52 protein-coding genes and 9 pseudogenes are annotated in these 54,183 nt (G+C 67.0%); 27 read left to right on the forward strand and 34 right to left on the reverse strand.

Annotation, left to right across the window (positions count from 1 at the left end; translation table 11 throughout):
* A partial coding sequence (locus ACPUER_RS22975; protein WP_425132198.1) for an IS3 family transposase occupies positions 1–237 on the forward strand: 237 nt, incomplete at its 5' end.
* A 34-nt stretch (positions 238–271) separates the two neighbouring features.
* Here the strand turns inward: ACPUER_RS22975 and ACPUER_RS22980 are convergent.
* From ACPUER_RS22980 to ACPUER_RS23015, 8 genes are all read right to left on the reverse strand, one after another.
* On the reverse strand, positions 272–1,057 hold the full coding sequence (locus ACPUER_RS22980; protein ID WP_425132199.1) for an SDR family NAD(P)-dependent oxidoreductase: 786 nt from the start codon (positions 1,055–1,057) through the stop codon (positions 272–274).
* 9 nt (positions 1,058–1,066) lie between these two features.
* The gene (gene rhmD, locus ACPUER_RS22985; RefSeq protein ID WP_425132200.1) at positions 1,067–2,245 is read right to left on the reverse strand and encodes an L-rhamnonate dehydratase; all 1,179 of its coding nucleotides are present in this window, start codon (positions 2,243–2,245) and stop codon (positions 1,067–1,069) included.
* A 40-nt stretch (positions 2,246–2,285) separates the two neighbouring features.
* Complete coding sequence (locus tag ACPUER_RS22990) at positions 2,286–3,221, reverse strand: dihydrodipicolinate synthase family protein (protein ID WP_425132201.1); 936 nt, start codon at positions 3,219–3,221, stop codon at positions 2,286–2,288.
* Positions 3,222–3,291: 70 nt separating this feature from the next.
* Entirely contained in the window at positions 3,292–4,176 is an 885-nt protein-coding gene (locus ACPUER_RS22995) for a glycosyltransferase family 2 protein (RefSeq protein WP_105392800.1), read from the reverse strand.
* A 122-nt stretch (positions 4,177–4,298) separates the two neighbouring features.
* Positions 4,299–5,003 (reverse strand): GntR family transcriptional regulator, encoded by a 705-nt coding sequence (locus tag ACPUER_RS23000; RefSeq protein ID WP_175961840.1) that lies wholly within the window; start codon positions 5,001–5,003, stop codon positions 4,299–4,301.
* A gap of 79 nt (positions 5,004–5,082) precedes the next feature.
* A complete protein-coding gene (locus ACPUER_RS23005; RefSeq protein ID WP_425132202.1) occupies positions 5,083–5,874 on the reverse strand; it encodes a maleate cis-trans isomerase family protein in 792 nt (263 codons plus the stop codon).
* Complete coding sequence (locus ACPUER_RS23010) at positions 5,871–7,115, reverse strand: D-amino acid dehydrogenase (protein ID WP_175961842.1); 1,245 nt, start codon at positions 7,113–7,115, stop codon at positions 5,871–5,873. Before ACPUER_RS23010 ends, ACPUER_RS23005 begins: the two co-directional genes overlap by 4 nt.
* Before the next feature lie 12 nt (positions 7,116–7,127).
* On the reverse strand, positions 7,128–7,475 hold the full coding sequence (locus ACPUER_RS23015) for a RidA family protein (protein WP_175961843.1): 348 nt from the start codon (positions 7,473–7,475) through the stop codon (positions 7,128–7,130).
* 306 nt (positions 7,476–7,781) lie between these two features.
* Between ACPUER_RS23015 and ACPUER_RS23020 the strand changes: the two genes are divergently transcribed.
* The 12 genes and pseudogenes from ACPUER_RS23020 (at position 7,782) to ACPUER_RS23075 (ending at position 18,794) form a co-directional block, all read left to right on the forward strand.
* Entirely contained in the window at positions 7,782–8,876 is a 1,095-nt protein-coding gene (locus ACPUER_RS23020; protein ID WP_175961844.1) for an ABC transporter substrate-binding protein, read from the forward strand.
* Positions 8,877–8,893: 17 nt separating this feature from the next.
* Positions 8,894–9,787: a branched-chain amino acid ABC transporter permease gene (locus tag ACPUER_RS23025; protein ID WP_310133611.1), complete on the forward strand. Its 894-nt coding sequence runs from the start codon at positions 8,894–8,896 to the stop codon at positions 9,785–9,787.
* Positions 9,780–10,667, forward strand: a pseudogene (locus ACPUER_RS23030) (branched-chain amino acid ABC transporter permease). Before ACPUER_RS23025 ends, ACPUER_RS23030 begins: the two are co-directional and overlap by 8 nt.
* Positions 10,664–11,446 carry an ABC transporter ATP-binding protein gene (locus ACPUER_RS23035; protein WP_425132203.1) on the forward strand — a complete coding sequence of 261 codons (783 nt, stop codon included), beginning with the start codon at positions 10,664–10,666 and terminating at the stop codon, positions 11,444–11,446. Before ACPUER_RS23030 ends, ACPUER_RS23035 begins: the two are co-directional and overlap by 4 nt.
* Positions 11,443–12,162 carry an ABC transporter ATP-binding protein gene (locus ACPUER_RS23040; RefSeq protein WP_425132204.1) on the forward strand — a complete coding sequence of 240 codons (720 nt, stop codon included), beginning with the start codon at positions 11,443–11,445 and terminating at the stop codon, positions 12,160–12,162. The genes ACPUER_RS23035 and ACPUER_RS23040 overlap by 4 nt, the downstream gene beginning before the upstream one ends.
* Entirely contained in the window at positions 12,159–13,538 is a 1,380-nt protein-coding gene (locus ACPUER_RS23045; RefSeq protein WP_425132205.1) for an MFS transporter, read from the forward strand. Before ACPUER_RS23040 ends, ACPUER_RS23045 begins: the two co-directional genes overlap by 4 nt.
* Positions 13,539–13,579: 41 nt before the next feature.
* Entirely contained in the window at positions 13,580–14,476 is an 897-nt protein-coding gene (gene rfbA / locus ACPUER_RS23050) for a glucose-1-phosphate thymidylyltransferase RfbA (protein WP_072437758.1), read from the forward strand.
* Positions 14,473–15,045, forward strand: coding sequence for a dTDP-4-dehydrorhamnose 3,5-epimerase (gene rfbC / locus ACPUER_RS23055; RefSeq protein ID WP_243567018.1), 573 nt, complete (start codon positions 14,473–14,475; stop codon positions 15,043–15,045). Before rfbA ends, rfbC begins: the two co-directional genes overlap by 4 nt.
* Positions 15,042–15,926 carry a dTDP-4-dehydrorhamnose reductase gene (gene rfbD / locus ACPUER_RS23060; protein WP_425132206.1) on the forward strand — a complete coding sequence of 295 codons (885 nt, stop codon included), beginning with the start codon at positions 15,042–15,044 and terminating at the stop codon, positions 15,924–15,926. Before rfbC ends, rfbD begins: the two co-directional genes overlap by 4 nt.
* Positions 15,923–16,927, forward strand: a complete 1,005-nt coding sequence (gene rfbB, locus ACPUER_RS23065) for a dTDP-glucose 4,6-dehydratase (RefSeq protein WP_425132207.1) — start codon at positions 15,923–15,925, stop codon at positions 16,925–16,927. The genes rfbD and rfbB overlap by 4 nt, the downstream gene beginning before the upstream one ends.
* A gap of 354 nt (positions 16,928–17,281) precedes the next feature.
* Complete coding sequence (locus ACPUER_RS23070) at positions 17,282–17,935, forward strand: YitT family protein (RefSeq protein WP_175961849.1); 654 nt, start codon at positions 17,282–17,284, stop codon at positions 17,933–17,935.
* A gap of 586 nt (positions 17,936–18,521) precedes the next feature.
* Positions 18,522–18,794 carry a hypothetical protein gene (locus ACPUER_RS23075; protein WP_175964103.1) on the forward strand — a complete coding sequence of 91 codons (273 nt, stop codon included), beginning with the start codon at positions 18,522–18,524 and terminating at the stop codon, positions 18,792–18,794.
* 300 nt (positions 18,795–19,094) lie between these two features.
* Here ACPUER_RS23075 and ACPUER_RS23080 read toward each other — a convergent pair whose 3' ends face one another.
* Together ACPUER_RS23080 and ACPUER_RS23085 are read right to left on the reverse strand one after the other, a co-directional pair.
* On the reverse strand, positions 19,095–19,931 hold the full coding sequence (locus ACPUER_RS23080; protein WP_425132208.1) for an alpha/beta fold hydrolase: 837 nt from the start codon (positions 19,929–19,931) through the stop codon (positions 19,095–19,097).
* Between the two features lie 160 nt (positions 19,932–20,091).
* Entirely contained in the window at positions 20,092–20,925 is an 834-nt protein-coding gene (locus tag ACPUER_RS23085) for an oxidoreductase (RefSeq protein WP_425132209.1), read from the reverse strand.
* Positions 20,926–21,019: 94 nt separating this feature from the next.
* On the opposite strand from ACPUER_RS23085, the gene ACPUER_RS23090 reads away from it, so the two are divergent.
* The gene (locus ACPUER_RS23090) at positions 21,020–21,997 is read left to right on the forward strand and encodes an AraC family transcriptional regulator (protein WP_425132210.1); all 978 of its coding nucleotides are present in this window, start codon (positions 21,020–21,022) and stop codon (positions 21,995–21,997) included.
* 69 nt (positions 21,998–22,066) lie between these two features.
* Here the strand turns inward: ACPUER_RS23090 and ACPUER_RS23095 are convergent, their stop codons facing one another.
* From ACPUER_RS23095 to ACPUER_RS23115, 5 genes are all read right to left on the reverse strand, one after another.
* Complete coding sequence (locus tag ACPUER_RS23095; RefSeq protein WP_175964099.1) at positions 22,067–22,816, reverse strand: amino acid ABC transporter ATP-binding protein; 750 nt, start codon at positions 22,814–22,816, stop codon at positions 22,067–22,069.
* Positions 22,803–23,453 (reverse strand): amino acid ABC transporter permease, encoded by a 651-nt coding sequence (locus tag ACPUER_RS23100; RefSeq protein WP_175964098.1) that lies wholly within the window; start codon positions 23,451–23,453, stop codon positions 22,803–22,805. The genes ACPUER_RS23095 and ACPUER_RS23100 overlap by 14 nt, the downstream gene beginning before the upstream one ends.
* Positions 23,450–24,136, reverse strand: coding sequence for an amino acid ABC transporter permease (locus tag ACPUER_RS23105; protein WP_175964097.1), 687 nt, complete (start codon positions 24,134–24,136; stop codon positions 23,450–23,452). The genes ACPUER_RS23100 and ACPUER_RS23105 overlap by 4 nt, the downstream gene beginning before the upstream one ends.
* Before the next feature lie 67 nt (positions 24,137–24,203).
* Positions 24,204–25,010 (reverse strand): transporter substrate-binding domain-containing protein, encoded by an 807-nt coding sequence (locus ACPUER_RS23110; RefSeq protein WP_425132211.1) that lies wholly within the window; start codon positions 25,008–25,010, stop codon positions 24,204–24,206.
* A 423-nt stretch (positions 25,011–25,433) separates the two neighbouring features.
* Entirely contained in the window at positions 25,434–25,673 is a 240-nt protein-coding gene (locus ACPUER_RS23115) for a hypothetical protein (protein WP_425132212.1), read from the reverse strand.
* A 272-nt stretch (positions 25,674–25,945) separates the two neighbouring features.
* On the opposite strand from ACPUER_RS23115, the gene ACPUER_RS23120 reads away from it, so the two are divergent.
* On the forward strand, positions 25,946–27,025 hold the full coding sequence (locus ACPUER_RS23120; protein ID WP_425132213.1) for a PHB depolymerase family esterase: 1,080 nt from the start codon (positions 25,946–25,948) through the stop codon (positions 27,023–27,025).
* Between the two features lie 159 nt (positions 27,026–27,184).
* Here the strand turns inward: ACPUER_RS23120 and ACPUER_RS23125 are convergent, their stop codons facing one another.
* The 4 genes from ACPUER_RS23125 to ACPUER_RS23140 form a co-directional block, all read right to left on the reverse strand.
* On the reverse strand, positions 27,185–27,748 hold the full coding sequence (locus tag ACPUER_RS23125; RefSeq protein WP_310134220.1) for an Hsp20/alpha crystallin family protein: 564 nt from the start codon (positions 27,746–27,748) through the stop codon (positions 27,185–27,187).
* Positions 27,749–27,798: 50 nt separating this feature from the next.
* Positions 27,799–27,945, reverse strand: coding sequence for a hypothetical protein (locus ACPUER_RS23130; protein ID WP_425132214.1), 147 nt, complete (start codon positions 27,943–27,945; stop codon positions 27,799–27,801).
* 215 nt (positions 27,946–28,160) lie between these two features.
* Positions 28,161–28,568 (reverse strand): Hsp20/alpha crystallin family protein, encoded by a 408-nt coding sequence (locus ACPUER_RS23135; RefSeq protein WP_425132215.1) that lies wholly within the window; start codon positions 28,566–28,568, stop codon positions 28,161–28,163.
* 15 nt (positions 28,569–28,583) lie between these two features.
* Positions 28,584–29,024 carry an Hsp20/alpha crystallin family protein gene (locus ACPUER_RS23140; RefSeq protein ID WP_310133550.1) on the reverse strand — a complete coding sequence of 147 codons (441 nt, stop codon included), beginning with the start codon at positions 29,022–29,024 and terminating at the stop codon, positions 28,584–28,586.
* Positions 29,025–29,273: 249 nt separating this feature from the next.
* Here ACPUER_RS23140 and ACPUER_RS23145 point away from each other — a divergent pair, with 249 nt between their 5' ends.
* Positions 29,274–29,657 (forward strand): hypothetical protein, encoded by a 384-nt coding sequence (locus ACPUER_RS23145; RefSeq protein ID WP_310133546.1) that lies wholly within the window; start codon positions 29,274–29,276, stop codon positions 29,655–29,657.
* Positions 29,658–29,927: 270 nt separating this feature from the next.
* Here ACPUER_RS23145 and ACPUER_RS23150 read toward each other — a convergent pair whose 3' ends face one another.
* The 8 genes and pseudogenes from ACPUER_RS23150 to ACPUER_RS23185 all read right to left on the reverse strand — a co-directional run bounded on the left by ACPUER_RS23150 (position 29,928) and on the right by ACPUER_RS23185 (position 35,242).
* Positions 29,928–30,158, reverse strand: a complete 231-nt coding sequence (locus tag ACPUER_RS23150; RefSeq protein ID WP_425132216.1) for an RES domain-containing protein — start codon at positions 30,156–30,158, stop codon at positions 29,928–29,930.
* Positions 30,155–30,373: pseudogene (locus ACPUER_RS23155) on the reverse strand (DUF2384 domain-containing protein); the annotation flags it as partial. The gene ACPUER_RS23150 and the pseudogene ACPUER_RS23155, both read right to left, overlap by 4 nt.
* 71 nt (positions 30,374–30,444) lie before the next feature.
* Positions 30,445–30,645, reverse strand: a pseudogene (locus ACPUER_RS23160) (DDE-type integrase/transposase/recombinase); the annotation flags it as partial.
* Between the two features lie 200 nt (positions 30,646–30,845).
* A complete protein-coding gene (locus ACPUER_RS23165; RefSeq protein ID WP_310133542.1) occupies positions 30,846–31,715 on the reverse strand; it encodes an LD-carboxypeptidase in 870 nt (289 codons plus the stop codon).
* Between the two features lie 61 nt (positions 31,716–31,776).
* The gene (locus ACPUER_RS23170) at positions 31,777–33,138 is read right to left on the reverse strand and encodes a hypothetical protein (protein WP_425132230.1); all 1,362 of its coding nucleotides are present in this window, start codon (positions 33,136–33,138) and stop codon (positions 31,777–31,779) included.
* A 51-nt stretch (positions 33,139–33,189) separates the two neighbouring features.
* Positions 33,190–33,642: pseudogene (locus tag ACPUER_RS23175) on the reverse strand (IS256 family transposase); the annotation flags it as partial.
* A 204-nt stretch (positions 33,643–33,846) separates the two neighbouring features.
* A pseudogene (locus tag ACPUER_RS23180) lies at positions 33,847–34,967 on the reverse strand (PDDEXK nuclease domain-containing protein).
* Complete coding sequence (locus tag ACPUER_RS23185) at positions 34,964–35,242, reverse strand: HU family DNA-binding protein (protein ID WP_425132217.1); 279 nt, start codon at positions 35,240–35,242, stop codon at positions 34,964–34,966. Before ACPUER_RS23185 ends, ACPUER_RS23180 begins: the two are co-directional and overlap by 4 nt.
* Positions 35,243–36,132: 890 nt before the next feature.
* Between ACPUER_RS23185 and rbsK the strand changes: the two genes are divergently transcribed.
* From rbsK to ACPUER_RS23200, 3 genes and pseudogenes are all read left to right on the forward strand, one after another.
* Entirely contained in the window at positions 36,133–37,059 is a 927-nt protein-coding gene (gene rbsK, locus ACPUER_RS23190) for a ribokinase (protein WP_425132218.1), read from the forward strand.
* A 41-nt stretch (positions 37,060–37,100) separates the two neighbouring features.
* Positions 37,101–38,474 (forward strand): L-fucose:H+ symporter permease, encoded by a 1,374-nt coding sequence (fucP, locus tag ACPUER_RS23195; RefSeq protein ID WP_425132219.1) that lies wholly within the window; start codon positions 37,101–37,103, stop codon positions 38,472–38,474.
* 92 nt (positions 38,475–38,566) lie between these two features.
* Positions 38,567–38,812: pseudogene (locus tag ACPUER_RS23200) on the forward strand (DUF4432 domain-containing protein); the annotation flags it as partial.
* A gap of 22 nt (positions 38,813–38,834) precedes the next feature.
* On the opposite strand, the gene deoR reads toward ACPUER_RS23200, so the two are convergent.
* Positions 38,835–39,605, reverse strand: coding sequence for a DNA-binding transcriptional repressor DeoR (gene deoR / locus ACPUER_RS23205; protein ID WP_111021136.1), 771 nt, complete (start codon positions 39,603–39,605; stop codon positions 38,835–38,837).
* Positions 39,606–39,751: 146 nt separating this feature from the next.
* Between deoR and deoC the strand changes: the two genes are divergently transcribed.
* Entirely contained in the window at positions 39,752–40,432 is a 681-nt protein-coding gene (gene deoC, locus ACPUER_RS23210; protein WP_425132220.1) for a deoxyribose-phosphate aldolase, read from the forward strand.
* A 246-nt stretch (positions 40,433–40,678) separates the two neighbouring features.
* Here deoC and ACPUER_RS23215 read toward each other — a convergent pair whose 3' ends face one another.
* Positions 40,679–41,917 carry an SfnB family sulfur acquisition oxidoreductase gene (locus ACPUER_RS23215; protein WP_425132221.1) on the reverse strand — a complete coding sequence of 413 codons (1,239 nt, stop codon included), beginning with the start codon at positions 41,915–41,917 and terminating at the stop codon, positions 40,679–40,681.
* Between the two features lie 294 nt (positions 41,918–42,211).
* Here ACPUER_RS23215 and ACPUER_RS23220 point away from each other — a divergent pair, with 294 nt between their 5' ends.
* The gene (locus ACPUER_RS23220; RefSeq protein ID WP_425132222.1) at positions 42,212–43,471 is read left to right on the forward strand and encodes an acyl-CoA dehydrogenase family protein; all 1,260 of its coding nucleotides are present in this window, start codon (positions 42,212–42,214) and stop codon (positions 43,469–43,471) included.
* Positions 43,468–44,868: an LLM class flavin-dependent oxidoreductase gene (locus ACPUER_RS23225; RefSeq protein ID WP_425132223.1), complete on the forward strand. Its 1,401-nt coding sequence runs from the start codon at positions 43,468–43,470 to the stop codon at positions 44,866–44,868. Before ACPUER_RS23220 ends, ACPUER_RS23225 begins: the two co-directional genes overlap by 4 nt.
* Positions 44,869–44,989: 121 nt before the next feature.
* Here ACPUER_RS23225 and ACPUER_RS23230 read toward each other — a convergent pair.
* Positions 44,990–45,195: pseudogene (locus ACPUER_RS23230) on the reverse strand (MFS transporter); the annotation flags it as partial.
* Between ACPUER_RS23230 and ACPUER_RS23235 the strand changes: the two are divergent.
* A pseudogene (locus ACPUER_RS23235) lies at positions 45,180–45,446 on the forward strand (ABC transporter ATP-binding protein); the annotation flags it as partial. The pseudogenes ACPUER_RS23230 and ACPUER_RS23235 sit on opposite strands and share 16 nt — an antisense overlap.
* 50 nt (positions 45,447–45,496) lie before the next feature.
* On the opposite strand, the gene ACPUER_RS23240 reads toward ACPUER_RS23235, so the two are convergent.
* A complete protein-coding gene (locus ACPUER_RS23240) occupies positions 45,497–46,027 on the reverse strand; it encodes an OsmC family protein (RefSeq protein ID WP_425132224.1) in 531 nt (176 codons plus the stop codon).
* Positions 46,028–46,099: 72 nt separating this feature from the next.
* A complete protein-coding gene (locus ACPUER_RS23245; RefSeq protein ID WP_425132225.1) occupies positions 46,100–47,176 on the reverse strand; it encodes a substrate-binding domain-containing protein in 1,077 nt (358 codons plus the stop codon).
* Positions 47,177–47,428: 252 nt separating this feature from the next.
* On the opposite strand from ACPUER_RS23245, the gene ACPUER_RS23250 reads away from it, so the two are divergent.
* The 4 genes and pseudogenes from ACPUER_RS23250 (at position 47,429) to ACPUER_RS23265 (ending at position 51,982) form a co-directional block, all read left to right on the forward strand.
* Entirely contained in the window at positions 47,429–48,439 is a 1,011-nt protein-coding gene (locus ACPUER_RS23250; protein WP_425132226.1) for a sugar ABC transporter substrate-binding protein, read from the forward strand.
* Positions 48,436–50,024 (forward strand): annotated as a pseudogene (locus tag ACPUER_RS23255) (sugar ABC transporter ATP-binding protein); the annotation flags it as partial. The gene ACPUER_RS23250 and the pseudogene ACPUER_RS23255, both read left to right, overlap by 4 nt.
* On the forward strand, positions 49,993–51,030 hold the full coding sequence (locus ACPUER_RS23260; protein WP_425132227.1) for an ABC transporter permease: 1,038 nt from the start codon (positions 49,993–49,995) through the stop codon (positions 51,028–51,030). The pseudogene ACPUER_RS23255 and the gene ACPUER_RS23260, both read left to right, overlap by 32 nt.
* Complete coding sequence (locus ACPUER_RS23265; protein WP_425132228.1) at positions 51,023–51,982, forward strand: ABC transporter permease; 960 nt, start codon at positions 51,023–51,025, stop codon at positions 51,980–51,982. The genes ACPUER_RS23260 and ACPUER_RS23265 overlap by 8 nt, the downstream gene beginning before the upstream one ends.
* Positions 51,983–52,006: 24 nt before the next feature.
* On the opposite strand, the gene ACPUER_RS23270 is transcribed toward ACPUER_RS23265, so the two are convergent.
* Both ACPUER_RS23270 and ACPUER_RS23275 read right to left on the reverse strand, forming a co-directional pair.
* Positions 52,007–53,065, reverse strand: a complete 1,059-nt coding sequence (locus ACPUER_RS23270; protein ID WP_175964058.1) for an ABC transporter permease — start codon at positions 53,063–53,065, stop codon at positions 52,007–52,009.
* Positions 53,066–53,080: 15 nt separating this feature from the next.
* On the reverse strand, positions 53,081–54,183 hold a 1,103-nt coding region (locus ACPUER_RS23275; protein WP_425132229.1), incomplete at its 5' end, for an ATP-binding cassette domain-containing protein.

Genomic DNA, 54,183 nt, shown 5'->3' on the forward strand with positions numbered 1-54,183 from the left:
GCGTCGATGAGCCGCCGTGGCAACTGTTACGACAACGCCCCGATCGAATCCTTCTGGGGAACGCTGAAGAATGAACTGATCTATCATCAACGTTTCGCCACACGTGAGCAGGCACGCCTGGCGATCAGCGAATACATCGAAATCTTCTACAACCGGCAGCGCACGCAGGCGCGTCTGAACTACCAATCGCCTGTCGCGTTCACGCAGCGTTTCTATCTGAATCAGATCGCTGCTTAACCCGTTGGCCTCCACGAATTCCGTCTGACCTCAGTCATTGCAGGTTCACGTAGAGGCCGCCGTCGACGAGAAGTGCCGCGCCGTTGACGTAGCGCGCCAGGTCCGACGCAAGGAACACCACGCAGTCCGCGACGTCGTCGGGTTCGCCGAGGCGGCCGAGCGGAATCCGCCGCTCGAAGTACTCGGCCTTGCCGGGCGCCGCGAGATCCGCTTCGTTGATCTCGGTGCGGATCGTGCCCGGCAGCACGGAATTGCAGCGGATCCGGTGCGGGCCGAGCGCGACCGCGCACGACTGCATCAGCGCGTGCACGCCGGCCTTCGTCGGCGTGTAGTGCGTCTGCATGCCGCCGCCGACGAGCGCGCTGATCGAACTCGTCGCGACGATCGCGCCGCCGTCGCCCTGCGCGGCCATTCGGCGCGCGACCGCCTGGGTCACGTGGAACGCGCCGTGCAGGTTGACCTCCATCGTGCGTCGCAGCAGGTCGGCGGGCAGATCGAGGAACGCGTGGAACGGACAGATCCCCGCATTGCTCGCCAGCACGTCGATCCGGCCGAACGCGTCGACGGCCCGCTCGACCAGTTCGTCCGCGGTGTCCGGCCGCGCGATGTCGCCCGGCACGGCGAGCGCGCGCCGGCCGGTCGCGCCGATCTCGTCGACCAGCGCGTCGAGCGCGTGATCCGACTGCGCCGGCAGCAACGGGTTGGCCCAGTAATTGACGACGACGTCGGCGCCATGCCGCGCGCACGCGAGCGCGATCGCCCGGCCGATGCCGCGCGAGCCGCCGGTGACGATAACGACCTTGTTCTCGAGCAGTTGCATCGCGGCGGCTCAGTGCGTGTAGGGCCGTTCGGTGCGCACGGCCGGATTGAGCCGCACGCCGAAGCCGGGCGTATCCGGCACCTTCATCCGCCCGCCCGTCGGCACCGGTTCGTCGAGCAGCAGCGGATCGAACATCGGCACGACGCGATCCGCCTGCGGCGCCATCATCAGGAATTCCGCGAACGGGCTGTTGTGCCGCGTCGTCACGAAGTGATAGCTGTAGACCGACGAGCCGTGCGGCACGACGAGCACGCCGTGTGCGTCGGCGAGCGCCGAAATGCGGACGAGTTCGGTCAGGCCGCCGCACCAGCCGACGTCGGGCTGGATGATGTCGCAGCAGCCCATCTCGAGCAGCATCCGGAAGCCCCAGCGGGTCGCCTCGTGCTCGCCCGTCGTCACGAGCAGATCGGGCGGCGCCGCACGGCGCAACTGCGCGTAGCCCCAGTAGTCGTCGGGCGGCAGGCACTCCTCGATCCACTTGAGCCCGTAAGCGCGCGCCTCGTGCGCGAGCCGGGTGGCGTAGCGCACGTCGAGGCTCATCCAGCAGTCGAGCATCAGCCAGAAATCCGCGCCGACGCGATCGCGCATCGTCGCCAGCGCGTCGAGGTTGCGGCGCAGGCCCTCGTCGCCCTCCGCCGGGCCATGATGCAGCGGCAGCTTGCCGCCGACGAACCCCATCTCCTTCGCGAGATCCGGCCGCGCCCCCGTCGCATAGAACTGCAGTTCGTCGCGCACCTTGCCGCCGAGCAACTGGTGCACCGGCTCGCCGCGCACCTTGCCGAGCAGGTCCCACAACGCGAGATCGACGCCGGAGATCGCGTTCAGCACCACGCCCTTGCGCCCGTAATAGAGCGTCGCGTAGAACATCTGATCCCACATCTTCTCGATGTCGGTCACGCGCTGCCCTTCGATGAAGCGCGCCAGATGGCGCTCGACGACGAACGCGCCGATCTCGCCGCCCGTCGTCACCGCGAAACCGACCGTGCCGTCGCTCGCCTCGATCTCGATCACGAGCGTGCCGAGCACGTTGATGCCGAACGACTGCCGGCTCTGCCGGTATTCGGGGTAACGCGCCATCGGCGTCGCGATGTGATCGTCGATCCAGTGGTCCGCGCCCTGGTCGTGGTAGTCGGCGCCGCCGCCGCGTACCGTCAGCGCGCGGATGTGTCGTATCGTGGGCATGCTCATCGGGACGTTCCTCGATCGGAAAGAAGAAAATGCGCGCGTGTCAGCGCGCCCAGCGCAGCACGAGCGCGTCGAGCCGCCGCGCGATCTCGACGAGGCCCGCGCGCGTCTCCGGGTGCAGCGGCATCAGCGGGCGCCGTGGCGCGTCCGACGCGATCACGCCGCCCTCCTTCATCAGCGCCTTGCAGGCGAGCAGCCCGGCCTGCCGGTTTTCATAGTTGATGAGCGGCAGCCACTTCTCGTAGCCGGCCACCGCCTCGTCGCGCCGGCCCGCGCGATAAGCGGCCAGAATCGGCTGCAGCCCGTCCGGGTAGCCGCCGCCGAGGATGCTGCCGGTTGCGCCCGCGTCGAGATCGGCGAGCAGCGTGATCGCCTCCTCGCCGTCCCACGGCCCCTCGATCGCGTCGCCGCCGAGCGCGATCAGCTCGCGCAGCTTCGCCGCCGACTGCGGCACCTCGATCTTGAAATAACGCAGGTTCGGAATCGTGCGCGCGAGCCGCGCGAGGAACGCCGCCGATACCTGCGTGCCGCTCATCGGCGCGTCCTGATACATGATCGGAATGTCGATCGCATCGGAGACCTCCGAGAAGAACGCGCCGATCGCCGCCTCGCCGCAGCGAATCGTCGCGCCGTGATACGGCGGCATGATCATCACCATCGCCGCGCCGGCCGCCTGTGCGGCCCGGCTGCGTGCCGCGCAGATCACCGGATTGAAATGGGTCGTCGTCACGATCACGGGCACCCGGCCCGCGACGCGCTCGAGGATCATCCCGGTGAGCCGTTCGCGCTCGTCGTCGGACAGCGAGAACTGCTCCGAGTAGTTCGCGAGGATGCACAGCCCGTCCGCGCCCGCGTCGATGATGAAGTCGACGCAACGCATCTGCCCTTCCAGATCCAGTTCGCCCGATTCGGTGAAAATGGTCGGCGCGACGGAAAACGCGCCCGTATAGCGGCGAGCTGCCTGCGTGTCGTGAATCATCTTGTCGGCCTCATTTCATTTAGGATTGCAAAAATGATGGAATACGATTCCGCACATCGTCACGAGTCGGTCAGACCCGGCCGTACCGGCCGCGCAGCCCGTCCGTCACGCCGCACAGAATCGCGTGCAGCTTGGTTCGCTTGTCGCGCGCATGCAGCAGGATGAACGCGACGTGCTTCAGCGTGATCAGGTTGATCAGCAGCATGGCCGGATAGCGGCGCCAGTAGTCGCGTGCGACCAGGATGCAGTTGCGGGCGGCGTAGTAATGGCGCAGCGCGCTCTGATCGAAGATCTCGACGCGCGGCCAGTGCTGCCGGGCCGACGGACTGCCGAGCTCGTGCGGCAGCGACACGTCCGCATTCACGCACACCGGCACGCCGTTCGCCTGCGCGCGCATGCAGTACTCGGCGTCGACATGATCGATGAAGAAATCCTCGCGAAACCGGCCGAGCGCGCGATACGCGTCGAGCGAGATCGCGGTGCCGGACGAGATGATCACCGAGCACGGCAGCAAGCCGCGCGCGCCGTCGCCGATCGGCGTGATCCGCGCAGACCAGCGGCGCACGGTGAAGAGCGGCAGGTTGCGCCGGAAGTTGCGGTTGAAGATGCGCGGCCCGACCAGGAAGCGCGTATCGCCGACCGTCGCGCACCCCGTGAGCATCCGCTCGAAGTAATCGGCGGGCACGGTCGAATCCTGGTCGAAGATGAAGAACACGTCGCAGCCGCGGCGAATGAGAAACTCCACACCGGCGTTGAACGCGCCGGCGATCCCGCCGCGATTGTGGTTCGCGACCACGTCGACGCCGTGCGCGGCGAGCCGCGCGTGCAGCTCGCGATCGACGACGGGCGAGTTGTCGACCGCGACGACGGCCGGACTGTGCGCGGGCAGGCCCAGCAGATGGTCGATCTGCGCCGCGGACGGCTTGTACAGCGTGACCAGCGTGCCATGTTTCATGACGGCACCTCGTAACGAAAGCGTGGCGATGCGCCGCACCGGCAGGCGGGCGGCCCGTCCTCCTTTGCCTTGCGTCTCGTCGGCGCGGTCTCGCCGGGCGCGCGTGCGCCGCGGACCGCCCGTTATTTCGCGTACAGCTTGACGACGCTCGCCGCCACGACGCGCGTGATTTCCTCCATCCGCCAGCGGATGTGCGTGTCGGTCAACGCGACGCATCGTTCGGTGTCCCGCGCGGCGAGCGCGTCGAGGATTTCCAGATGCTCGGTGAAGGCCGCGTCGCGCCGCTGGTCGACGTCGACCCATCGCACGTAGTGAATCCGCGCGTTGATTCCCTGCAGTACGCGCCCGATCTCCGCATTGCCCGACAGCGCGGCAAGCTCCAGGTGAAACAGTTCGTCCTTCACGACGAGCTCCGACGACGGCATCCGCGGCGCGCTCTTCATCACCTGCCGCCAGAAGCGGCGCAGTGTCTTGATGTCGTTGTCGGACGCCCGCTCGCACGCGAGCATCACCGCGGTCGACTCGATCGAACGCCTCAGCTCAAAGAGATCGAACACGTCTTTCCCTTCCAGTTGGCGGATGAAGAATCCGCGATTCGGCACGAAGACCAGCAGGTTCTCTGCGACGAGCCGGTTCAGCGCCTCCCGGATCGGCGTGCGGCTGACGTCGAACCGTTCCGCCAGTTCAAGCTCGTTGACCCGCTCGCCCGGCCGGATCGTATACAGCACGGCCATCTGCTTCAGCTGCTCGTAAATCTCGTTGACCGTGAGGCCCGCGCGCCTGGGCGCCAGCGCCTCGCGGCCGCCAAGCACGGAATTCGCTACCATCTCGCCTCCTCCTTCGTCTGTCGGCGACCGTCATTATCGGCCATGGACCGGCCTGCGGACGCCTCTCTTGCTGCTACCGTCATTGCATCAGCAGGCGTCCGAAGCCCGGCACCGGATCGTCGACGCCGGCGAGCCGCAGCGCATGCCACGCGAGCGCGTGATTGCTCGACAACACAGGCTTGCCGACGCGCGCCTCGATCTCCGCGAGCGCGTCGACGAGCCGAAGGCTCGTGCACGACACGAACACTGCGTCCACCGCCGGATCGGCGGCCAGCGCGAGCACCGCGCGCTCGATGGATGCGCGGTCGATCCGCGCCACCTCGTTGTCGTCGCGGTGCTCGAACGAACCCGCCCGCACGACGTCGACGCCGCGCGCGCGCAGGTAGGCCGCCATCGCTTCGTTGATCGAGCGCTCGTACGGCGTGAGGAGCGCGACGCCGCGCGCACCCAGCGCGCCGAGCGCAACCCGCGCCGCGGTGATCGGCGTCGTGCACGCGACGCCCGGCCGCGCCTCGCGGATTCGCTCGAACACGCGCTCCTCGCCGAGCACCATCGACGCGGACGTGCAGCCGAACGCAACCACGTCGAGGCGCTCGCCGGGGCGGATCAGCTCGACGGCCGCCGCGATCCCGCCGTCCATCCGCGCGAGCGTCTCCGCGGTGATGTCGGCGGAGTTCGCGATCCGGCTCTCGTAGAACGCGACGCCGTCGAGCGCGAGCACGCGCCGCCATTCGTATTCGATCGTATGGTCGGTCGCGAGCACGACGAGCCCGATCGCCGCGCGGCGCGCGATGCCCGCATCGAGCGAGAAGCCGAAGCGCGCGTACGAACCGGCGCCGTGCTGCACAGGGGTCGAAAGAAGTTCGCTCACTGGAGTGTCATCCCGGTAATGTCGATGTCGGGCTGCCGGCCGTGGATCAGGTCGGCGACGATCTTCGCGGTACCGCACGACATCGTCCAGCCCATGTGGCCGTGCCCGGTGTTGAGAAACAGGTTGCGATGCCGGGTCGCGCCGATGATCGGCGTGCCTTCCGGCGTCATCGGCCGCAATCCGGCCCAGTACGACGGTTTCGTATAGTCGGCGCCGTTCGGAAACAGCGCCTTCGCGGTCGCCAGCATGTGCGCGAAGTCAGCCGGCGTGTGGGTCGTGTCGTAGCCGCCGAATTCGGCCGTCGCGGTCAGGCGCAGCCGCTCGCCGAACCGCGCCCACGCGACGAGCTGGTTTTCCTCGACGCCGCCGAGCGTCGGCGGCTCGTGGCGCGCGTCGATCGGCAGCGTGACCGAATAGCCTTTCACCGGATAGATCGGCAACCGGTAGCCGAGCCGGCGCGCGACGAACGGCGAGTACGCGCCGAGCGCGAGCACGTAGCGGTCGCCGCTCACGCGGCCCTGCGACGTCTGCACGTAGTCCACCGCACCGGCGTTCGCGCGCATGCCGTCGATCGTCGCGCCGAAGCGGAACTCGACGCCGAGCGCGCGGCAGCGTTCGGCGAGCGCGCGGGTAAACAGATGCGCGTCGCCGCTCTCGTCGGACGGGCAGTAGATCGCGCCCGCGATCTCGCCCGCCGCGCCGGCGAGCGCGGGCTCGCGCTCGATCACCGCGCGCGGGTCGAGCGTCTCGAGCGGCAGGCCGTTGTCGGACAGGATCCGCATGTTCGCGACGCCGCGCTCGAACGACGCGGGATCCCGGTACAGGTACAGCAGCCCGCCGCTGATCCGGTCGTACGCGAGCCCCTCGTCGCGGGTCGCGGACTGGAGCTGCTGCTGCGCGTAGCGGCACAGCCGCACCTTGATCGACGTGTTCCGGCGCGACCGCTCCGCCGTGCAGTTCTGCAGGAACTGCCGGCACCACGCCCACATCCGCCAGTCCGGCGACCACTTGAGGCGCAGCGCCTGCCCGTCCGAGAACAGCGACTTGAGCAGGATCTTCGGCGCGCGCGGCGACGCCCACGTATAGGAATGCCCGGGCGCGATCAGCCCCGCGTTCGCGAAGCTCGTCTCGAGCGCGACGCCGTCGCGCCGGTCGACCACCACCACCTCGTCGCCCGCCTTCGCGAGAAAGTATGCGGTCGTCACACCGACGATGCCGCCTCCGAGCACGACCGTCCTCATCGCTCGCCTCCGCTAGAACGCGGCGATCGCCGCGATTTCAACCGTGTACTCGGGAAACGCGAGCGCCGACTCCACGCACGCACGCGCCGGCGCGTCGCCCTGCGGCACCCATGCGTCCCAGACCCGGTTCATGTCGGCAAAGCTCCGGTGATCGGCAAGCCAGATGTTCGCGGACACGATCCGGCGCTTGTCGAGCCCCGCGCCGTCGAGCAGCCGGTCGATCTTGTCGAGAATCTGGCGGGTCTGGCCGGCGACGTCGAGTGCGGTGTCGTCGGCAACCTGTCCGGCAATGAACGCGAAGCCGCCCGCAACCACGAGCTGGCTCATCCGTTCGCCTGCGCCATATCGCTTGATCTCCATCGCACCGCCTCCGTTTCCGTGTCGAGTGGGTTGAATTCTAAGCATCCATATTCACAACTGTATACACTTTTTTCAAAAAGATTCGATGCCGCGCCAATCTGGCGCAGATGCCCGACGCTGGTGTTTACCGTCGCTGAGTTTGTGCATTTAACGCTTTAAAACAAGGCATTTTCTTACACACATCGGTGCATTTGACGGACTTCTCCACATCCGTTCAAAAAGTGTTTGCCAACGATTTTTGTTCTGTGATTCTGTCGACACTTCTGTATTTCAAACGCAATTCAACACGCATTCAGGAGAACAAAAATGAAGCTGGGTTGCTGGAGTCTCGGGATCTGCGTCGCGCTCGGCGCGTGGGCGACATTTCCTGCGCGCGCCGACGTCAGCGTCGGCGCCGTGTTGCCGCTGACAGGCGCAAGCGCGTCGATCGGCGAGGACCAGCGGCGCGGGATCGAGCTCGCGGTCGCGAAGATCAACGCGCAAGGCGGCGTGCTCGGGCAGAAGCTGCAGGTGCGGATCGAGGATTCGGGCGGCACGGCGAACACGGCGCTCGACGCCGCGCGCAAGCTGGCGACGGTCGAGCGCGTGCCGCTCGTGCTCGGCGAATTTTCTTCGTCGGTGACGATTCCGGTCGGGCAGTTCCTCGTGCGTCAGGGCGACGTGCACATCAACATCGGTTCGTCGAGCCAGCAGGTCCGCAAGATCGGCGCGGGCTCGTTCAGCGCAATCGGGCTCGACGACCTGTCCGCGCGCTTCGCCGCGCAGGATGTGTACGACCGCAAACTGCGGCGCGTCGCGCTGATCGCGCCGAACAACGGCTACGGCCAGGGCATCGCGGCCGAGTTCAGGAAGCGCTTCGAGGCGCTCGGCGGCACGATAGTCTCGACGGTGCTCTACACCGAGGGCCAGTCGACCTACCGGCGCGAGCTGGAGCAGGCATCGCGCGCACAGCCCGACGGCTACGTATACAGCGCGTACGGACAGGAAGCCGCGACGCTGAACCGGCAGGCGTTCGAGATGCGCCTCAACCAGCGGCCGTGGTACGGGATCTACCTGACGATGTGCACGAGCGACACGCCCGCCCAGATCGCGCAGGGGCAGATCGGCCTGGAGGTCGCGGCGCTCGGCACAAGTGCCGACGCGTACGCGGCCGACTATCGAGCCGCCTACCACGAGGCGCCGCGCTCGGCGTTCGGCAGCTACGCGTACGACGCGACGATGCTGTCCGCCGCCGCGATCAATCGCGCCCAATCGGCCGATCCGGCGAAGGTGCGCGCGGCGCTCGCGGCCAGCCAGCCTTATACGGGCGTGACCGGCACGATCGCCTTCGACGCCGACGGCCAGCGCACGGTGCAGCCGTACGAGAAGGTCGTGTACCGGCAATCCGTCGTCGCGCGCTAGCCACCGGGAGCAACGCGATGCTGCAATTCCTGATCGATGTCCTGATGCGCACGTCCGACCTGCTGCTCGTGTCGGTCGGCCTGTCGACGCTGTATTCGCTGATTCGCTTCCCGAACATCGCGCACGTCCAGTACGCGATGATCGGTGCGTTCGCGACCCTCGGGTTCGAGCGCGCGGGCCTGCCGTTCGCGCTCGCGACCGCCGTATCGTGCGTGCTGGTCGGCCTTGCCGCGACGCTGCTGAACCTGTTCGTGTTCACGCGGCTGCTGCGCTCGGGCAGCGCGGTCGCGATGATCGGTTCGCTCGCCGTGTCGCTGCTCGCCGTCGCGCTGATGCTCGGCGCCGCCGGCTCGCGGCCGCTGCAGTATGCGCAGGCGGTGCGTCCGCCGCTGATGGTCGGCGGCGTCGCGATGTCGTCCGCGCAGGCGGGCTCGATCGCGTGCGGCGCCGTCGCGCTCGCCGTGTTCGCGCTGCTGCTGTACCGCACCCGCCTCGGCCGCGCGATGCGCGCGCTCGCGTCGAATCGCGCGCTCGCGCTCGCAACGGGCATCGACGCGCAGCGCGTGACCAACGTGATCACGTTCGCAAGCGGTGTGCTCGCGGCGCTCGGCGGCACGATGCTCGGCGCGACCGAAAGCGTGCACGTCAACCTCGGCTACGGGCTGCTGATCCCGGTGTTTTCCGCCGCCATCCTCGGCGGCCTCGGCAATCCGCTCGGCGCGGCGGCCGGCGCGCTCCTGATCGCGTTCGCCGAAACGACCGCGCTCGACGTCGACTTCGGCGGGCTGGTCGGCCGGCCGCTCGCGTTCTTTCCGGTCGAATACGTCGGCGCGGTGTCGTTCGCGATCCTGCTCGTCGTACTCGTGTTCCGGCCATACGGAATCTTCGACAGGGAGGTGCGCCGTGTCTAGTTTCATCGTCCATCTGCTGACCGTCGCGTGCCTGTACGCGACGATGGCGCTCGGCCTGAACCTGCAGGCCGGTTACGCGGGGCTCGTCAATTTCGGCTTCGTCGCGTTCGCGGGGCTCGGCGCCTACGCCGCCGGCATCGCGTCGCAGCTCGGCTGGCCGCTGCCGGCCGCGCTCGCGCTCGCGGCCGGCGCGGCGAGCGTGCTGGCCGTCGCGATCGCGCGGCTGGGCCGCCATCTGTGGGCCGCCAACTGGGGCATCGCCACCCACCCGAACGCCCACTAACATACCACCGTCGCGTTGAACGAAGGCTGGCTTACCGGCGGCGCGCAAGGCATCGGCGGCATCTCGCCGCTCTTTCCCGGGCTGCGCGCGCCGTGGGCCGACCTCGCGTTCCTCGCCGTCGCGGCCGGCGGCCTCGCCGTCGCATACGCCGCATGCCGGCTGCTGACCACCGGCCGCTTCGGCCGCGCGCTGAAGGTGATGCGCGAAGAGCCCGCGCTCGCCGTCTGCTTCGGCTACGACCCGGTTGCGCTGAAGACCCGGGCGAGCGTCGCGGGGGCGCTGCCCGCGGCGTTCGCGGGCGCGCTCCTCACCTGGTACATCAGCTACGTCGGCCCGGACACGATGGTGGCATCCGAAACCTTCGCGCTGTGGACCATCGTCATGGTCGGCGGGCTCGGCAGCCACGCGGGCGTGCTGGCCGGCGCACTCATCGTGCAGGCGGTCTACGCGGTCGCGCCGTTTCTGAAGGACTGGCTCGGCGTCGGCAGCGACCTCGCGGGCGCGGTGCGCCTCGGCCTCGTCGGCCTGATGCTGCTCGCATGCGTGCTGTGGCGCCCGCGCGGCCTTGTGCCGGAACGACTGGAGGTTCACCCATGAGCGCCCTGCTCGACCTTGAAGGCGTCACGATACGCTACGGCGACAACACCGTGCTGTCCGGCCTCACGCTGTCCGTCGGCGACGGCGAGATCGTCGGGCTGCTCGGTCCGAACGGCTCGGGCAAGAGCACGGCGCTCAATGCGATCACGGGCTTCGCTCCCGTCGCGGCCGGCGCGATCCGCTTCGCCGGGCGCCGCATCGACACGCTTGCGCCGCACCGGATCGCGCGGCTCGGCATCCGCCGGACGTTCCAGTTGCCGTCGATGCCCGCGCGCATGTCGGTGCTGGAGCTGGCGATGGCCGCGTCGTCGGCCCGTCACGGGCCTGTCGCCGCGTTGCTGCGCAGTCGTGCGACGCGCGCGCTGGAAGCCGAAACCCGCGCACGCGCTACCGCGCTGCTCGAAGAGCTGAAGCTCGCGCACGTCGCGCAGCTCGGCGCCGCGGCAATTTCGGGCGGCCAGAAGAAACTGCTCGGCATCGCGTGCGCGATGATGACCGAGCCGAAGCTGCTGCTGCTCGACGAACCGACCGCGGGCGTTCACCCCAACCTGCGCGGCGAGCTGGTCACCGAACTGCGCCGCATCTGCGGACAGGGCGTCACGCTCGTCGTGATCGAGCACGACATGCACTTCATCCGCGAGCTGTGCGACCGCTGCATCGTGCTCGATCGCGGCGCCGCGATCGCCGACTGCCGTCCCGCCGAACTCGAGAGCAACCGGCGCGTGCTCGATGCCTACCTGGGCCGCGCGCATGCGCGCCGTCCGCTGGGGGTGTCATGATCGACGTCCGCGATCTGATCGCCGGCTACACGCCCGACATCGACATCCTGCACGGGGTATCGCTCTCCGTCGGGCCCGTCGACATCGTCACGATCCTCGGCCCGAACGGCTGCGGCAAGTCGACGCTCCTCAAGGCCATCGCCGGCTTCGTGCTGCCGCGCGCCGGCGCGGTCACGATGCACGGCCGCGACATCGCACGCGTGCCGGTATACCGCAAGATCCGCGAGTACGACATCGGCTTCGTTCCGCAGACCGACAACGTGTTCGGCGCGCTGACGGTTCGCGAGAACCTGATGCTCGGCGGCCACGCGATGTCCGCGTTCCCGCGCGAAGCGCGGATCGAGGAGCTGTGCGAGCAATACCCGGTGCTGCGGCGCCGCTACCGGTCGCCCGCGGGCGCACTGTCGGGCGGCGAGCGGCAGATCGTGTCGCTCGCACGCGCGCTGATGCCGCGCCCCGTGCTGCTGCTGCTCGACGAGCCGTCGGCCGGCATGTCGCCGAAGATGGTCGACGAGGTGTTCGACGCGATCGTCAGGATGCGCGACACCGAGCACATCGCAGTGTTGATGGTCGAGCAGAACGCGCTCGAGGCGCTGCGCATCGCCGATCGCGGCGTGGTGCTGACGATGGGCCGCGTTGCGCTGACGGGCACGTCGGCCGAACTGCTCGACAGCGACGAGATGCGGCGTCTCTATCTCGGCGGGCGCGCGGCATGAGCACGAACGCCGCCCCCGCTGCCGGCGCGAGCGGCACGACCGCCACACGGCCCGCGCGCGTGATGATCGCGCTCGCCTGCGGCTTCGTGATGGCGATGCTCGACGTGACCATCGTGAACGTCGCGCTGAAGGCGATGCAGGCGAGTCTCGACATGTCGCTGACGGCACTCGTCTGGGTGGTCGATGCCTATACGCTCAGCTTCGCCGCGCTGCTGCTGTTCGGCGGCGCGCTCGCGAACCGTTACGGGCCGCGTACGATCTATGTCGCCGGGCTCGCGCTGTTCGTCGCCGCGTCGGTGCTGTGCGCGGCCGCGCAGACGAGCGGCATGCTGGTCGCCGCGCGGCTGCTGCAGGGCGTCGGTGCCGCGCTCTTCATGCCGAGCTCGCTCAGCCTGCTCACGCTGGCGTTTCCGGCCGGGCCGCTGCGCACGCGGATGATCGGCATCTGGGGCGCACTGGTATCGGCGGCGATGGCGATCGGGCCGTGCGTCGGCGGCGTGCTCGTCGACGCGATCGGCTGGCGCGGAATCTTCTGGGTCAACCTGCCCGTCGGCCTGGCCGGACTGTGGCTCACGCGCCGCCATGTCGGGCATTCGCCGCGCCATCCCGGCCCGCTGAACACGTTCGGCCATCTGCTCGGCGTGCTCGCGCTCGCGGCGCTCAGCTATACGCTGATCGAGGGGCCGGGCGCCGGCTGGCGCTCGCCCGCCATCGTCGCCGGCGCGGCCGCGACGCTCGCTGCCGGCACCGCATTCGTGTGGCGCGAACGTCGCGCCCGCCACCGGATCCTGTCGCCCGCGCTGCTGCGCAACCCGCGCTTCGTCGCGGGCGGCCTGCTCGGGCTCGCGATCAATTTCGGCATCCTCGCGGAAATCTTCCTGCTGAGCCTTTACCTGCAGCAGACGCGCGGCGCGAGCGCGCTGCGCGCCGGCTTCGAGCTGTTTCCGCTGATGGCGATGTTCGGCATCGGCAACCTCGCGTCCGCCCGCGTGAGCGCGCGGCTGGGCCCGCGCGGCACGCTGCTCGCGGGCCTCGCGCTCGCCACGCTCGGCAGCGCCGCGCTGATCGGCATCGAGGCGCTGCCCTACACGGCGCTCGCGATCGCGGTCGGCATCGCGAACTTCGGCGCGGGCCAGGCGATCCCCGCGATGAATCTCGTCGTCATGCAGTCGGCCGGCCCCGCGGATGCGAATCTCGCCGCCGCATCGCTGAACGCGAGCCGGCAGATCGGCTCGCTGGTCGGCGTCGCGATCGCGTCGGTCGTGCTGCACGCGATCGCCGCCCCGGACCGCGCGACCGCCGCCGGTTTCGCGGTGATCGCGGCCGTCTACCTGGCCGGCTTCGCGATCGTGTTCCGGCGCATCGACCCGGGCTGACGCGCACGCGGGCCGCCCTTCTTCATCACAGCGAGGACATCATGCACACAGCGACTGGCCGTAAGGGACTGATTCTGGCGGGCGGATCCGGCACCCGGCTCCATCCGCTCACGCATTCGGTATCGAAGCAGCTGATGCCGGTGTACGACAAGCCGATGATCTACTACCCGCTCAGCACGATCATGCTGGCCGGCATCCGCGACGTCCTGATCATCTCGACGCCGCGCGATCTCGATGCGTTCCGGCAACTGCTCGGCGACGGCGAACAGTGGGGCATGAATTTCTCGTACGCGGTGCAGCCGAGCCCGGACGGGCTCGCGCAGGCGTTCGTGATCGGCGCGTCGTTCATCGGGCACGACGCGGCGACGCTCGTGCTCGGCGACAACATCTATCACGGTCCGGCGCTGTCGTCGCTGCTGCAGCGCGTCGCCGCGCGCACGACGGGCGCAACGGTGTTCGGCTATTACGTGCGCGACCCGGAGCGCTACGGCGTCGTATCGTTCGACGAGCACGGGCGGGCGATCGATCTCGAAGAGAAGCCTCGCGAACCGAAATCGCACTACGCGGTGACGGGTCTCTACTTCTACGACAACGACGTCGTCTCGCTCGCGAAGGAGGTGCGCCCGTCCGCGCGCGGCGAGCTGGAGATCACGGACCTGAACCGCGCCTATCTGGAGAACGGCAAGCTGAACGTCGAGATCCTCGGCCGCGGCTACGCGTGGCTCGACACCGGCACGCACGAGTCGCTGCTCGATGCGGCGAATTTCATCCAGGTGATGCAGGCGCGCCAGGGGCTGCAGATCGCGTGCCCCGAGGAGATCGCGTACCGGCTCGGCTGGATCGACTCGCAACGGCTCGAAGCGCTCGCGCATGCGCTGTCGAAAAGCGGGTATGGCCGTTACCTGCTCGACGTGCTGAACAAGGAGGTCGCCGCATGACGTCCGTCATCGAGACGACGCTGCCGGGTGTGCTGCTGATCGAACCGGCGAGCTTCGGCGACGCGCGCGGCTTCTTCGTCGAAAGCTATCGCGAGTCCTGGCTGCGCGATGCGGGCGTCGACGCGGGCTTCGTGCAGGACAACCACTCGCGCTCCCGGCGCGGCGTGCTGCGCGGCCTGCACTACCAGTTCCGGCATCCGCAGGGCAAGCTCGTGCGTGTGTCGCGCGGCGCCGTGTACGACGTCGCGGTCGACATCCGGCCCGGTTCGCCGCATCTCGGGCACTGGTTCGGCACCGTGCTCGACGACGTGTCGCATCGCCAGCTGTGGATTCCGCCGGGCTTCGCGCACGGCTTCTGCGTGCTGTCCGACGAGGCCGACTTCGCGTACAAGTGCACCGCGTACTACGATCCGTCGTCGGACGCGGGCGTGCTGTGGGACGACCCCGACATCGGCATCGAATGGCCCGCGCTCGACGTGCCGTTCGAGCTGTCCGACAAGGATCGCCGACAGCCGCGCCTGCGCGACCGTGCGCCGGCGTCGCCCGACCTTCACGGAGCCCTGCGATGACGATCGTCGTGACCGGCGCGCTCGGCCAGGTCGGCCGTGAACTCCTGCTGCGCGCGGGTACGCGCCCGGCGATCGGACTATCCCGCGCGCAGCTCGACATCACCGATCCGCGGGCCGTCCGCGATGCGCTCGCCACGCACCGCGCGACGCTCGTGATCAATGCGGCCGCGTGGACGGCCGTCGATCGCGCGGAAACCGAGCCCGACGCCGCATGGCGCGCCAATTGCGCCGGCCCGGCGACGCTCGCCGATGCGTGCGCCGCGGCCGGCATCCCGTTGCTGCACCTGTCGACCGACTACGTGTTCGACGGCCGCGCTCAAGGCGCGTACGACGAAGCGGCGGGCGTCGCGCCGCTCGGTGTCTACGGGCACACCAAATGGGCAGGCGAGGAAGCGGTCCGCCAGCGGCTGCCGGATGCGCACCTGATCCTCCGGATCGCGTGGGTGTTCGGCGCGCACGGCGGCAATTTCGTGCGCACGATGCTGCGGGTCGGCCGCGAGCGCGACGAACTCGCGGTCGTCGCCGACCAGTACGGCGGCCCGACGCACGCCGGCGCGGTCGCCGACGCGCTGCTTGCGATCGCGGATCGCCACCGCACGGGTATCACGACGCGCTGGGGCACCTACCACCTGTGCGGCACGCCCGTCACGACCTGGCACGGCTTCGCCGAGACGATCTTCGGGCAGGCACGGCGCGCCGGCCTCATCGATCGCATCCCGCTCGTGCGCCCGATCCGCACGGCCGCTTATCCGCTGCCGGCGCCGCGGCCGGTGAATTCCGCACTCGACTGCACCCGCATTCGCGAGCATTTCGGCATCGAGGCGCCGTGCTGGATCCCGGCGCTCGCCGACGTGCTCGATACCTGGAAACGAACCTCATGAGCCATCGACCGAAACATGTCCTCGTCACGGGCGGCGCCGGGTTTATCGGCGCCAACTTTGTCCACTACCTGCTCGCGACGGATCCGCAGGTCCGGATCATCAATCTCGACCTGCTCACCTACGCCGGCAGCCTCGACCATCTCGCGGGCTCGGAAGACACCGGCCGCCATCGGTTCGTGCTCGGCGACATCTGCGACCGGCCGCTCGTCGAGAGCCTGCTGCGCGATCACGCGATCGACACGATCGTCCACTTTGCCGCCGAGAGCCACGTCGACCGCTCGATCACCGGCCCGGGCGAATTCGTCCGCGCGAACGTCGTCGGCACCTGGACCCTCCTCGACGCGGCGCGCACGGTCTGGATGACGGGGCAGGACGCCGACGCGCACGCGCAGCGCCGCTTCCATCACATCGGCACCGACGAGGTGTACGGATCGCTCGCGCCGGACGATCCACCGTTCTCCGAAACCACGCCGTACGCGCCGAATTCGCCGTATTCCGCCAGCAAAGCCGGCTCCGACCATCTCGTGCGCGCGTACTTCCACACGTACGGGCTGCCGGTCACGACGACCCACTGCTCGAACAACTACGGCCCGCGCCAGCACGCCGAGAAGTTCATCCCGACGGTGATCCGCAGCTGCGTCAACGACCTACCCATTCCGCTCTACGGCGACGGCGCAAACGTCCGCGACTGGTTATACGTCGACGATCACTGCCGGGCGATCGATGCCGTGATCCGGCACGGCACGGTCGGCGAGACGTACAACGTCGGAGGATGCAACGAGTGGCGCAACGCCGACATCGTCGACCTGATCTGCTCGCTGCTGGACATGCGCCGGCCGCAGGGCGCGCCGCACGCGCGCCTCAAGCACTTCGTCGCCGATCGCCCCGGTCACGATCGCCGCTATGCGATCGACGCAGGCAAGCTCGAGCGCGAACTTCGATGGAAGCCGGCGGAAACCTTCGAGACGGGCATCCTGAAGACGCTCGACTGGTATCTGTAGGCATCCTGACGTCACTCGACATCCATCGCGTCCGTCATGCGGATCGGGGGCCGGCGCACGGTGTCGGGGGAGTCGGCGCCTCCAGGCATGCCTTTGTCGAGATGCACTCCGGCGTGTCGGCGTGCGCATAGGCGCGCGCGCCGAAGAAGGCGATCCCGGCCAGCATACAGCGCGGTAAGGTTGCCGATCCGTTCGGTTGGGTCCATGACGTCGCTTGAGCTATTTGCCCAAATAATTTTGCCTGGGTAAGCTGCCTGACGCGCGCCGCCAGGAGACATCGGCACGTACCCGGAACCCGCGGCGCGATCGACCTGGGAGGATTCGATCCGCCGTCCCGATGTGGCTGCAGACATCATGAAGCACGAATCAGGCGCCGTATCCGGCGCCATCCCGACACGCGACACGAGCGCAACGCCGCACTCCGTGCTCGAAGACATCTACGGGATGATAGTCGGCATGGCCTTTGTGGTTATCGGGCTCGTCCTGCTCAAGGCGGCCGGACTTGTCACCGGCGGGATCGCCGGCATTGCGCTGCTCGTCTCGTACCTCTGTCCATTATCGGTGGGGACGATCTTCACGCTGGTCAACCTGCCATTCTTCATCTTCGCGCACTTCGTGATGGGGCCACGTTTCGCCATCAAATCGACGATCGCGAGCTGCGGCATCACGTTCGCCCTCGCGGCGATGCCCCGGACCCTGAAAATTGCCTTCGTGAACCCGCTGTTCGCGGCATTGGTGGGCGGCACGCTGTGCGGCATGGGCATTCTTGCGCTCGCGCGGCACGGCGCGGGCGTCGGCGGCACCGGTGTCGTCACGTTGTGGCTGCAGCGCGTGCGAGGCATCAACGCCGGTATTACGCAAGTGTGTATCGACGCGATGATCCTGCTGACGTCCACGCTGGTCATTCAGGCCGATCGCGTCGGCTGGTCGGCGATCAGCGCCGTCGCCATGAGCGCGATGGTCGTCGCATGGCATCGCCCGGGCCGTTATACCGGTACCGCGCCCTGAGCGCCCGGTCGACATACCGGCACATCTCGTCCAGCCGCTATTGGCAGCCGTCATGCCGACGGACGCAAGGGCAGCCATTGAACATATCAAACGCAAGTCTCCGGTGCAGTTGATGCGCTCGCCGCGTTTCGCGAGACGCGGCCCGCCTTCGCGGCGCAGATCGCGAGCGTGTGGATGGATGTCGATACCGTCGATCTTTTCATCGAATCAATACTCATCGCCGATTATTCAAATTCCAACACCAATCAATAAATAAAAACAGCCTCACCGAAAATTTACTAAAACAGAGTTAATGCGAAAAATTATCAAATCAAGAAGTCGATAAATTAATTCGATTGGAATCCAATGAATCCAATCAATAGCCTGTGTTCCGCGCCGCAACATCGTGATTCAAAATCGACGAGACAAAGGAGGTGCGGAATATTATTTTTAAAATCAATTCTCACGAGTTTTTTGCTTGACCAGGCCATCGCGGACTTCTCGACATTCGAGAGTCAGCGATCCGGAAAAACAGGCATGTAGTTCCCGGCATGGCCATCCGGCACCAAACCGCGTTACTCCACTCATTACTACCCTAGGAAAAAACATGAACAAGATTGCGACCGTGCTTTTCTCAGCCCTGATGCTCGCCTCCTCGTACGCTTCCGCACAGGCACTTTGCAAGGCCGGCAAGATCGACAAGATCGAAACCGACACGACCGGCAACCTGCTGGTGACCATTGGCGATGGCGCCTATTCTTTCAGCGCCAAGGAAGTTTACCCCCTGATTTACTCGGCATATTCCGAAAACAGAAATCTGTTTATCTACGGCAATAATTGCGCGAATGGCTCACCGGCCACCCGCTTTGCCATTCGATAAACTTTAAATAATCCGGAAATTACCGACATTCGGCGCCAGGGGCTGGATTCCGTTTTCCAATCCAGCCCCATTGTTTATTGCAGTTCCAAAAATGATGAGGCATGACACACTCACGCCCGCAACGCGGCGCTTCCTTGACTGATAAGTTCGGCGGCAGGATGTGGCCGACGCCCGTCGGCTCAAGCACCTGGAATCGGAGAACGGACTCGGCGGGGACTATCGCAATGCAACACATGCAGGATGCGGCAGGCGCTCCCGCCCCCCCTTACCCCCGCCCCGCCCGATAGCCAGCCCCCACCCCTACGCCTGCACGAACGCCAGCAGGTCGGCGTTGAGCACGTCCGCATTGACCGTCAGCATGCCGTGCGAATAATCCGGATACGTTTTGAGCGTGCCGTTCTGCAGCAGCTTGATCGACTTCAGCGCGGCATCAGCGATCGGCACGATCTGGTCGTCTTCGCCATGCAGCACGAGCGTCGGGACGGTGATCGACTTCAGGTCCTCGGTCTGATCCGTTTCCGAAAACGCCTTGATGCCTTCGTAGTGCGCCTTCGCGCTGCCTTCCATCCCCTGCCGCCACCAGTTCCGGATCACGCCCTGATGCACCGTCGCGCCGGCCCGGTTGAAACCGTAGAACGGGCCGCTCGGCACGTCGAGGAAGAACTGCGCGCGATTGTCGGCGAGCGCTTTCCGGAAGCCGTCGAACACGTCGATCGGCAAGCCTTCGGGGTTCGATTCGGTTTTCAGCATCAGCGGCGGCACCGCGCTGACCAGCACCGCCTTCGCGACGCGACCGGCCGGCTGGCCGTGCTTCGCAACGTAGCGGGCCACTTCGCCGCCGCCGGTCGAATGACCGATATGCACTGCATTGCGCAGGTCGAGCGCTTCGACGACCGCGAACGCGTCCGCTGCGTAGTGATCCATGTCATGGCCGTCCGACACTTGCGCCGACCGGCCGTGGCCGCGCCGGTCGTGCGCAACCACGCGATAGCCCTTCTGAACGAAGAAGAGCATCTGCGCATCCCAGTCGTCGGAAGACAGCGGCCAGCCATGATGGAAGACGATGGGCTGTGCATCCTTCGGGCCCCAGTCCTTGTAGAAGATCTCGACGTTATCCTTCGTAGTGACGTATGGCATCGCGATTGACTCCTGTGAGGTGGATGAACTCGGCGTACCGGCCGGCAGCCATTATCTGCCTTTATTGTGAAACCGTGATGCCACGGTGCGCCGCGACTGCCGATCATCTACTGACGGGAAATAAACGCCTGGGATGCGAGCGATGCCGGTGCGCCGATCGTCAACCGTCCGTCGACACCGTCACGGCCTCCCACGCACGGATTTCTGCTTCCAGCGCCGACAATTTGGTCCGCACCAGCCGCAGCGCATCGCTGCCGAGCAACAGGTGCGCGGGCGGATGTTCAGCCGCGATGACTGCGAGCATCGCCCGCGCGGCCTTCGCGGGATCGCCCAACTGCTTGCCGCTCTTCTCCTCGCGCGCCTCGCGGATCGGATCGAAGATCGCGTCGTAGTCGGCGATCGAGCGCGGCGTGCGCACCATCGAGCGGCCGGCCCAGTCGGTGCGGAACGAACCGGGCGCCACGGCCGTCACCGCAATGCCGAAAGGCTCGAGCTCCTTGCCGACGGTTTCGGAAATGCCTTCCAGCGCGAATTTGCTGCCGCAGTAATAAGCGATTCCCGGCATCGCGATGTGGCCGCCCATCGACGTGATGTTCAGGATGCGGCCGCGCCGGCGCGCGCGCATGAACGGCACGACGGCCTTCATCATCGCGACCGCGCCGAATACGTTCACGTCGAACTGCCGGCGCATCTCGGCGAGCGGCGCTTCTTCCATGATGCCTTCGTGCCCGTAGCCGGCGTTGTTCACCAGCACGTCGACGGGCCCGACGTTCGCTTCGATTTCCGCGACGATACCGTCGATGCGGTCGAAGTCGGTCACGTCGAGCACACGCGCGAAAGCCGCGTGCGCGGACAGCGCCTCGAATTCCTGCGCCGCCGGCGCGCTTCTCACGGTACCGACCACCGTGTAGCCGGCCGCGAGCGCCTCCTGTGCGAGCGCGCGGCCGAAGCCGCTGCTGACGCCGGTGATGAGCATGATGTTGCCGGATGCCATGTTCGCTTCTCCCGAATGTCGATTGAAGCATGCATACTAGTCTGACGATCAACGTCGAATAAGCCCGATTCCGCTGATTTTCTTGCACAAAACTATGAGCGCCGAATCCTCCTCCGCCCGACATTCGTCACTGTCGTCGTCACCGCGAAACCGCAAACGCCTGGTCGCGCTGCTGCGCACGCTGGCGCCCGACGAAGGCTACAACCTGACGGCGCTGCCGAGCGTGCGCATCCTGCGCTCGAACCGCGCGCTGTCGCGCACGCCGGTGCTGTACGACCCGGGAATCGTGATCGTGTGCCAGGGCCGCAAGCGCGGCTACTTCGGCGGCGAACGCTATCTGTACGACGAACACCACTACCTGGCGGTGTCCGTGCCCGTCCCGTTCAGCATGGAAACCGACGCGACGCCCGAACGCCCGCTTCTCGCGCTGTATCTGCACCTCGATTTCACGATGGCCGCCGAACTCGCGGCGCAGATCGACCGCGAAGGCGTGGCGGAACACGTGCAAGCGCCCAGAAGCATGATGTCGACGCCGATGGATGCAGCGATGCACGCGTCGGTGCTGCGCTTCGTCGAGGCGATGCAGCAGCCGCTCGAAGCCGCGGTGCTCGGCCCGGCGCTGCTTCGCGAGCTGTATTTCCGTGTGCTGACCGGCGCGCAGGGAAGCGCGATGCGCAGCGCACTCGCGATGCGCGGGCAGTTCGGCCGGATCGGCCGATCGCTGCGCGTGATCCATGCCGATTACGCGCAACCGCTCGACGTGGCGCAACTGGCCGACGAGGCCGACATGAGCGTGCCGAGCTTTCACAGCCATTTCAAGGCGATCACGCAGGTGTCGCCGATGCAGTACCTGAAGTCGACACGCCTGCATCAGGCGCGGCTGCTGATGGTGCGCCAGGACCTGACGGCAGAGGCGGCCGGCTACGCGGTCGGTTATACGAGCCCGTCGCAGTTCAGCCGGGAATTCAAGCGTCTGTTCGGCCTGACGCCGGCCAAGGAAACGCAGCGCATGCGCGAGAGCTTCGCGATTCCGGAGGCGTTCGAGGATGCGGTGTTCGTGTCGTCCCATTGAGAGGCGCGTGGCCACCGCGGCCCGGAGCCGATCAAGCGCCATCACGAACATCCGCGGATCGGACCGGCGTCAGCTCACGAACGCTTCCGTCTTCTGAAGCCCTCCAAGGAACCGCTTCAACTCCACCGTCCCCGGTCGCGCGAAGATCTCCTCCGGCGTCCCGCTTTCCCAGACCCTGCCCTGATGCATGAACACCACCTTGTCGCTCACCGCGCGCGCGAAGTTCATCTCGTGCGTGACCATGATCAACGTCATGTCGTCGCGCGCGAGCTGCTCGACGACACCCAGCACCTCGCCGACAAGTTCCGGATCGAGCGCCGACGTGATTTCGTCGCACAGCAGCACGCTCGGCTTCATCGCGAGCGCGCGCGCAATCGCGACGCGCTGCTGCTGACCGCCCGACAGCTGTTCCGGAAACGCGTCGAATTTGTCGCCGAGGCCGACACGCTCGAGCATCAGCTCCGCGATCGCGCGCGCCTGCTGGCGATGCGACTTCTTCACGACCGACTGCGCGAGCATCACGTTTTGCCCGGCGCTCAGATGCGGAAACAGGTTGTATTGCTGGAACACCATCCCGACCTTGAGCCGCAGTGCACGCAAGTCCGCGTGTCGCGCGTCGACGCGTTCGCCGTCGATCGCGATCGTGCCCGCGTCGATGCTCTCGAGCCCGTTGAGCGTGCGCAGCAGCGTGCTCTTGCCCGAGCCGCTGCGGCCGATGATCGACACGACTTGCCCGCGTTCGACGGAGAAATCGATGCCCTTGAGCACATGATGGGTACCGAAATTCTTTTCGAGACCACGGGTTTCAACGAGCGGCATTCCATCTCCTTTGCAACGTGCGCGCGTAACGGGTAAGCGGATAACAGAGTGCGAAATAGATGAGCGCGACGAGCCCGTACACGATGAACGGACGGAACGTCGCGTTCGAGATCGCGACGCCGACCTTGGTCAGCTCGGTGAAGCCGATGATCGACACCAGCGCCGTATCCTTCACGGCCTGCACGCCGAACCCGACGGTCGGCGCGATCGCGATGCGCGCGGCCTGCGGCAGGATCACATGACGCAACTGCTCGACGTAGCTCATCGCGAGGCTTGCCGATGCCTCCCACTGCCCTTTCGGCACCGCCTCGACGCAGCCGCGCCAGATTTCCGCGAGATACGCACTCGTGAAGAACGTGAGGCCGGCAGTGGCCGCAACCCACGGCGACACATCGAGACCGATGAGCGGCAGGCCGAAGAACACGACAAACAGCTGCATCAGCAACGGGGTTCCCTGGAACACCTCGATATACAGCTTCGCGCAACTGCGCAGCACGCGCGAGTTCGACACGCGCATCACGAGCAACCCGAGGCCGACGAGACCGCCGGACAGAAACGACACGATCGACAGCACGACCGTCCAGCGTGCGGCGAGCAGCAGGTTTGCCAGAATCTGCCCGAACGTGAAATCGATCATCGCGCACCTCGCACACGGCGGGAGAACAGGCGGCGCCCCATCGAGCCAAGCACGGCGCGCAGCAGCAGCGCCATCGCCAGATACGCGAGCGCGATCACGAAATACGTTTCGAACGCGCGGAAATTGCGCGACTGGATGTAGCTCGCCGCATAGGTGAGATCGGCCACCGAAATCTGCGACACGACGGCCGAGCCGAGCATCGTGATGACGATCTGGCTCGCGAGCGCTGGAAACACCTTCGCGAGCGCCTGCGGCAACACGACGTGGCGCAGCATCTGCGCGCGCGACATCGCAAGCGCGGCGGCCGCCTCGAGATGCCCCTTCGGCACGGCGGCGACGCCCGCGCGCACGATCTCGACCGAGTACGCGCCGAGATTCAGCGTCATCGCGAGAATCGCGGCCGTGTATTCGTCGATGTGCACGCCGAGCGCGGGCAATCCGAAGAAGATAAAGAATAGCTGGACGACGAACGGCGTATTGCGAATCGCCTCGACGTACGCGCCGACCAACGGGCGCAGCCGCACGGCCGCGCGCGCATCGGCGCTGTACGCGGCCGCGCCGAGCACGCCGATCGAAACGCCGAGCACGGTCGCGACGGCGGTCAGCGCGAACGTCGTCGCCGCGCCGCTCGCGAACATGCCGGCGTATTCGGCGAGCTCGCCGAATCGAAGCTGATAGCTCATGACAGATGGGAAGGATCGGGTTCAGACGACGATCGCCGCGCGCCGTCGCAGGCACGGCGGCGATCGCTCACAGGCCGGCAGGCAACGGCTGGCCGAGCCACTTCTTCGACATCGCGCTCAGCGTGCCGTCCTGTTTCGCATGTGCGATCGCGTCGTCGATCTTCGCGAGCAGGCGTGCTTCGTTCTTGTTCACGCCGACGAAGCACGGCGAATTCTTGATCACGAACTTGACCTCGGGCCGGCGCGGCGGATTCTTCGCGAGAATCGCTGCTGCGACGATGTTGCCGGCCGCGATCAACTGCACCTGCCCGGACAGGAACGCCTGGATCGTCGCGTTGTTGTCCTCGAAGCGCTTGATCGTCGCGTTCGGTGCGAGCTGCGACAGCGCGATCTCCTCGAGTGCGCCGCGCGTCGCGCCGACCGTCTTGCCATTCAGGTCGGCGGGCGTGCTCACTTTCACGTCGGCCGGCCCGAACACGCCCTGGTAATACGGCGCGTAGGCGGTCGAGAAGTCGACGACCTTCTCGCGCTCCGGCGTCTTGCCGAGCGACGAGATCACCATGTCGACCTTGTTGGTCGTCAGATACGGAATCCGGTTCGCGCTGTTCACGGGCACCAGCTTCAGCTTCACGCCGAGCGATTTCGCAAGCAGCTCGGCCATGTCGATGTCGTAGCCCTGCGGCTGCATGTCCGCACCAACCGAGCCGAACGGCGGATAGTCCTCCGGCACCGCGACGCGCAGCGCGCCGCTTTTCGCAATGGTGTCGAGCGCGTCGGCGCGCGCGGGCGCGGCGGCAAACAGCGCCATCACGGGCGCGGCGATCAGCGCAGCCAGCCATGCGCGTCGGGGGAACGGTCGGGTGATCGAATTCACGGTGAGTCTTCCTTGTCTCGTCTGTCGTCGGGCAGCGCGCAACCGTTGCGCGGCCATGCCCACTTCAGCAAAAACCGGGCCACCCCCGCATAACGCTTCAATTGCCGGCAATAGCCTCCACGCATGCCGAAATACGTTCCTCATTTCGGTGCATGATTCGATGCCGAACGCCGCGGTTGCCCGTTCGCGGCGCGCGCCCATGCACCAAACCATCCGACCAGTCTGACCAGACGAATCGGCCGGCGGTTGCGGAAGGACACGCCGGCGCCCGTCAGTCGATCCGGAACGCGCGAAACCTCGAAATCGGAGAGTCAGACGAAAGTCAAGCGCGCTCGGCATCCGGGGGCTTCGGCGGCCCCGGCTCGCCAGTCACCTTCGTTGTCCGGTAACGCGCGGCGGAATCGCGGCAGACCGTCGGTCCGATCACGCTTCAGGCAGGTTCCGTTTCGAATCGCCGCCGTTCGGTAGGCTTGCCAACCACCGAACGATCCGAGACACATTCCGCTTTTGCTCAGCGCAAGCATGCAGGAGCAACACATCGTTTTCGCCGATCGGCGACTCGAGCGCGGCGAACCGGCTCGCGACGAGTTCGGGCTGGAATGCGTGCCCGGCCCTGCCCGACACGCGCGCCAATGCAGCCGGCATGTCGATCTCGATAAACACGAAGCGCAGATGCGGGATGCGCCAACGAGACGGGCGCCCACACAAGTTACGTTAAGAGATAGTCGCCACCCAAGGTCGCGGACCGCGCAGGCCGCGCCGTGCGTTTGGACCTGCCCCAACACAGCCGCCGATTCAACGCTCACCTGGATGGGTCTCGGCTTCGCCTGCCCGCCGCGCGCGGCTCTGCGTTAGTATGCGGGGTGTCGTTCGGGGTCGAACGCAAACCCCCATCGACGCGTGACATCGACAGCGAAGCCTTACTGCAAGCGTCCATGCCCAGGAAAAAGACCAGCGTCTGGCTCAGCGGTCTCCGTCTGCTCTCCAGCCTGACGGTCTCGCGGCCGAAGAAGAGGAAAACCGTCGCGCGCAAGCCGTCGACGGTCAAGACCGCTCACCCGGTCGCCGCGAAGCGCGTCGGCAAACCGCGCACGGGTCGCCCTCCATCGATGCGGACGGCCGGTCGGTGGATACGCTCGTTTCACTCCGCGCCGCCATTGGCCGGTCGGCTCGTCAACCATCTCACGTACGCGTTGTATCTGCCGGCCACCGCGGCGTCGCCGACGGGGCTGCCCCTCGTCGTCATGCTGCATGGTTGCCGGCAGACTGTGGAGTCGTTTGCCGCCGGCACGCGCATTTGCAGGCTCGCCGATCGCGCCGGTTTTGCGGTGCTGCTTCCCGAGCAGGCGAAGACCACGCACCCTCACCGATGCTGGCATTGGCACGAGAACCTGACGCACTCCGAGGCGCCTGCCGTCGCATCGCTCGTCGCGGCGATCGTCCGGGAACACGGCTTCAACCATCAGCGCGTCTATCTCGCGGGCATCTCGGCGGGAGCCGGCCTCGCTGCGGTTCTAGGGATTCACTACCCCGCGCTCTTTGCCGCCGTCGGTCTACACTCGGGCCCGGTGTTCGGTGTCACCAGTTCCGCCATGACCGCCATGCGCGTCATGCGTAACGGCAGTCGTGAAGATCCGCTGCGCCTGATCGAGGCGTCGGTCGACGTATCCAGCTATCCGGGCATGCCTGCCATCATCGTCCACGGTGAGCTCGATGTCGTCGTCGCGAAGCGCAACGCCGCACAGCTCGGCATCGAATTTGCACGGCTCAACCGGCTGGTCGATGCGCAAGGCGAGTTACGCGTCGGCGAACAGCGAACATACACTCGCGATGCGGTCGACTACGTGGACTTTCTGAAGACCGGCCGGCTCGTCGTGAGGATCTGCATCGTTCGAGGGCTCGGTCACGCATGGAGCGGTGGCGACCCTCGCGAAGCGTTTCATTCCGACAAGGGCCCTGACGCGACGGCGATGCTGTGGGATTTTTTTCGCCGGCAGCGGCGCGGCGCGGCATGACGTGTCCGGCGTATCGTGGGATAAGCAGCGCGATATGCGTCGAGAGTCTCCGGCTTCATGCATTTCCGTAACGACCCTTCTACCTCGGCTGGCGACCGTCATCCATGGATTCGTTGCGTTCGATATCCGCCCTCCACCGTGGCACTTTCCGTGCTTGCCCTAGCCGATATCGATCGTGCGACTCACAGTGTGCGCCGGCTCCGATTTCGGCACGGTCAACGTGAGGACACCGTTGTCAAACTTCGCCAAGGTGTGATCGGGGTCGGCGTTTTCCGGCATCGGGATCGTGCGCATGAAGCTTCCATGGGCGCGCTCCAGCCGGTAGCAGCCGTTTTCCTCGCTGCGCACATCCTGCTTTTTCTCGCCGCGCAGCACGATCGCCCCATCCTCGACGCTCACCTTCAGATCTTCGCGCTCCATTCCGGGCAGTTCGGCGGTCACGCGCAGCACCTGCCCTTCGTCGACGACGTCGATGCGCGGCTGGAAGCGCGATGAACTGAAGTCGCCAAACCATCGTTCGAGCGCGCCACGGCCTGCAAACGGGTCGTGAAAGAATTCCTCCACTGCACGCCACGGTTCGCGTGAGAACAGCCGCGGAATGTCAGGCCACGAGGCCCGCCACGGTTCGCTTGTCGGCGGGCTTTCCGGGCCTTCTGCATCCGGCTTGCGGGTAGCTCCGCGAAGGAACTTGAAGGGGTTCCACTTTTTCAAATCGGCATTCATGACGTCCTCCGATTCAGCTTCAAGCTGTTTTGACCATGGCGGCCAGCGCATCAGGTAGCGAGCGCGCTCCGCGCTTCGACTGCCCCCAGCACCCCGTGATCGATCAGTTTCACCGCGTACTCGACCGCATCGCGCTGCGCTTCGGCCGCGCTTGCCCAGCGTTCGCTGAAGCGCGCCAGATGCCAGTCCGCCAACACCTCACCGCTCCTTTCGATCCGGACGATCGCGACCTAGCCGTCCGGTGCGGACATGCGTGCCACGATCTGTCGCAACGGAATTGGTGCGGATATGGATCACATGTCCTTTCCAGGATTCCTGCGTGACATCAGACACCGGGCTCCGTGCTCCTGATTCGCGGCGGCGGCAGCGCGATCGCTGCCGCCCATGCTCCTGACCTGCCCTAGCTGACGGATCAGCTGGTCTTGACTTCAATGCGCCGTGGGCGCGCTTCGTCGCGGCGTGGGATCGTCAGCTTCAGCACCCCGTCCTGGAGGCTCGCCTCGATCTTTGACGTATCGAAATCCGGTGACAGCGTGAACGTCCGGGCGAAGTGCGGTTCGCGGACCTCGGCATGCTGCAGCCGCAGATTTGCCGGCGTCGGCACGATCGCCTCGGCTTCGATCGAGAGGCTGCTGTCGTGAACCTTGACGTCCAGCTTGTCCTTCGTCACGCCGGGCAGGTCGGCCCACAGCGTGACGCCCTGGCTGTCCTCGTATATGTCGACGGCCGGGGTGAGCGTGATCCGGCGCTTGGGCTGTTCAGTGTCGCGACGTGCTGCGGTGGATTGGTCGCGTTCAGCCAGTTGGGTCGTGTCAGTCATGATCGGCTCCTCGGGTTACTGGACAGTGATGGCGCGCGGCTTGGACGATTCGCGCCTGCCGACACTGATCGACAGGCAGCCATTTTCGTAGCGCGCCTGGACCTTGTCCGGATCGGCGGTGTCGGGCAATTCGATGACGCGTCGGAAGATGCCGACAAAGCGCTCCTGCGCATAGGTGCGCGTCTCGCTTCCCGTGTCCGGTTGTGTCGATTTGCGTTCGCCGCTGATGGTCAGCAGGCCCTTGTCGATCGATACGTCGAGCGCGGCGGCATCGACGCCGGGCGCGAAGGCGACGATTTCGATCGACTCGTCGGTCGCACCGATGTTGATCTGAGGAAACGCGCCGAGCCGGCCGGCGCGGATGCTGGACGGGAAGCCGCCGAAGAGTTGCGCCATCTGCTGCTGCAGGCGGTCGAACTCGCTGAAGAGGTCGGTTCCGAAGTAAAGATCGCTCACGATCGTATCCTCCTTGAGTGCAGCCGGGAGGCGAACGGGCCTACGCGCTCCAGTTCGCCTGCCAGACTGCTGGCAAACAAATCGAAACACGCAGCGCGCGGAATGAAGCGACTCGCGCGTCTGCCTGAGCGAAACTTAAGATAGGAACTCTACGGAAAATTTCAAGGGGCATCGGCAGATTTTCGCACTTGAAATTTCGGCACTGGAACCTATCATCGCAGCGGCTTGGAACGGCATACGGAGGACGCCATGGAATTCGACACGGACTGGCTTACGCTGGGCAGGCATCGTATCCGGCTGCGCTCGACGAAGGGGTTTCCGACCGAGACGATGCGCACTGTGACCGAGGTCGTCAGGCTCGCGATCGACAACAACATGAGCGCGCGGGCGCGACTCGTCGAGGTCGTCTGTCGACAGGAGAAGACCTACGATGTGCTGGTCGGCACGACGATGGTGGAGGACAAGGTTTGTGCACCGCAACTTGAAGCTGCGGTCGCGGTCGTGTTGGGCCTGTTACCTGACCAGATCACCATCACGGTCTCTCACGTCACGCAGAAGGAGGTCGATCTACACTTTGGTGTGTACGAGCGAATGTTGTCAGAGAAGCTGGGGGCGGCACCGCCGATCGAATGAGCGATCGGTCCGGCGCCTCGCCATGCGGCCGGTGCCGGCTCCCGCCTCATGCCATGCGGACAAGGCGCGAACGTGGCGCTGGTCGCGGAATGGGAGTACCGCCATGAAAATAGGGTCACGCCGATTGTTCGCCGCGGCTGCCCTGGCCGCGGGCGCCGTCCCTGCAACGGTGATTGCTATTGCGCCACTGCCGCGGGCATTGCCGATCCAGCAGGACATCCGGATCGCCGGCACGATCCAGCGGGGCAACGGGCAGTTCGCGCCGGGAGACTATACGTACGCGGCGTAAATCGCCGGGATAGTAACTTCCTTTCTGAACGACACTTGCTGATACTCGGCCACCGCGGTGGCCACTTCGAGCGCCAGGTACAGAGCCGGCGTGCCGATCCGGTTCGCCCGCCCGCCTGCCTTCGCGGCCCCGGCGCCACTGGCAGGCGCGACCGCCCACTTGGGCCGGTGCATCCGGTACGCGATGACGTCTTGCAGTGGCTTGAGGATCATCCGGCCGCGCCCGCTTCCGGCGAGACGACGTAGCGCAGCACGTCCTCGGCCCGGCCGGCGGAAACCAGCGTTTCGGCCGTCTGATAATCGAACACGGCCAGCGGCTCGTTGCGGTACCAGAACAACGCGCGGTGCACGTCACCGGACAGGTCGGTCGCGGCGCGAATCACGCGGATCGCCTCGCGCAGGAAGTGCTGAACCGACGCCGACTCCGGGGCCAGCGCCACGGTGTTCTGTCGCGATAAGGACGAAGGTCGACAGACGTCCCTGGGATCCCCAGGATTCCTTAGAAAGCCAACGAATAGAATTGCTCTGCAGCTGTCTGATTCTTGCGAGTCGACTTCATTTGCCCTTTTCGGATCATATGCATTACTTCGATGCCGCCGAGCACTATCCTCGCACATCGAAAATTCTTGAAGCCCATCATCGGGCGAGTTCGCCGTTTGATCGCTCGGCGGTCCTGCTCGACGATGTTGTCAAGATGCCGAAGGCTCAGCGGGTAAGCGACGTACCAGCGCACGCACAACAACATCACATCGAAAGGATAATGTAGGCGCTTGAACACTTTTGCCAGGCCGGTATTCAGCTTCGGGTTCATCTCTCGACTCCCTCGCTCTCGTCTCGTCACGCTACCAGACGGTCTTATTGCGACAGAACCTACGCGTTCCTGTCCTTCTAGATTCGACGCTACGCGACGAACCGGATCGCGCTGTTCTCGATGGCAGCCTGGTTGCCGTATTGCCAAGTGATGTTGCGGTGTTCATGTCCGATCGGCAGACCCGAGTAGATCGGCAGGCCGAAGCCGCCCAGCACGTCGACAAGCATCTGCTCGAGCGTGAAATCCGCGCCGTCCGGGATCGGGCAGCGCGTGAATTGCCCGAGCACGAACGCGCGGGCCCCGTCGAACGCGCCGCTCAGACGCAGTTGCGTCAGGCTGCGGTCGAGCCGGTAGCCGAATTCCGTCACGTCCTCCAGCAGTACGATCGCGTCGCGTGAGCGAAGCGACCAGCGTGTACCCGCGACGCTCGCGAGCACCGTCACGTTGCCGCCGCACAGACGTCCCCGCACCGCACCAGGGGCGCCGGACAAATGCCGCAGGCTCAGCGGGGCGCGTTTGCCACCGGTCAGCACGGCGCGCATGTCGGCACGCGTCGCGTCGTCGACCTTGGTCGCCAGGCTGTGGAATGTCGGACCATGCAACAAGCGCACGCCGGGCCGGTCGGCGAGCGCGCAGAACAGCGACGTCGCGTCGGAAAAACCGATGATCGTCTTCGGCGTCGCGATCTCGTCGGGCAGGTGCTCGAGCAGGTGCGCGCAACCGAATCCTCCCCGCGCGAGCCAGACGATGTCGATCGACGGGTCCATCAGCATGCGCCGCAGATCGTCCGCGCGCTCCTTGGCGGTACCGGCGAAATAGCGGTACCGGCTGCCGAGATGCGCGCCCGTCGTGACCTTGAAGCCCCAGCTCTCGACCAGCGCGATGCCACGCTCGATGCCTTGCGGATCGGGCACACCCGCGGGCGCGACTACGCCCACTGTCTTGCGTCTTGATTCCATTGAACGGATACCGCAAGGATAAAGAACCCGCTGACTATACCCGACACCGCCCGCGCGCCGCTCACCCCTGCAAGGCGGCATCGAACGCGTGGGGAGGCCCGCCTCCGGCGTCCGCGAATCCGTTTCGCTGCCAGCGCCGCTTCAGAATTACCGTCGATGCGAAATCGCCGACCGAACGATGCGGGTTCCATTCGATCGGCGAGCCGAGCAGCACGTCGATCGGATGCACCTCGGCGCCGTCGTTGTTGCGCACCCTCCCCAGCGTCAACGCGTCGGTCGGTATCGCGGCGATCGAGTCGCCGTCGAATCCGCGCAACTGCGACAGCACGCGCTTCATCTGCGTGAGGTACTGAACCTGGTTGAAGCTGCCGAAGCACTGGAACTGGTTCACGAATGCGATCGATGCGAACACCGGGAACAGGCCCGGACACAGCACGCGGTCCCGCAGCGCCGCCGCGACCGACGCCGGCTCCCAGCCCAGGTCGAAGCCCCGTCCGGTCAGGCGGGCGCCGTCGACGCGCAGTTGCTCGCAGCGATCGCCGTCCGGCCCCGCGAAGCTGAACCAGGAAACCTGCGGCAGCGCCTGCCGCAGCCGCGTGTTCAACGCGGCATCGAAACACAGCCGCGCCATCGGGTGCGCGTCGTCGAGCAGCACCGTCTGCAGATAGTCGGATACCAGCTCGCATAGATCGACGAACACCATCGGACGGCCGAAGATTGCGCTCTCCAGCCGTGCGCACATCGTGGTCGCGAGCGCGGACATGTCGCCGGGTATCGCGGGCGGCACGATGCGCTGCAACGGTTCGCTCAGATACGGCAGCAGCTCGTGCGTGCGGTCCGGCACGCGGGTGCCGAATACGAGCCTGCGTACAAGGCGGGTCGGGACGAGCGAGACGCGCCGCCCGCGCGTCCCGTGACGGCGATCGCGATCCACGCGCGCCAGCTCGCGCCACGCCGGGCAGCGCGCGTCGATCACGTCGCGCAAGCCGTAGCGGTCGCGGAAATTCAGGCACCCCGATTTCGCGTCATTGTTGAACGGCACGCCGCTGAATACGCCGATCACGCAGGGCGTATCGGGGCCGGTCGCAGCCAGCGTCGACAGCCAGTCGACGCCGAAGAAGCCGGGACCGTTGCTCAGCGTCAGGTGACCGCTCGTCTGCAACGTCCGGCCGTGCTCGAGGCCGGCGAGCGCGTGCGCGGCGTCCGCATCCGACAGGCCGCTGCGGTCCAGCGCCCGCCGCAGCGCATGCCGGAACGGCGGATCCATCGGCGCAGCGGGCCGATAGCGCGCCAGCTCTCGCATGTAGTCGCCGACAGGCATGTCGAAGATCGCGAGCATGCGTTCGGCGAACACGTTCGGCCCGGCGTCGCGCAGCGCAGCACACGCAAGCTCGGCCGCGCCGGTCACGAACGTGCCGCGCACGACTCGGGCACGCGGTCGAACGCCGTCGCGTCGATCGCGATATACGGCGGCACCGCGCGTCTTGAGTTCGTTGAACACCTTGAGCCAGAACTTGGCCCCCTCGGTCTGCTCGATCCAGAGCCCCAGTACGTCGCGCTAGCCGTCGGCCTGGATGCCCAAGGCCAGATAGACGGCCTTGTTGCTGACCACGCCGTCGTCGCGGATCTTGACCCGCAGTGCGTCGAAGAACACCACCGGATACATCGCTTCGAGCGGACGGTTCTGCCAGCTCAGCGCCTCGGCCATCACCTCGTCGGTGACCGAGCTGATGAAGTCAGGCGAGACTTCAGTGCCATAGTGCTCGGCCAGAAAGGCCTGAATCTCGCGCACGCTCATGCCGCGGGCGTACATCGCAATGATGCGTTCGTCGAAGCCGGTGAAGCGGCGCTCGTGCTTGGGGATCAGGATCGGCTCGAAGCTGCCGTCACGGTCACGAGGCACGTCGACCCGGACCGGGCCACCTTCGCTATCTTTCCCTTTCCTCATTCTTGCCACCTCCGCAACTCACGGGGTGGGAGGCGTCCATTCCATTGCCTCGCCCACGAAATCACGGATAGGTCCGCATAGCTTGATTGCCAGTGCCGGAAACATCAAAATTTACCGGACGACCGCTTCATCGTATTCGCCCATCCACGCGTGTCCAAACACCTCCGAGCCTCGGACGGGAAGTCACGTCTTGCGGCCACGGCGCTCCAGCTCGATCCTAGTACGCTCCAATTCTCGAGCAAACGTGGCCTCGTCCGGCAGGACCATCTGATACTCCGCTGCGAGTATCTTGTTCGGTAGGTTGTCGAGCGCATAATGCGCCTCCGCCGCGCCTTTTTCAGCACACAGAATCAAGCCAACCGGGGGGTTCTCGCCGGGCTTCATCCAATGTTCACGCGCGTAGTTGAGGTAGAGATGCATCTGCCCCGCGTCCGCATAGCTGAAGCGCCCGACCTTCAAATCGATAATGAGCAGGCATCGCAAGCGCCGGTGAAAAAACACGAGGTCGACTCGAAACCAGGTGTCATCGATCCGTAGACGCCGCTGGCGACCTATGAACGCAAAGTCATCACCGAGCTCGAGTAGGAAGTCCGCCAAGTGCTGAATCAAGGCCGCTTCCAGATCCGACTCCGAATATTCGTCCTTTATGTCAAGAAATTCGAGGACAAACGGATCGCGGATCGCTTCTTCAGGCGATAGAAGATCGCCGGGTTGCGCTTCAGCCGCCTTTCCGAACAAGGACGCCTTGTTGCGTGACAGCACCAGCCGCTCATAGCGCTGACTGCTGATCTGGCGGTCAAGCTGTCGCACAGACCAGCCCTCACGCAGCGCTTCGGCCTCGTAAAAGTCGCGAGCAGCTTGCGCTTTCACCGCGAGGAGGCGAACGTAGGCGGACCAGGGCAACGGAAAAGCCTGAGCGATAGAATTCAGCTCAAACGCCACGCCTGTCGGCGCCTTCAGAGCTGCCTTGGTTGATTTTGCAGACGCTGTCTGCACAATCCGGTCCGCAGGCCACGTCAAGTAAAAGGCGCGCATCTGTGCGAGATTGCGCCATCCGAAGCCGCGACCGAATCGCTCTGACAGATCGGCGCCCAAACGGCGGATCACCTCCTCGCCATAAGCGGCCCGTCCCGTCCCGCCCCGCCCTGCTCGAACTCAACGATTCGTCGCCCGATCTCCCAATATGTCGCCGTCATCAGGGCGTTCACCGTGCGAGCCGTCGCTTCGCGCGCCGACGCGACTACATCAGCAATTTCACGGTGCAGTCCCGCATAACCGGCCTGCCCGACATCGCGCTGCGTCACAGTGCGTTCACCACGTCCTTGAACGCCTTGCCGGCCGCGAACTTCACGGTATTCGCGGCCGGGATGGCAATCTCCGCGCCCGTCGTCGGATTACGTCCCGTGCGGGCGGCTCGCTGCCCCTGCGAAAACGCGCCGAAACCGATGAGCTGTACCGATTCGCCGCGACTCACCGCGTCCGTGATCGCGTCCAAGGCTGCCTGGACGGTTTTGCTCGCGTCGGTTTTGCTGACACCCGCGCCCGCTGCGACCGCTTCGATGAGCTCCTGCTTGTTCATGAACAGCCTCGGCAACAAAGTCAAAGCTGCACCCCACCTCATCCCGCTGCAAACACGCAAATCGCTGGCGATCAGTGCAGCAAGACCTTCCAACTCGCTGGCCTCCGTCCCCCCACCGCCTGCGGCGTGCAGCCCACCAACGAACTCCGACTTACGCCTGTCGCAGCCACGCTCGCCCAGAGCAATCGCGAACGTTTTCAGCCCGGCCGGCGCTCATACAACTATCGAGCTAGTGTGGGTGCCATCACTCGCGCTGACTATGTGGCCCGGCTTCCGGTATCGCGCAATTTGACTGTTTCCCCGCCGAATCTGCCCGGTCGACGTGCGCCGACTACGGGATCGGTTCGTGCCGCGTCTCCCGCCTCCCTCGTGCCCGCCACCGGCAGCCCGGCCCTAGACACATCTTTAGTTGAAGTTTAGCCACAACTTTAGTTGTGCAAGCGCCATAAGCCCGGGGCGCTCGCTCGATGTCCCGAACTGAAGGGGAACATAGCCCTTAATATGTTTCCCTTCAGTTCTCGCGATTGAGCGCCGCAACGTCGACGAGGCGTCACACGGTCCTTGCAGGTCTGTCGTCGTTCCGAACGGCGTCTATGTTGAACCACCCCGTGCGGTCGGCGTCCCGTGCATCCATGCCACGCCCTTCGCCTTCTGTCACCCGCGTAGAGAGCGCCGACGCCAGGTTATTCCACCTGCTCGCATTGAATCGAGTTCCGCCCCACCTCAATTGGAAAGCGCACGTCGACAGCAACGCACGCCTCCATCCCAAATAGTGACCCGCATAACATCTGGAGATTGCACTTTCACATTAAATGTGATTTTATTATCACTCGTTGCAGGCCGCCGCCGACCGCGCATGCGGCGCACCCCATACCAAGGAAGAGACGCAGATGGAGACAATCGCCGTCATCGGCAGCAACATGGTCGACCTCGTGACCTATGTCGCGCGCATGCCCGCCCGGGGCGAAACGCTCGAAGCACCGAACTTCGAGCTCGGCTGCGGCGGCAAGGGCGCGAACCAGGCGGTCGCGGCCGCGCGCCTCGGCGCGCGCGTCGTGATGGTGACGAAGGTCGGCGACGACGTGTTCGCCGACAACACGATCCGCAACTTCGAGCGCGAGGGGATCGACACCACGCACGTGCGCAAGGTCGCCGGCGTGCCGAGCGGCGTCGCGCCGATCTTCGTCGAACCCGATTCGAGCAACAGCATCCTGATCGTCAAGGGCGCGAACCGCCACCTGAAGCCGGCCGACATCGACGCGGCCGCGCCGGCGCTCGCCGAATGCGCGCTGATCGTGCTGCAGCTCGAGATCGAACTCGACACCGTCTATCACGCGATCGCGTTCGGCGCGCGGCACGGCATCCCCGTTTTGCTGAACCCCGCGCCCGCGGTGGCCGATCTCGATTTCGAGCGGATTCGCTCCGTCGAATTCTTCGTGCCGAACGAAACCGAGCTCGCGATCGTGTCGGGCATGCCGGTCGATTCGCGCGACACCGCGGCGCGCGCCGCCGAAGCGCTGGTCGCGCGCGGCCTGAAGCACGTACTCGTCACGCTCGGCGACAAGGGCTCGCTGCTCGTGTCGCGCGACGGCGTGCGGCACGTGCCGGGCGTGCCGGTCGACGCGCGCGATACGACGGGCGCCGGCGACGCATATATCGGCTGCTTCGCGCGCTGCTACGCCGCGTCGCACGACGCGATCGACGCGATGCGCCACGCATCCGCGTACGCCGCGCATTCGGTCACCGGCCTCGGCACGCAGAAGTCGTACGCCGACGCCGCGACGTTCGAACTCTTCCTCCGCGATGCCGGCCTCTGACCGGCGCCTTCATCGACGAGACAATTGGGAAGGAGACACCCGTGAGCCGAGCCAGAATCGAACACACCCCCGACGGCTATTACCTGACCCGCACACCGCTGTTCGCATTCACGCTGCTGTGCTGCCTGTTCGCGCTGTGGGGCACCGCCGCGAACCTGAACGACGTGCTGATCGCGCAGTTCAAGAAATCGTTCTTCCTGTCCGACTTCGAATCGGCGTTCGTGCAGTCCGCGTTCTATCTCGGCTACTTCTTCCTCGCGATCCCCGCCGCGACCGTCGTGAAGAAGTTCAGCTACAAGACGACGATCCTCGTCGGCCTGCTGCTCTACACGACCGGCTGCCTGCTGTTCTTCCCGGCTGCGTCGATGGCGAAGTACGGGATGTTCCTCGTCGCGCTGTTCGTGATCGCCGCGGGCCTGTCGTTCCTCGAGACGGCGTCGAACTCGTATTCGACGCTGATGGGCCCGCGCGACACCAGCACGCGGCGGCTGAACATCTCGCAAACGTTCTACCCGTTCGGCGCGATGGCCGGCGTGTACATGGGCAGCTTCCTGATCTTCAAGGAAGGCGATGCGTCGCATGCGCAGCTCGCGGCAATGTCGGCGGCCGACGCGCACGTGCACCAGCTCGCGATGATCCAGGCCACGCTCGAGCCGTACAAATGGCTGATCGTCGTGCTCGTCGCGGTATTCATCGTGTTTGCGCTCACGCCCTACCCGGCCTGCAAGGGCAACGGGCCGAGCGCGGCCACGCACAGGATCGACGCGCGCGGCACGCTCGCGCGCCTGTTCGGCAACCGGCGCTTCGTCGCGGGCATCGTCGCGCAGTTCCTGTACGTCGGCGCGCAGGTCGGCGTATGGAGCTTCACGATCCGGCTCGCGATGCAGATCGGCGGCCTGACCGAGCGCGGCGCATCGCGCTACCTGCTCGCGACGTTCTTCGCGTTCTTCGTCGGCAAGCTGGTCGCGACGCTCGTGATGAAGCGCGTCGGGCCGGCCAAGGTGCTGATCGTCTACGGCATCCTGTGCATCGCGCTGCTCGCGTACACGATCAGCGTGCATAACATCACGGCCGTCTACGCAGCAGTGTGCGTGAGCGTGTTCCTCGGCCCGTGCTGGCCGACGATCTACGGCCTCACGATCGACGGCCTCGGCAAGGACACCGAATACGGCGGCTCGATCCTCGTGATGAGCATCGTCGGCGGCGCGGTCGTGCCGCTGATCCAGGGGCTGATCTCCGACCATACCGGCGGCAACATGCAGCTCGCGTTCGCCGTGCCGCTCGCGTGCTTCGTCGTGATCGTCTACTACGGCTTCTACTGCCTGCGCCACCTGCCGGCCGCGACGCCCGACGCGGCAGCCGACGGCAACGCACCCGCGCGCTACGCCGCGACGCGCACCACGTCGGGAGCGTAACCATGCGAGGCGAGATCGAACTGCGGCGCGACGACTTCCGCGACACGCCGCGCACGCTGTACCGCACCGACGGCATCACCGTCACCGCGTTCGCGTATCCGGACGGCGGCGCATTCCACACCGCGTACCGCCCCGAACAGTTCCCGCATGCGACGCGCTGGATCCTGCACAACGCGGACCAGCAGGTCGCCGCATTCGCGCTGCCGTCGACCTGCGAGCCGGAGGGGTATGAAGCCGAACGCCGCAAGGGCCATGTCGCGGCACTCGCGCCGGGCGCGACGCGCCGCTTCGACGTGGTGACCGGCTACCTGAGCGCGGCGGAAGCACGCGATGCGTGAAGCGATGCGCGGCCGCGTTGCGTCAGGTCACGAGCGCGATCCCGTGTTCGCGGATCGCCGTTTCGTAGCGGCTGCCCAGTTGCCCGTCGGAGATCACATAGTTGAAGTCGGTCAGTTCGGCGAAATAGGCCGCGCGCACTTCGTCGAACTTCGTGTGGTCGACGAGCAGGAAGCGGTTCTGCGCGCGCGCCATCACCTTCTTCTTCGCGTCGACTTCGTGGAAGTTGAAGCACGTGACGCCGCAGCGGTCGCTCACGCCGGCCGCGGAGATGAACGCCTTCGACACGCGCACCGTGTCGAGGATGCCGGTTTCGGCGACCGACTCGAACACCATGTTCTTGCGGTGATACGCGCCGCCGCACAGGATCACGCTGCAATGCGGCTTTTGCTGCAGCTTCGCGAACACGTTCAGCGAATTGCAGACGGCCGTGAATTCGAGGTCGTCCGGAATGAAGTCGACGATGAACGGCGTGGTCGAGCCGCAGTCGACGAAGATCGTGTCGCCGGTCGTCACGAACTGCGCGGCCAGCTTGCCGATGCGGCGCTTTTCCTCGGTCTGACGGTTGTTCTCGGCGCTGATCAGGTACTCGCCGATGTCGCTGCGCTGCGCGGCGAAATGGCGCGTCACGTAGCCGCCGATCAGACTCAGGCCGTGCGGGTTGTCCGCGAGATCGCGGCGGATCGTCATTTCGGACACGCCGAACAGCTCGGCGACTTCCCTCAGATGAATCGCGTTCTGCCCTTGCAGCACGTTCATCAGCGTCTTGATCCGTTCGCCTTTCTTCGTTTCCATGCCTGTATCCTGCGTGCCTGTCGCACTCGTCGCTCGTCGTGCCGGGCGCGCGGGCCCGGCCGGAATGTCGTATTTGTAACAAACCGATGTGAAAACATCAACTTTCCGTGTGCCTTTCCGGCACACGATCCGTGGAGTCCTGAAACATGCCGCTTTCCAACGCCCAACTCGCCCAAACCATCGATCACACGCTGCTCGCGCCCGACGCGAACGACGCGCAGATCCGCGAACTCTGCCGCCAGGCGGCCGCGCATCGCTTTTACTCGGTCTGCGTGAATTCGGCGAACGTGCCGCTCGCCGCACGCGAGCTGGCCGATACCGGCGTGCTCGTCTGCGCGGTGGTCGGCTTTCCGCTCGGCGCGACGCTGTCGGCCGCGAAGGCATTCGAGGCGTCGGCCGCGATCGCGGCGGGCGCCGGCGAGATCGACATGGTGATCAACCTCGGCGCGCTGAAGAGCGGCCGCGCCGACGACGTGAAGGCCGACATCGCGGCCGTGCAGCACGCATGCGGCGCGGTGCCGCTGAAGGTGATCCTCGAGACGGGGCTGCTGAGCGACGACGAGAAGGTGCGCGTGTGCGAGATGTGCCGCGATCTCGGCGTCGCGTTCGTGAAGACGTCGACCGGGTTCGGCCACGGCGGCGCGACGCTCGCGGATGTCGCGCTGATGCGCCGCACGGTCGGGCCGGACCTCGGCGTGAAGGCATCGGGCGGCGTGCGCGACCGCGCGGCCGCGCTCGCGATGCTCGAGGCCGGCGCGACGCGGCTCGGCACGAGCTCGGGGGTGGCGATCGTCACCGATCGGGGCGGCAGCGATTCGGCGTACTGACGCGCGAAGGGCGAGTGCCAGAACCGGACTGTCAGCGGCGGTGTCAAACTCCATTCACCGCCACGAGCCGTTCGTCCGTCACCGCGGCAAGCCACGAAGCGTGGATCCGCATTCGGCTTGCCTGCTTCGGGAGGCGAGCCAGAGCGCAGCCCCGGTCCAAAAAATCAACCGATCATCCGCAAATCACGGCCACCGTCGGCGACTTGCGAAACGTGCGTATCCGCTATCGGCCGGATCGCGAGCGGCTCAATTCCACGCATGGCGCGCCGGACGCACGCCGTTCAGGTAGTAGTTGCCGACGAGGTGATACTTCCACCGCACCGGATCGTGCAACGTATGCGTGCGCGCGTTACGCCAATGCCGGTCGAGATTGTGCTCGGCGAGCGTCGACTGCGTGCCGGCCAGCTCGAACAGCTTCTCGCCCGCGAGCAGCGCGATCTCGGTCGTCAGCACCTTCGCTTCGCCGACCGCAACCGACGCGCGCGCGACATCGTCGCCGGTCACCGTGCCGCGCGCGCCGATCTCGTCGAGCGTGCGCGCCGCGCGTTCGAGCAGCGCTTCCGCCGCATGAAGCTGAATATGCAGACGGCCGATCTCGCGGAGGATCAGCGGATCGTCTGCCGCCCGTTCGACGCCGCTGTCGACCCACGGCCGCGTACGGGTGCGCACGAACGTCAGCGTATCGTCGATGGCCGCTTTCGCGATGCCGGCATCGATCGCCGCCTGGATGATCTGCGACAGCGGGCCGTTGAGCGTCGGCTCGTCCGACACGCGCTGCGCGGGCAGTACATGCGACGCGGGCACGCGCACGCCGTCGAGCACCACCGTGCCGCTCGCGGTCGTGCGCTGCCCGAACCCCGACCAGTCGTCGATCACGGTCAGCCCAGGCGTCGGCTGCGGCACGTACGCAAGCCACGCGTGCTGCGCGTCGTCGAGACCGAGCACCGGCACGTAATGCGCGAACAGCGCGCCCGTCGAGTAGAACTTCGTGCCGTCGACGACATAGTCGTCGCCGTCGCGGCGCACGCGCGTCTTCAGATCGAGCACGTGCTTCGTGCCCTTCTCCGAGAAGCCGTTGCCGAACCGCTTGCCACTCAGCACTTCCGCGAAGAAATAGCGCTTCTGCGCGTCGGTGCCGACCAGTGCGATCACGTCGACCAGCCCGAAATGGTTCTGCGGCAACTGTCCGAGCGACGCATCGGCCGCCGCGACGATCTTGATCACCTCGGTGAGCGTCACATGCGATACGCCCGCGCCGCCGTATGCCTTCGGCACCGTGATCGCCCATAGCCCCGACTGCGAGAACCATTCGATCTCGTCGCGTGGCAACCGGCGCTCCCGATCGCGTTCGGCGGCGCCTTCCGCAAGCCGCTGCGCCAGCGCATGCGCGGCCGCGATCGCCTGCGCGTCGTCGGCGATCACGCGGGCCGCTTGCGGTTTCGCTTCGGCCGACTGCTGCTGAATCGTGGCGCTCGTATCTGACATCGGGCTCTCCTGTCGAATCGCGAAAGCGTTCAATCTAGCAGTGCGCTGCAGGTCGGCAAACCGAGCGATTCTCGTAACGATATTCCTTCGGATCACAAACGACATCGAGATTCACGCACGCAACATCATGCTTCAGCGTCGCAATCGACGCCCGAACGGCGGAGCGTCCCCAGCCGGTCCGCGTAATGCTCGTCGACGATAACGATCTGCGAATCCGTTATTGGAACGCCCGCCCCGCGCTTCCTATACTGGCCTCCCGGCGCAAAAACGGCACCGCCCTTCGAGGAAATCCGCATGACTTCGTCGCACGCAGACACCGAGCTTTCCACCGGCACCGACTACGACGCACTCGCGAGCCGGTTCCGGCCGATATTCGACCGCATCGCCGCTGGCACCGCCGAACGCGAACGCCGCCGCGAACTGCCGCACGAAGCGATCGGCTGGCTGAAGGCGGCCGGCTTCGGCGCGATACGGCTGCCGGTACGCGACGGCGGTGCCGGCGCATCGCTGCCGCAGTTGTTCCGGCTCTTGATCGAGCTCGCCGCCGCCGATTCCAATCTGCCGCAGGCGTTGCGTGGACACTTCGCGTTCGTCGAGGACTGGCTGAACGCGCCGCCCGGGCCGCAACGCACGACATGGTTCGACCGGTTCGCGAGCGGCCAGCTCGTCGGCAACGCGTGGTCGGAGGCCGGCGACGTGCCGCTCGGCCAGACCATCACGAAGGTGTCGGAGCAGAACGGCCGGCTCGTGCTGAACGGGCGGAAGTTCTACAGCACGGGCAGCCTGTTCGCCGACTGGATCGACGTGTTCGCGCAGCGCGCGCACGACGGCAGCGACGTGATCGTCGCCGTCGCGACCGCACAGCCCGGCGTGATCAGAGAAGACGACTGGGACGGCTTCGGCCAGACGACCACCGGCAGCGGCACGACGCACTTCGAGAATGCGACGGTCGACGCCGACAACGTGATCGACTTCGCACGCCGCTTCAAGTACCAGACCGCGTTCTACCAGCTCTTCCACGTCGCGACGCTGGCCGGCATCGGCCACGCGATCGTGCGCGACGCGGGCGCGCTCGTGCGCGCTCGCACCCGCGTGTACAGCCACGGCAACGCCGCACGCGCGGGCGACGATGCGCAGCTCCAGCAGGTGATCGGCGAGATCGCGTCATGGGCCTACGCGGCCGACGCGCTCGCGCTGCGCGCCGCGCAGCCGCTTCAGCTCGCCTACGAAACCCGCTTCGGTGGCGACGAACAGGCCGAGCACGACGCGAACGTCGCGGCCGAAATCGAATCCGCGCAGAGCCAGCTCGTCGTGTCCGAACTCGTACTGCGCGCCGCGACACGCCTGTTCGACGCGCTCGGTGCGTCCGCCACGCGCAGCACGACCGCGCTCGACCGCCACTGGCGCAATGCGCGCACGGTGTCGTCGCACAATCCGCTCGTCTACAAGGCCAGGATCGTCGGCGACTGGGTCATCAACGGCCGTACGCCGCCGTTCGTCTGGCGCGTCGGCAACGGCACGAGCCCGAGTACTGAAACGGGAGTCGTTCGATGAGCAAGACCATCCGCTTCAACGCGTTCGAGATGAACTGCGTCGGCCATCAGTCGCCGGGGCTGTGGGCGCATCCGCGCGACCGTTCGTGGCAGTACAAGGACCTCGATTACTGGACCGACCTCGCCCGCATTCTCGAACGCGGGATCTTCGACGCGATCTTCATCGCGGACGTGATCGGCTATTACGACGTCTACAAGGGCAGCAACTACCACGCGCTGCACCAGGCCGCGCAGATTCCGGTCAACGACCCGCTGCAGCTCGCGGCGCCGATCGCGATGGCGACCGAGCATCTCGGCATCGGCATCACCGCGTCGACCACGTTCGAGCACCCGTACACGTTCGCGCGCCGGCTGTCGACCGCCGACCATCACACCAAGGGCCGGCTCGCGTGGAACATCGTCACGTCCTATCTGGAAAGTGGCGCGAAGAACGTCGGCGATCACGGCTTGCGCACGCACGACGACCGTTATGCGGTCGCGGCCGAATACGTGGAGGTGCTGTACAAGCTGTTCGAGGGCAGCTGGGAAGACGGCGCGGTGGTGCGCGATCGCGACGGCCGCGTGTTCACGCATCCCGAGAAGGTGCACGAGATCGGCCATAAGGGCCGCTTCTTCGACGTGCCCGGCTATCACCTGTGCGAACCATCGCCGCAGCGCACGCCGGTGCTGTTCCAGGCCGGCGCGTCCGGCCCCGGCAAGGCGTTCGCCGCGCAGCACGCCGAATGCGTGTTCGTCGCCGCGCCGACCCGCGAGCAGCTCGCGCGCTACGTGGCCGATGTGCGCGCGCAGGCCGCCGCCGCGGGCCGCGATCCGCGCCGGGTGCTGATCTACAACCTCGTCACGGTGATCGTCGACGAAACCGACGAAAAAGCACAGGCCAAGTTCGACGAGTACCGCCGCTACGTGTCGTACGACGGCTCGCTGGTGTTCATGTCCGGCTGGACCGGCATCGACTTCGGCCAGTATGCGCCGGCCGATCCGGTCAGGCGCGTCGAAACCAATGCGATCGTGTCGGCGGTCGAGCACCTGGCGGGCGGCGACACCGCGTGGACGATCGAGGCGCTGGCGGCATGGGGCGGCATCGGCGGACTCGGCCCGGTGTTCGTCGGGTCGGCGGCGACCGTGGCGGACATCCTGCAGGAATGGGTTGCCGCAACCGACGTGGATGGCTTCAATCTCGCGTATGCGGTCGCGCATGAAACCTTCGAAGACATCGTGCGCTTTCTCGTTCCGGAGCTGCAACGGCGCGGCGTCTATCCGACGCAGTATGCGCCGGGCACGCTGCGCGAGAAACTGTTCGGCGGCTCGGCGCGGCTGCCGGACGAGCATCCGGCCGCGCAGTTTCGCGATATCGAGCAGGTCAAGCGCGATGCCGAGCGGGAGGCCGTCAGCGCGTGACGGCAAGGTCGAAGCCGGCTTGCCCGCATTCGGCGGCGACCGGTTTCAGCGCAAACGGCTTCGTGCAGTCCGACGAAGCCGTTGGTATTTTCCGGGGCGGTGAACGCTCCCCCGCCAGCGCTTACGCGGCGCTTTCGTCGTCGATGTCGCGCGCCGTCGGCTCGTCACGCACGATCAACAGAAACACGATCGGCGTGATGACCGCGCTGATCGCGACGACCCAGAACATGTCCGTACCGAGACGGGCCTGCAGGATCGGCAGCACGAACAGCGCAAGCGCCTGGCCGATGCCGCACAGCGAACGCCGAAGCCGACACCGGATGTCCGCGATCGTCGTCACGCACGATCTCGACGAGGCACTGTCTCTCGGCGATCGCGTGCTGATGCTCGCACCGAACCCGGGCCGCGTCGACGACGAGATCCACATCGAGATCGCACGGCCGCGCGATCGGCGCGACCCGTCGCTGGCCGCTCAACGCGCGCGGTTGCTGGACGCGTTCCAGCGCTTTCACGATCGTGCCGACGGCACGAGACCCCAGCCGCACGGCCATCAGGCATCCGGAATCCGGGGGGCTTGAAACTCCCTGGCATGAGCCGGCCAGTCCTGCGAGCGTGCCGCCGCGGCGCGTCATGCACGGGTGTGCCGCAGTTCGCCGTCGATGGTCTGCGGCAACCTCAGCAGGTTGAAGATCGGGCAGACCGCTTCGACCGCCTGATGCAGCGCGCGAATCGCGTCGGGCGGCTCGGGCGACACGATGTCGAGGGTATAGCGGAGGTTGTGCGGGAACACGGGCACATGCTCGAAACCCGGCTGCTGCGCAAGCGGATGCTGATCGCCGGTCACCTCCACCTCGATCGAATCGATCTTCAGGCCGCGCTCGGCGGCCTGGATCAGCGTGATGTGCGTGAGGCAGCTGCCCAGCACGCCGAGCTGCAGCTCCGGCGACGCGGGCCCGAGGTTGTAGCCCGCGAAGTCGGGCGGACTGTCGCTGATCACCTGGAAGTCGCGAATGCGGATCTCGCGCACGCCGCTGCGGCCGAGCGCGCGCACGGTCGCCTTCAGCGGCGTCGCCTTGAAATCGGGATCGTTGTGCGCCGCTTCCTGCTTCGCACGCCAGGCGTCGCGTTTTTGGGCGAGATAGTCGTTCAGGGTCGTCATGGCCGGGTCGTCGGTGCGTCAGTCGGTTGTGTTTCGTGCAGGGCGGCGTCCGCCGCCTGCTGTCGGCGGCGCTCAGTCCGCCTTCGGAATCCATGCGGCGGTCGCCGCGTCGCTCGCGCGGAACGCCGGGAACTTCGCGCCGAGTTCGGCGACGGTCCGGATGTCGTTTTTCACGAGATCGTCGCGCGTGATCAGCGTCGGCTTGACGACGATGCGCGCTCCCGGGTCCTGGCCGGCGACGAGCAGCGCGGCGGCCCGCACCGACACGGCGCCGACGACCGCCGGATTGGTCGCGGCCGTCGCGACCCACGCGCTGTTCGGCGCGCGGATGGCCTCGATGTCCGCGGTCGAGATATCCGCGCTGTAGATGCGGATCTTCGACGACAGCTTCGCTTCGTCCGCGGCGAGCTTCGCGCCGCGCGCGAACTCGTCGTAAGGCGCGAACACGACGCGGATGTCGGGATTCGCTCGATAGGCCGCTGCCGCCTGATTCGCGACCGATTGCGCGATCGGATTGTCGACGGTGCCCCAGCGCGCCTTTTCCTGCACCTTCGGGTGCGCGCGCTTGAAGTCGCGCCATGCGGCATCGCGCCGGTCGAGCGGCGCAAAGCCGGCGACATACACATAACCGGCCGCGAATGCGTCGCCGTTGTCCTTGACCGCCTGACCGAGCAGCAGGTTGGCCAGGTCGCGATCGCTCTGCTCGATTTGCGGCACCTTCAGATTGCCGAGATCGACGTCGAACGCGACGACCTTGATCCCCTTGTCCAGCGCGCGCTGGACGACGTCCTTCAACGCTTCGGGCAAGCCGTGGTTGACGATGATCGCGGACACGCCGATGCCGATCGCCTGCTGGATCTGCTCGCGCTGTTCGGCCGCGTCCTGCCGGCCCTCGTAGATGCGAAAATCGACGCCGAGCGCCTTCGCCTGCTTCTGCGCGCCGGCCTCGTAGGCCTGGAAGAAGTCGCCGGTCGACAGATAGTTGACGAGCGCGATCTTCACGCCGCCCTTGTCGAACGGTGCGGGCGCGCCCTTGAGCGGGCCGGCGTGCGCCGCGGGTGCGAGCGCGGCCAATGCAGCTGCAAAAAACAGCGCGAGCGCGCCGACCTTCCGGTCGATGCGCGGCTTGTGGCGAAGCGACGATCGCATGGTCTGCCTGTCTCCGTGGGGACGATATCCGCACAATCTATCAGCGCGACACGCGCGCTCAAACCGAGCGATTCGGCAATGGATATTCCTTCGGATGTCAAATCGGTTGCGGCGGCAGCACTTCGATCCGGGAATAAGCAATCGAGCGCGCGCGTGATAACCGTCGCAGGAATCGATGGTTGGGGACCGCGCCCGGGGTTGACTACAGTCGCACGATTCAGCCCGCTCATTTCCTTCGGATCCTTCGACGCCATGACACGTCCCCATCGAATCCGCCGGTCGCTGGCCGGCGCACTGCTGGCGCTCGCGGCCACCGGCGCCCTCTCTCCGGTCCGCGCGCAAGGCAACGCACCGGCCGGCGCCGCGGTGCCGTCGCTGAAAGGCAAGCGGATCGGCATCACCGCGATCGGCACCGATCACTACTGGGACCTGAAGGCCTACCAGGGCGCGATCGATGAAGTGAAACGCCTGGGCGGCACGCCGATCGCACTCGATGCCGGCCGCAACGACAACCGGCAGATCGCGCAGATCCAGACGCTGATCGCGCAGAAGCCGGACGCCATCATCGAGCAGCTCGGCACGGCGACCGTGCTGGAGCCGTGGCTGCAGAAGATCCGGCAGGCCGGCATTCCGCTGTTCACGATCGACACGGCCTCGCCGTCGAGCCTGAACGTCACGACCTCGGACAACTTCTTCATCGGCGAGCAGCTCGCGCTGAAGCTCGTCAACGACATCCACGGCGAAGGCAACATCCTGGTGTTCAACGGCTTCTACGGCGTGCCGGTGTGCGCGATCCGCTACGACCAGTTGAAGGCCGTGCTGAAGTATTACCCGAAGGTGAAGATCATCCAGCCCGAGCTGCGCGACGTGATTCCGAACACGGTCCAGAGCGCGTACGCGCAGGTGAGCCAGCTGCTCGGCAAGTATCCGAAAGGACAGATCGCCGCGATCTGGGCCGCGTGGGACGTGCCGCAGGTCGGCGCGACGCAGGCCGTCAACGCCGCGCGCCGCAGCGAGATCAAGACCTACGCGGTGGACGGCAGCCCCGACGTCGTCGCGCTCGTGAAGGACCCGAAATCGAGCGCGGCCGCCGTGGTCGCGCAGCAGCCCGCGCTGATCGGCAAGACGGCGGTCGACAACGTCGCGCGCTACCTGGCCGGAGACCGCGCGCTGCCGCCCTATACGTACGTGCCGTCGCTGCTCGTCACGAAGGACAACGCCGGCACGGCGCAACAGACGCTCGGGCAGACGGGGCCGCAATGAGCGCCGGCGCGGGCCCGTCCGCGCTGGCGCTGCGCGGGATCGTCAAGCGCTTCGACGGCGTGCCGGCGTTGCGCGGCGCGTCGCTGGACGTCGCGCGCGGCACCGTGCACGGCCTGATCGGCCAGAACGGCGCGGGCAAGTCGACGCTGATCCGGATACTCGCCGGCATCGACACGGCCGACGGCGGCACGCTCGAGATCGACGGCGTCGCGCGGCCGCTCGCCGCCAACGGGTCGCGCGCGCCGTCGTCCGGCATCGAATTCATTCACCAGGAGCGCCTGCTGCCGGCCACCTTCACGGTCGCCGAAGCGCTGGCGCTCGGCCGCGAGCCCGCGTTCGGCGCGGGGGCGCCCGGGCTGCTCGACATGCGGCGCATGCGGCGCGCGGCGCACGCTGCGCTGCAGCGGCATTTCGGCATCGCGCTGCCGCCGGACCGGCTGATCGCCGAGCTCAGCGTTGCCGAGCGGCAGATCGTGCAGATCACGCGCGCGCTGATGCGCGACCCGCGCATCCTCGTGCTCGACGAGCCGACCGCCGCGCTCGTGAGCCGCGAGGTCGATCGGCTTCTGCAGACCCTGGACCGTCTGCGGCAGCGCGGACTGACGATCCTCTACGTATCGCACTACCTGGACGAGATCGCGACGCTGTGCGATCGCGTGACTGTGCTGCGCGACGGCGTCGACGTCGCGCACGTCGACGCGCGCACCACGTCGACGGAAGCGCTCGTCGCGGCGATGCTCGGCACGGACGCCGCGCCGCGCCCGCGCGGACCGTCCCGCGTGCCCGGTCAGCCGGTGCTGCAGGTGACCGGGTTGTCCGTGCGCGGTCGTTTCGACGACGTGTCTTTCGACGTGCGGCGCGGCGAGATCGTCGGCATGACGGGGGCTGCTCGGCTCCGGCGGCAAGCAGGTCGTACGCGGCCTGTTCGGCCTGGAGCGCGGCATGCGGGGCGAGATCGGCATCGACGACCGCATGGCCCGGCTGCGCGGCCCGCGCGACGCGGTCCGGCACGGCATCGCGTTCGTGCCGGAAGACCGCCGCTCGCACGGCGTCGCGCCGGCGCTGTCGGTGCGCGAGAACGTCACGCTCGCGAGCCTCGGGCGGTTCAGCCGTGCCGGCTTGCTCGCGCGGCGCCGGGAGGACGACACGGTGCGGCGGCTGATCGCGGACCTGGGCATCCGGACGCCGGGCCCGGACGCGCCGGTGCGCCAGCTGTCCGGCGGCAACCAGCAGAAGGTCGCGCTCGCAAAATGGCTGAGCCGCGGCGCCGAGCGGACCTCGCCCGTGTACCTGCTCGACGAGCCGACGGTGGGCGTCGATATCGGCGCCAAGGCGGAAATCTACCGGCTGCTCGACCGGCTCGCGCGCGACGGGGCCGCGATCCTGCTGTTTTCCAGCGACCTGCTCGAACTGCTGGAGCTCGCCGACCGCGTGCTCGTGATGGCGCGCGGCCGGATCGTGCACGAGGTCGCGACGCGCGACACCACTCGCCAGGACCTGCTCGCGTGGGCGAGCGGCGCGCGCGGCCGCACGCCGCCACGGGAGGTCGCCGCATGAGCCGGCCGCTCGACAGCCAGCCGCAGGCATCCGGCGGCGCCGCCTTCGTGCGGCCGCCGGCTGTATCGGACGCGCAATTCTGGCTGCGCTGGGGCGCACTGCTGGCGTTCGCGGTGGTGTTCGCGGCATTCGCCGCCAGTTCGCCGCTCTTTCTCACGGTTGCGAATCTCGCGAACGTGCTGCAGCAATCCGTCGTGATCGGCTTGCTCGGCTTCGGCCTGACGGTCGTGCTGATCGGCGGCGGCCCGGACCCGATCCGCGGCGGCCTCGACCTGTCGGTCGCGGCGAACCTGGGCCTGTGCGCGGCCGTGCAGGCAGTCGCGCTGCGCGACGGCGCGACGGATGGCGCGGCGCTCGCGCTGATGCTCGCCACCGGCGCGGCCGTCGGCGCGCTGAACGCGTTCGCCGTGATCGTGCTGCGCATCTTCCCGCTGCTCGCCACGCTGACGACGATGAACCTGTGCGCCGGCTTCGAACTGGTGCTGACGCAAAACACCTCGGTCGCGGCGGCAAGCCCGCTGCTGGCTTTCCTGCTCGGCAACGGCCCGTTCGATATCCCACATCTCGCGTACGCGCTGCCGGGCGCCGCACTGCTGTTTACCGTGCTGGTTCACCGGACCCGCTTCGGCCTGCGGCTCGCCGCGACCGGTGCACATCGCCACGCCGCGCGCGCCGCCGGGCTGCGCGTGAACGCCTATGTCGCGGCCAGCTACGTGCTGAGCGGGATCGCGGCCGCGCTCGCCGCGCTCGCGTCGAGCGCGTTGCTGAGCGGCAGCGCGCCCGGTGCCGGCGAAAACCTGCTGGCCGTCGTCGCGGCCGCGCTGCTCGGCGTCGTGTTCTCGCGGCGGCTCGTGCCGACGGTGCCGGGTACGCTGCTCGCCGTGCTGTTCATCGGCATCGTCGGCAACGGCTTTCAGCTCGACAACGTCTCGAGCTACTGGATCAACGGCGTCGAAGGCGCGTCGATCCTGTTCGTCGTCGCGACGACCGCCGTGATTCGGCGCCGCCATGCGGAAGACCCCGCCCATGACTGAATGGACCGACCGCCTGCAGCGGTTCTCGCTCGTGGCCGCGCTCGTCGCGGTATTCGTCTTCTTCGCGGTGTGCGCGCCCGGGTTCGCGCGGCCCGCCAACCTCGCCGACGTGCTGACCAACAACTTCGCACTGCTGGCGATTGCCGCGCTCGGCATGACGCTCGCGCTGTCGATCGGCGCGGTCGACCTGTCGCTCGGCACCGCGATCGACTTCGCCAGCCTCGTGTTCGTGCAACTGTGCGCGCAGCAGGTCGGCGTGCTGCCCGCGCTCGCGGGCGGCCTTTGCGCGGCGCTGCTGGTCGGCGCGTTCAACGGCGCGCTGATCGCCGGGCTCGGAATCGCGCCGTTTCTCGCGACGCTCGGCACACTGTTCATCGGCCAGACCGTTCAGCAACTCGCCACCGGCGGCGGACAGCCCGTCTACCTGCTGAATGCGGCGTTGCCGCCGCTGTTCGGGGCGCTCGCGCACGGCACGTTCGCCGGCGCGCCGGTGCCGCTGTGGATCGTCGGCACGCTGGCCGTCGCCGTGCATGTCGCGCTCGCGCACTCCACGTTCGGGCGGCGCAGCATCGCGCTCGGCGCGCAGGCCGGCGTGGCGCGCTACTCGGGCCTGCCGGTCGCGGCGACCATCGTCGTGACGTGCGTTGCGAGCGCACTGGTCTACGGCGTGGTCGGCCTGCTGCTGTCGTCGACGGTCAAGGCCTACGTGCCGCAAGCCGGCAACGGTTTCCTGCTGAACGCGATCGGCGCGACGTTCATCGGCACGACGCTGTCGCCGATGCGCCGCCCCGGCGTGACCGGCACACTGCTCGGCGTGCTGCTGATCAGCCTGGTCGCCAACGGGCTGCTGCTGATCGGCTGGAATTTCTACTGGCAGCAGGTGGCCACCGGCGCGCTGATCCTCGCCGTGCTCGCGCTGAGCTTCGCGACACGGCGCAGCCGAGCCGCTTGACGCGGCGCCGCGCGCCCCGCCCCGTCACGCATGCGCGTCCGCACGGCGGCCGATGCCGAACGTGAACGCCAGCGCGAGCACCAGCAACACGCCCTTGATGAAGTCCTGCATGTAGTACGGCGCGTTCAGCATCGTCAGCCCGTTGAGCAGCACGCCGACGAATACCGCGCCCACGACCGTGCCGAACACGTTCGGCCGCTTGGCACCCCACACGGCGTAACCCACCAGCGCGGCGGCCACCGCGTCGAGCAGCAGCGAATGCCCGGCGCTCGCGTCGCCGCGTCCGACCCGCGCGGCGATCAGCACGCCGCCCAGCGACGCGATCGCGCCCGACACGACATACGCGGCGACCCGGTAGCGCGCGGCCGGCGCGCCGGCGAGCCGCGCGGCCGTCTCGTTGCCGCCGATCGCATAGATCACGCGGCCCCAGCGCGTCGCCTCCATCGCGACGCAGGCCAGCACCGTCACCGCCGCGAGCAACAGCACCGGCAACGGCACGACGTCGAACAGGCGCAGGCGCCCGAGCGCGAGAAACGCGGCGGGGAACACGCCCGTCGCGTCCGTGCCGTCGGGCAGCACCGAACCGGTCGCGAGCGACCGGCCGCCGGTCGGGATCAGCTGCAGGCCCGCCAGCAGGAACAGCGTGCCGAGCGTCGCGAGCTGGTCGGGCACGCGCAGCCGTGTAATCAGCAGGCCGTTGAACAACCCGGCGGCCACGCCGAGCGCGACGCAGGCGGCCACCGCCGCGAGCGTGCCGCCGTGCCAGACGACCAGCACGTAGCTGGCGGCCATCTGCGCGGACGCGGCGACGCTGCCCACCGACAGGTCGAAGCCGCCGGCCGCGAGCGTGATCGTCACGCCAATGCCGAGCAGCGCGACGATCGACACCGCCTGAAGGATGCTGAACAGGTTGTCGAGGTTCAGGAACGCGGGCTCCCTGAGTGCGAACACGGCGACGAGGGCGGCCAGCACGAGCAGGATGCCCGTGCGTTCGAGCGCCGCGCGGATGCGGGCCGGCGCGGGACGGCGCGCCCGCTCGCCAGGCAATGCATCGGGCACGACGGAAGTGGAAACGGGTTTCATGGGAGGCGCAGTCATTCAGGAGGAAGACGAAAGCGGATGGTCGAGCGTGGCGCGATCGAAACGCACGATGCGATCGGCGATCTCGGCCGCTTCCTCGAGATCGCTGACGAACACGAGCGTCGCGCGCTCGTGCGCGTGGCGCCGCAGCGTATCGACGATATCGGCGCGCGCGCCGGCATCGATGCCCTGGAACGGTTCGTCGAGCAGCAGCAGCCGCGCGCGTTCCGCGTGCCAGCGCGCGAGCACGACTTTCTGCTGGTTGCCGCCGGACAGGCGCACGAGCCGGTCGTCCGGGCCCGTGCAGCGGATGCCGAAGGCGGCGATCGCGGCCGCGGCGGCGGCGCGTTCGCGGGCCGGCCGCAGCGCGCCGCCCGTGAACCAGCGCGACAGGAACGGAAAGCTGATCGTGCCGGCGATCGACGCGAACGGCACGCTGTCGGGAAACAGCGACGTGCGCCAGCGGTCCTCGCCGGCCAGGAACACGCCGGCTCGAATGGCATCGGCCGGCGAGCGCGGCCGCCACGGCCGGCCGTCGAGCGCCATCTCGCCGGCAGCCGCGCGCACGGTGCCAAAGATCACGCTGGCGAGGCACGACTTGCCGCCGCCGACCGGGCCCGCGATCGCGACGATCTCGCCGCGCCGGACGTCGAGATCGAACGGCACGCTGGTCGGCGACAGCCGGAGGTTCCGCAGGCTGAGGCCCGCTTCGGGCGACGACGCGGCGCGGCCCGCGTCCGCCGCGCGTGCTTTCGGCAACGGCCGCCCGATCATCGTTTCCACCGCGGCATCGAAGTCGACCGGCGCGGCCAGATCGGCGACGATCCGGCCGTCGCGGACGATCGCCACGCGATCGGCGATGCGGCGCAAGTCACCGAGCCGGTGCGACACCAGCAGGATCGCGCCCCCGTCGTCGCGCAACGCGTCCAGCAGCCCGAAGAGCCGCTCCGCTTCCGGCGCGGACAGGCTCGCGGTCGGCTCGTCGAGGATCAGCAGGCCGGGCTGCCCGGCGAGCGCGCGCGCCAGCGTCACGCGCTGCTGATCGGCCAGCGACAGCGACGCGAGCGGCGCCGACAGATCGGCGTCGAGCCCGACGCGCGCGGCGAGCGGTCGCGCCGCGG

The sequence above is a fragment of the Burkholderia sp. DN3021 genome (genome assembly GCF_049805555.1).
Lineage (GTDB): Bacteria > Pseudomonadota > Gammaproteobacteria > Burkholderiales > Burkholderiaceae > Burkholderia > Burkholderia pyrrocinia_C.

Bases quoted from the DNA above. Each gene is read 5' to 3' on its own strand.
- ACPUER_RS23015 (WP_175961843.1), bottom strand. From the start codon at position 7,475: ATGGAGATCAAGCGATATGGCGCAGGCGAACGGATGAGCCAGCTCGTG.
- ACPUER_RS23245 (WP_425132225.1), bottom strand. From the start codon at position 47,176: ATGCGATCGTCGCTTCGCCACAAGCCGCGCATCGACCGGAAGGTCGGC.
- ACPUER_RS23270 (WP_175964058.1), bottom strand. From the start codon at position 53,065: ATGAAACCCGTTTCCACTTCCGTCGTGCCCGATGCATTGCCTGGCGAG.
- ACPUER_RS22990 (WP_425132201.1), bottom strand. From the start codon at position 3,221: ATGATTCACGACACGCAGGCAGCTCGCCGCTATACGGGCGCGTTTTCC.
- ACPUER_RS23100 (WP_175964098.1), bottom strand. From the start codon at position 23,453: ATGATCGATTTCACGTTCGGGCAGATTCTGGCAAACCTGCTGCTCGCC.
- ACPUER_RS23125 (WP_310134220.1), bottom strand. From the start codon at position 27,748: ATGAATGCCGATTTGAAAAAGTGGAACCCCTTCAAGTTCCTTCGCGGA.
- rfbA (WP_072437758.1), top strand. From the start codon at position 13,580: ATGCACACAGCGACTGGCCGTAAGGGACTGATTCTGGCGGGCGGATCC.
- ACPUER_RS23045 (WP_425132205.1), top strand. From the start codon at position 12,159: ATGAGCACGAACGCCGCCCCCGCTGCCGGCGCGAGCGGCACGACCGCC.
- ACPUER_RS23215 (WP_425132221.1), bottom strand. From the start codon at position 41,917: ATGTCAGATACGAGCGCCACGATTCAGCAGCAGTCGGCCGAAGCGAAA.
- ACPUER_RS23075 (WP_175964103.1), top strand. From the start codon at position 18,522: ATGAACAAGATTGCGACCGTGCTTTTCTCAGCCCTGATGCTCGCCTCC.
- ACPUER_RS23070 (WP_175961849.1), top strand. From the start codon at position 17,282: ATGAAGCACGAATCAGGCGCCGTATCCGGCGCCATCCCGACACGCGAC.
- ACPUER_RS23025 (WP_310133611.1), top strand. From the start codon at position 8,894: ATGCTGCAATTCCTGATCGATGTCCTGATGCGCACGTCCGACCTGCTG.
- ACPUER_RS23165 (WP_310133542.1), bottom strand. From the start codon at position 31,715: ATGGAATCAAGACGCAAGACAGTGGGCGTAGTCGCGCCCGCGGGTGTG.
- rbsK (WP_425132218.1), top strand. From the start codon at position 36,133: ATGGAGACAATCGCCGTCATCGGCAGCAACATGGTCGACCTCGTGACC.
- rfbD (WP_425132206.1), top strand. From the start codon at position 15,042: ATGACGATCGTCGTGACCGGCGCGCTCGGCCAGGTCGGCCGTGAACTC.
- ACPUER_RS23010 (WP_175961842.1), bottom strand. From the start codon at position 7,115: ATGAGGACGGTCGTGCTCGGAGGCGGCATCGTCGGTGTGACGACCGCA.
- ACPUER_RS23090 (WP_425132210.1), top strand. From the start codon at position 21,020: ATGAGCGCCGAATCCTCCTCCGCCCGACATTCGTCACTGTCGTCGTCA.
- ACPUER_RS23135 (WP_425132215.1), bottom strand. From the start codon at position 28,568: ATGACTGACACGACCCAACTGGCTGAACGCGACCAATCCACCGCAGCA.
- ACPUER_RS23120 (WP_425132213.1), top strand. From the start codon at position 25,946: ATGCCCAGGAAAAAGACCAGCGTCTGGCTCAGCGGTCTCCGTCTGCTC.
- deoC (WP_425132220.1), top strand. From the start codon at position 39,752: ATGCCGCTTTCCAACGCCCAACTCGCCCAAACCATCGATCACACGCTG.
- ACPUER_RS23220 (WP_425132222.1), top strand. From the start codon at position 42,212: ATGACTTCGTCGCACGCAGACACCGAGCTTTCCACCGGCACCGACTAC.
- rhmD (WP_425132200.1), bottom strand. From the start codon at position 2,245: ATGAGCATGCCCACGATACGACACATCCGCGCGCTGACGGTACGCGGC.
- ACPUER_RS23225 (WP_425132223.1), top strand. From the start codon at position 43,468: ATGAGCAAGACCATCCGCTTCAACGCGTTCGAGATGAACTGCGTCGGC.
- ACPUER_RS23265 (WP_425132228.1), top strand. From the start codon at position 51,023: ATGACTGAATGGACCGACCGCCTGCAGCGGTTCTCGCTCGTGGCCGCG.
- ACPUER_RS23150 (WP_425132216.1), bottom strand. From the start codon at position 30,158: ATGATCCTCAAGCCACTGCAAGACGTCATCGCGTACCGGATGCACCGG.
- rfbC (WP_243567018.1), top strand. From the start codon at position 14,473: ATGACGTCCGTCATCGAGACGACGCTGCCGGGTGTGCTGCTGATCGAA.
- ACPUER_RS23035 (WP_425132203.1), top strand. From the start codon at position 10,664: ATGAGCGCCCTGCTCGACCTTGAAGGCGTCACGATACGCTACGGCGAC.
- ACPUER_RS23040 (WP_425132204.1), top strand. From the start codon at position 11,443: ATGATCGACGTCCGCGATCTGATCGCCGGCTACACGCCCGACATCGAC.
- ACPUER_RS23240 (WP_425132224.1), bottom strand. From the start codon at position 46,027: ATGACGACCCTGAACGACTATCTCGCCCAAAAACGCGACGCCTGGCGT.
- ACPUER_RS23085 (WP_425132209.1), bottom strand. From the start codon at position 20,925: ATGGCATCCGGCAACATCATGCTCATCACCGGCGTCAGCAGCGGCTTC.
- ACPUER_RS23000 (WP_175961840.1), bottom strand. From the start codon at position 5,003: ATGGTAGCGAATTCCGTGCTTGGCGGCCGCGAGGCGCTGGCGCCCAGG.
- ACPUER_RS23095 (WP_175964099.1), bottom strand. From the start codon at position 22,816: ATGCCGCTCGTTGAAACCCGTGGTCTCGAAAAGAATTTCGGTACCCAT.
- ACPUER_RS23105 (WP_175964097.1), bottom strand. From the start codon at position 24,136: ATGAGCTATCAGCTTCGATTCGGCGAGCTCGCCGAATACGCCGGCATG.
- ACPUER_RS23020 (WP_175961844.1), top strand. From the start codon at position 7,782: ATGAAGCTGGGTTGCTGGAGTCTCGGGATCTGCGTCGCGCTCGGCGCG.
- deoR (WP_111021136.1), bottom strand. From the start codon at position 39,605: ATGGAAACGAAGAAAGGCGAACGGATCAAGACGCTGATGAACGTGCTG.
- ACPUER_RS23260 (WP_425132227.1), top strand. From the start codon at position 49,993: ATGAGCCGGCCGCTCGACAGCCAGCCGCAGGCATCCGGCGGCGCCGCC.
- ACPUER_RS23250 (WP_425132226.1), top strand. From the start codon at position 47,429: ATGACACGTCCCCATCGAATCCGCCGGTCGCTGGCCGGCGCACTGCTG.
- ACPUER_RS22995 (WP_105392800.1), bottom strand. From the start codon at position 4,176: ATGAAACATGGCACGCTGGTCACGCTGTACAAGCCGTCCGCGGCGCAG.
- ACPUER_RS23080 (WP_425132208.1), bottom strand. From the start codon at position 19,931: ATGCCATACGTCACTACGAAGGATAACGTCGAGATCTTCTACAAGGAC.
- rfbB (WP_425132207.1), top strand. From the start codon at position 15,923: ATGAGCCATCGACCGAAACATGTCCTCGTCACGGGCGGCGCCGGGTTT.
- ACPUER_RS22980 (WP_425132199.1), bottom strand. From the start codon at position 1,057: ATGCAACTGCTCGAGAACAAGGTCGTTATCGTCACCGGCGGCTCGCGC.
- ACPUER_RS23185 (WP_425132217.1), bottom strand. From the start codon at position 35,242: ATGAACAAGCAGGAGCTCATCGAAGCGGTCGCAGCGGGCGCGGGTGTC.
- ACPUER_RS23145 (WP_310133546.1), top strand. From the start codon at position 29,274: ATGGAATTCGACACGGACTGGCTTACGCTGGGCAGGCATCGTATCCGG.